The 57,671-nt window shown below is 39.1% G+C and carries 61 protein-coding genes (2 of these 61 running past the window's edge); 28 read left to right on the top strand and 33 right to left on the bottom strand.

The features are described 5' to 3' along the window. The 3 genes from B5X76_RS02950 to rdgB form a co-directional block, all read left to right on the top strand. A protein-coding gene (locus tag B5X76_RS02950; RefSeq protein ID WP_079641082.1) for a hypothetical protein crosses the window boundary here: on the top strand, nt 1-493 show its 3' portion. The gene continues 38 nt to the left of window position 1, outside the view; only the last 493 of its 531 coding nucleotides appear in the window; the start codon falls outside the window, past its left edge; the stop codon is at nt 491-493. A gap of 197 nt (nt 494-690) precedes the next feature. After that, nucleotides 691-825, top strand: coding sequence for a four helix bundle protein (locus B5X76_RS22425; RefSeq protein ID WP_394333394.1), 135 nt, complete (start codon nt 691-693; stop codon nt 823-825). Nucleotides 826-941: 116 nt separating this feature from the next. After that, the gene (gene rdgB, locus B5X76_RS02960; protein ID WP_079641085.1) at nt 942-1,517 is read left to right on the top strand and encodes an RdgB/HAM1 family non-canonical purine NTP pyrophosphatase; all 576 of its coding nucleotides are present in this window, start codon (nt 942-944) and stop codon (nt 1,515-1,517) included. Nucleotides 1,518-1,755: 238 nt separating this feature from the next. Here rdgB and B5X76_RS02965 read toward each other — a convergent pair whose 3' ends face one another. Beyond that, on the bottom strand, nt 1,756-4,122 hold the full coding sequence (locus B5X76_RS02965; RefSeq protein ID WP_139375187.1) for an OstA-like protein: 2,367 nt from the start codon (nt 4,120-4,122) through the stop codon (nt 1,756-1,758). Nucleotides 4,123-4,216: 94 nt separating this feature from the next. On the opposite strand from B5X76_RS02965, the gene tilS reads away from it, so the two are divergent. The 6 genes from tilS to B5X76_RS02995 all read left to right on the top strand — a co-directional run bounded on the left by tilS (nt 4,217) and on the right by B5X76_RS02995 (nt 8,950). Next, nucleotides 4,217-5,557, top strand: a complete 1,341-nt coding sequence (tilS, locus tag B5X76_RS02970) for a tRNA lysidine(34) synthetase TilS (protein ID WP_079641087.1) — start codon at nt 4,217-4,219, stop codon at nt 5,555-5,557. Next, nucleotides 5,544-6,029, top strand: coding sequence for a hypothetical protein (locus B5X76_RS02975; RefSeq protein ID WP_079641089.1), 486 nt, complete (start codon nt 5,544-5,546; stop codon nt 6,027-6,029). The genes tilS and B5X76_RS02975 overlap by 14 nt, the downstream gene beginning before the upstream one ends. Nucleotides 6,030-6,210: 181 nt before the next feature. Further along, complete coding sequence (locus B5X76_RS02980; RefSeq protein ID WP_079641091.1) at nt 6,211-6,543, top strand: DUF4834 family protein; 333 nt, start codon at nt 6,211-6,213, stop codon at nt 6,541-6,543. After that, the gene (gene recF / locus B5X76_RS02985; RefSeq protein WP_079641093.1) at nt 6,544-7,647 is read left to right on the top strand and encodes a DNA replication/repair protein RecF; all 1,104 of its coding nucleotides are present in this window, start codon (nt 6,544-6,546) and stop codon (nt 7,645-7,647) included. It abuts the gene before it with no gap. Beyond that, nucleotides 7,640-7,954: a DciA family protein gene (locus tag B5X76_RS02990; RefSeq protein WP_079641095.1), complete on the top strand. Its 315-nt coding sequence runs from the start codon at nt 7,640-7,642 to the stop codon at nt 7,952-7,954. Before recF ends, B5X76_RS02990 begins: the two co-directional genes overlap by 8 nt. Nucleotides 7,955-8,038: 84 nt before the next feature. Beyond that, nucleotides 8,039-8,950 carry an EamA family transporter gene (locus tag B5X76_RS02995; RefSeq protein ID WP_079641097.1) on the top strand — a complete coding sequence of 304 codons (912 nt, stop codon included), beginning with the start codon at nt 8,039-8,041 and terminating at the stop codon, nt 8,948-8,950. 4 nt (nt 8,951-8,954) lie between these two features. Here the strand turns inward: B5X76_RS02995 and B5X76_RS03000 are convergent, their stop codons facing one another. From B5X76_RS03000 to B5X76_RS03065, 14 genes are all read right to left on the bottom strand, one after another. Beyond that, a complete protein-coding gene (locus tag B5X76_RS03000; RefSeq protein WP_079641099.1) occupies nt 8,955-9,575 on the bottom strand; it encodes an L-threonylcarbamoyladenylate synthase in 621 nt (206 codons plus the stop codon). Between the two features lie 106 nt (nt 9,576-9,681). After that, entirely contained in the window at nt 9,682-11,127 is a 1,446-nt protein-coding gene (gene asnS, locus B5X76_RS03005; protein WP_079641101.1) for an asparagine--tRNA ligase, read from the bottom strand. Nucleotides 11,128-11,229: 102 nt separating this feature from the next. Then, nucleotides 11,230-11,982 carry a tryptophan synthase subunit alpha gene (trpA, locus tag B5X76_RS03010; protein ID WP_079641103.1) on the bottom strand — a complete coding sequence of 251 codons (753 nt, stop codon included), beginning with the start codon at nt 11,980-11,982 and terminating at the stop codon, nt 11,230-11,232. An 88-nt stretch (nt 11,983-12,070) separates the two neighbouring features. Beyond that, nucleotides 12,071-13,255 (bottom strand): tryptophan synthase subunit beta, encoded by a 1,185-nt coding sequence (gene trpB, locus B5X76_RS03015; RefSeq protein ID WP_079641105.1) that lies wholly within the window; start codon nt 13,253-13,255, stop codon nt 12,071-12,073. Further along, nucleotides 13,230-13,871 carry a phosphoribosylanthranilate isomerase gene (locus B5X76_RS03020; protein ID WP_079641107.1) on the bottom strand — a complete coding sequence of 214 codons (642 nt, stop codon included), beginning with the start codon at nt 13,869-13,871 and terminating at the stop codon, nt 13,230-13,232. The genes trpB and B5X76_RS03020 overlap by 26 nt, the downstream gene beginning before the upstream one ends. 92 nt (nt 13,872-13,963) lie before the next feature. Beyond that, the gene (gene trpD, locus B5X76_RS03025; RefSeq protein WP_079641109.1) at nt 13,964-14,953 is read right to left on the bottom strand and encodes an anthranilate phosphoribosyltransferase; all 990 of its coding nucleotides are present in this window, start codon (nt 14,951-14,953) and stop codon (nt 13,964-13,966) included. Between the two features lie 247 nt (nt 14,954-15,200). Beyond that, nucleotides 15,201-15,656, bottom strand: coding sequence for a hypothetical protein (locus B5X76_RS03030; protein WP_079641111.1), 456 nt, complete (start codon nt 15,654-15,656; stop codon nt 15,201-15,203). A 105-nt stretch (nt 15,657-15,761) separates the two neighbouring features. Continuing rightward, complete coding sequence (locus tag B5X76_RS03035) at nt 15,762-15,983, bottom strand: DUF2795 domain-containing protein (RefSeq protein ID WP_002996718.1); 222 nt, start codon at nt 15,981-15,983, stop codon at nt 15,762-15,764. 111 nt (nt 15,984-16,094) lie between these two features. After that, nucleotides 16,095-16,742 carry a lysophospholipid acyltransferase family protein gene (locus tag B5X76_RS03040; RefSeq protein WP_245800924.1) on the bottom strand — a complete coding sequence of 216 codons (648 nt, stop codon included), beginning with the start codon at nt 16,740-16,742 and terminating at the stop codon, nt 16,095-16,097. A gap of 201 nt (nt 16,743-16,943) precedes the next feature. Continuing rightward, nucleotides 16,944-17,855: a molybdate ABC transporter substrate-binding protein gene (locus B5X76_RS03045; RefSeq protein ID WP_079641116.1), complete on the bottom strand. Its 912-nt coding sequence runs from the start codon at nt 17,853-17,855 to the stop codon at nt 16,944-16,946. Nucleotides 17,856-17,867: 12 nt separating this feature from the next. Next, nucleotides 17,868-18,344 (bottom strand): DsrE family protein, encoded by a 477-nt coding sequence (locus B5X76_RS03050; RefSeq protein ID WP_079641118.1) that lies wholly within the window; start codon nt 18,342-18,344, stop codon nt 17,868-17,870. A gap of 6 nt (nt 18,345-18,350) precedes the next feature. Next, nucleotides 18,351-19,331 carry a c-type cytochrome gene (locus B5X76_RS03055; protein ID WP_079641121.1) on the bottom strand — a complete coding sequence of 327 codons (981 nt, stop codon included), beginning with the start codon at nt 19,329-19,331 and terminating at the stop codon, nt 18,351-18,353. Between the two features lie 105 nt (nt 19,332-19,436). After that, nucleotides 19,437-20,324 carry a LysR family transcriptional regulator gene (locus B5X76_RS03060; protein ID WP_079641124.1) on the bottom strand — a complete coding sequence of 296 codons (888 nt, stop codon included), beginning with the start codon at nt 20,322-20,324 and terminating at the stop codon, nt 19,437-19,439. Between the two features lie 52 nt (nt 20,325-20,376). Further along, nucleotides 20,377-21,747 (bottom strand): dipeptidase, encoded by a 1,371-nt coding sequence (locus B5X76_RS03065; RefSeq protein ID WP_079641126.1) that lies wholly within the window; start codon nt 21,745-21,747, stop codon nt 20,377-20,379. Nucleotides 21,748-21,932: 185 nt separating this feature from the next. Between B5X76_RS03065 and B5X76_RS03070 the strand changes: the two genes are divergently transcribed. Further along, on the top strand, nt 21,933-24,653 hold the full coding sequence (locus tag B5X76_RS03070; protein WP_079641595.1) for an outer membrane beta-barrel protein: 2,721 nt from the start codon (nt 21,933-21,935) through the stop codon (nt 24,651-24,653). A gap of 8 nt (nt 24,654-24,661) precedes the next feature. After that, complete coding sequence (locus B5X76_RS03075) at nt 24,662-25,450, top strand: GLPGLI family protein (RefSeq protein ID WP_176140974.1); 789 nt, start codon at nt 24,662-24,664, stop codon at nt 25,448-25,450. Between the two features lie 78 nt (nt 25,451-25,528). Here B5X76_RS03075 and B5X76_RS03080 read toward each other — a convergent pair whose 3' ends face one another. Both B5X76_RS03080 and B5X76_RS03085 read right to left on the bottom strand, forming a co-directional pair. Beyond that, entirely contained in the window at nt 25,529-25,711 is a 183-nt protein-coding gene (locus B5X76_RS03080; protein ID WP_079641128.1) for a histone H1, read from the bottom strand. A gap of 120 nt (nt 25,712-25,831) precedes the next feature. Continuing rightward, nucleotides 25,832-27,970, bottom strand: a complete 2,139-nt coding sequence (locus B5X76_RS03085; RefSeq protein ID WP_079641129.1) for a S46 family peptidase — start codon at nt 27,968-27,970, stop codon at nt 25,832-25,834. A gap of 127 nt (nt 27,971-28,097) precedes the next feature. On the opposite strand from B5X76_RS03085, the gene B5X76_RS03090 reads away from it, so the two are divergent. The 4 genes from B5X76_RS03090 (at nt 28,098) to B5X76_RS03105 (ending at nt 30,655) form a co-directional block, all read left to right on the top strand. Next, nucleotides 28,098-29,459 (top strand): DEAD/DEAH box helicase, encoded by a 1,362-nt coding sequence (locus B5X76_RS03090; RefSeq protein WP_079641130.1) that lies wholly within the window; start codon nt 28,098-28,100, stop codon nt 29,457-29,459. Between the two features lies 1 nt (nt 29,460). Continuing rightward, nucleotides 29,461-29,709 carry a hypothetical protein gene (locus tag B5X76_RS03095; RefSeq protein WP_245800925.1) on the top strand — a complete coding sequence of 83 codons (249 nt, stop codon included), beginning with the start codon at nt 29,461-29,463 and terminating at the stop codon, nt 29,707-29,709. A 186-nt stretch (nt 29,710-29,895) separates the two neighbouring features. Next, nucleotides 29,896-30,246 carry a gliding motility protein GldC gene (gene gldC / locus B5X76_RS03100; protein WP_079641131.1) on the top strand — a complete coding sequence of 117 codons (351 nt, stop codon included), beginning with the start codon at nt 29,896-29,898 and terminating at the stop codon, nt 30,244-30,246. A gap of 1 nt (nt 30,247) precedes the next feature. Beyond that, nucleotides 30,248-30,655 carry an EVE domain-containing protein gene (locus B5X76_RS03105; RefSeq protein ID WP_079641132.1) on the top strand — a complete coding sequence of 136 codons (408 nt, stop codon included), beginning with the start codon at nt 30,248-30,250 and terminating at the stop codon, nt 30,653-30,655. 48 nt (nt 30,656-30,703) lie between these two features. Here the strand turns inward: B5X76_RS03105 and B5X76_RS03110 are convergent, their stop codons facing one another. The 7 genes from B5X76_RS03110 to B5X76_RS03140 form a co-directional block, all read right to left on the bottom strand. Next, nucleotides 30,704-31,228: an acyl-CoA thioesterase gene (locus B5X76_RS03110; RefSeq protein WP_079641133.1), complete on the bottom strand. Its 525-nt coding sequence runs from the start codon at nt 31,226-31,228 to the stop codon at nt 30,704-30,706. Continuing rightward, entirely contained in the window at nt 31,229-32,140 is a 912-nt protein-coding gene (locus B5X76_RS03115) for an SDR family oxidoreductase (RefSeq protein ID WP_079641134.1), read from the bottom strand. Between the two features lies 1 nt (nt 32,141). Beyond that, nucleotides 32,142-33,083: a M20/M25/M40 family metallo-hydrolase gene (locus B5X76_RS03120; RefSeq protein WP_079641136.1), complete on the bottom strand. Its 942-nt coding sequence runs from the start codon at nt 33,081-33,083 to the stop codon at nt 32,142-32,144. 111 nt (nt 33,084-33,194) lie between these two features. Beyond that, nucleotides 33,195-33,845, bottom strand: coding sequence for a lipoprotein signal peptidase (locus tag B5X76_RS03125; RefSeq protein WP_079641139.1), 651 nt, complete (start codon nt 33,843-33,845; stop codon nt 33,195-33,197). A 91-nt stretch (nt 33,846-33,936) separates the two neighbouring features. Then, nucleotides 33,937-34,323, bottom strand: coding sequence for a TraR/DksA family transcriptional regulator (locus B5X76_RS03130; protein WP_079641141.1), 387 nt, complete (start codon nt 34,321-34,323; stop codon nt 33,937-33,939). Nucleotides 34,324-34,326: 3 nt separating this feature from the next. Next, on the bottom strand, nt 34,327-37,740 hold the full coding sequence (ileS, locus tag B5X76_RS03135) for an isoleucine--tRNA ligase (protein WP_079641143.1): 3,414 nt from the start codon (nt 37,738-37,740) through the stop codon (nt 34,327-34,329). A 339-nt stretch (nt 37,741-38,079) separates the two neighbouring features. Then, entirely contained in the window at nt 38,080-38,433 is a 354-nt protein-coding gene (locus tag B5X76_RS03140) for a HesB/IscA family protein (RefSeq protein WP_079641145.1), read from the bottom strand. 105 nt (nt 38,434-38,538) lie between these two features. On the opposite strand from B5X76_RS03140, the gene B5X76_RS03145 reads away from it, so the two are divergent. The 9 genes from B5X76_RS03145 (at nt 38,539) to purE (ending at nt 46,907) form a co-directional block, all read left to right on the top strand. Further along, complete coding sequence (locus B5X76_RS03145) at nt 38,539-39,066, top strand: DUF7935 family protein (protein ID WP_079641147.1); 528 nt, start codon at nt 38,539-38,541, stop codon at nt 39,064-39,066. 165 nt (nt 39,067-39,231) lie between these two features. Then, nucleotides 39,232-40,503, top strand: a complete 1,272-nt coding sequence (locus B5X76_RS03150; RefSeq protein WP_079641149.1) for a serine hydroxymethyltransferase — start codon at nt 39,232-39,234, stop codon at nt 40,501-40,503. 275 nt (nt 40,504-40,778) lie between these two features. After that, nucleotides 40,779-41,369 (top strand): RNA polymerase sigma factor, encoded by a 591-nt coding sequence (locus B5X76_RS03155; protein WP_079641151.1) that lies wholly within the window; start codon nt 40,779-40,781, stop codon nt 41,367-41,369. Between the two features lie 248 nt (nt 41,370-41,617). After that, nucleotides 41,618-42,304, top strand: a complete 687-nt coding sequence (locus B5X76_RS03160) for a zinc metallopeptidase (protein ID WP_079641153.1) — start codon at nt 41,618-41,620, stop codon at nt 42,302-42,304. A 365-nt stretch (nt 42,305-42,669) separates the two neighbouring features. Further along, nucleotides 42,670-44,013, top strand: coding sequence for a signal recognition particle protein (ffh, locus tag B5X76_RS03165; protein WP_079641155.1), 1,344 nt, complete (start codon nt 42,670-42,672; stop codon nt 44,011-44,013). Nucleotides 44,014-44,139: 126 nt separating this feature from the next. Beyond that, nucleotides 44,140-44,739: an NADH-quinone oxidoreductase subunit A gene (locus B5X76_RS03170; RefSeq protein WP_079641158.1), complete on the top strand. Its 600-nt coding sequence runs from the start codon at nt 44,140-44,142 to the stop codon at nt 44,737-44,739. Beyond that, nucleotides 44,736-45,239 (top strand): NADH-quinone oxidoreductase subunit B, encoded by a 504-nt coding sequence (locus B5X76_RS03175; RefSeq protein WP_079641160.1) that lies wholly within the window; start codon nt 44,736-44,738, stop codon nt 45,237-45,239. Before B5X76_RS03170 ends, B5X76_RS03175 begins: the two co-directional genes overlap by 4 nt. 15 nt (nt 45,240-45,254) lie before the next feature. Continuing rightward, nucleotides 45,255-46,397 carry a 5-(carboxyamino)imidazole ribonucleotide synthase gene (locus B5X76_RS03180; protein WP_079641163.1) on the top strand — a complete coding sequence of 381 codons (1,143 nt, stop codon included), beginning with the start codon at nt 45,255-45,257 and terminating at the stop codon, nt 46,395-46,397. A 3-nt stretch (nt 46,398-46,400) separates the two neighbouring features. Further along, nucleotides 46,401-46,907 (top strand): 5-(carboxyamino)imidazole ribonucleotide mutase, encoded by a 507-nt coding sequence (gene purE, locus B5X76_RS03185; RefSeq protein WP_079641165.1) that lies wholly within the window; start codon nt 46,401-46,403, stop codon nt 46,905-46,907. 104 nt (nt 46,908-47,011) lie between these two features. On the opposite strand, the gene B5X76_RS03190 is transcribed toward purE, so the two are convergent. From B5X76_RS03190 to bshA, 4 genes are all read right to left on the bottom strand, one after another. Next, nucleotides 47,012-47,989: a sugar phosphate isomerase/epimerase family protein gene (locus B5X76_RS03190; protein WP_079641167.1), complete on the bottom strand. Its 978-nt coding sequence runs from the start codon at nt 47,987-47,989 to the stop codon at nt 47,012-47,014. A gap of 108 nt (nt 47,990-48,097) precedes the next feature. Continuing rightward, nucleotides 48,098-48,661, bottom strand: a complete 564-nt coding sequence (gene frr / locus B5X76_RS03195; protein ID WP_079641170.1) for a ribosome recycling factor — start codon at nt 48,659-48,661, stop codon at nt 48,098-48,100. Nucleotides 48,662-48,681: 20 nt separating this feature from the next. Continuing rightward, the gene (pyrH, locus tag B5X76_RS03200; RefSeq protein ID WP_079641172.1) at nt 48,682-49,386 is read right to left on the bottom strand and encodes a UMP kinase; all 705 of its coding nucleotides are present in this window, start codon (nt 49,384-49,386) and stop codon (nt 48,682-48,684) included. 79 nt (nt 49,387-49,465) lie between these two features. Continuing rightward, nucleotides 49,466-50,599, bottom strand: a complete 1,134-nt coding sequence (bshA, locus tag B5X76_RS03205; protein WP_079641174.1) for an N-acetyl-alpha-D-glucosaminyl L-malate synthase BshA — start codon at nt 50,597-50,599, stop codon at nt 49,466-49,468. Nucleotides 50,600-50,682: 83 nt separating this feature from the next. Between bshA and arfB the strand changes: the two genes are divergently transcribed. The 4 genes from arfB (at nt 50,683) to B5X76_RS03225 (ending at nt 54,137) form a co-directional block, all read left to right on the top strand. Beyond that, on the top strand, nt 50,683-51,090 hold the full coding sequence (gene arfB / locus B5X76_RS03210; protein ID WP_079641176.1) for an alternative ribosome rescue aminoacyl-tRNA hydrolase ArfB: 408 nt from the start codon (nt 50,683-50,685) through the stop codon (nt 51,088-51,090). Nucleotides 51,091-51,217: 127 nt separating this feature from the next. Beyond that, the gene (locus B5X76_RS03215; protein WP_079641178.1) at nt 51,218-51,586 is read left to right on the top strand and encodes a BlaI/MecI/CopY family transcriptional regulator; all 369 of its coding nucleotides are present in this window, start codon (nt 51,218-51,220) and stop codon (nt 51,584-51,586) included. Between the two features lie 37 nt (nt 51,587-51,623). Further along, nucleotides 51,624-53,285: a M56 family metallopeptidase gene (locus B5X76_RS03220; RefSeq protein WP_079641180.1), complete on the top strand. Its 1,662-nt coding sequence runs from the start codon at nt 51,624-51,626 to the stop codon at nt 53,283-53,285. A 9-nt stretch (nt 53,286-53,294) separates the two neighbouring features. Beyond that, nucleotides 53,295-54,137 carry a hypothetical protein gene (locus B5X76_RS03225; RefSeq protein WP_139375189.1) on the top strand — a complete coding sequence of 281 codons (843 nt, stop codon included), beginning with the start codon at nt 53,295-53,297 and terminating at the stop codon, nt 54,135-54,137. A gap of 41 nt (nt 54,138-54,178) precedes the next feature. Here B5X76_RS03225 and B5X76_RS03230 read toward each other — a convergent pair whose 3' ends face one another. The 5 genes from B5X76_RS03230 to B5X76_RS03250 form a co-directional block, all read right to left on the bottom strand. Next, nucleotides 54,179-54,862: a phosphoribosylaminoimidazolesuccinocarboxamide synthase gene (locus B5X76_RS03230; RefSeq protein WP_079641184.1), complete on the bottom strand. Its 684-nt coding sequence runs from the start codon at nt 54,860-54,862 to the stop codon at nt 54,179-54,181. 32 nt (nt 54,863-54,894) lie between these two features. After that, a complete protein-coding gene (locus tag B5X76_RS03235) occupies nt 54,895-55,638 on the bottom strand; it encodes an SDR family NAD(P)-dependent oxidoreductase (protein WP_079641186.1) in 744 nt (247 codons plus the stop codon). 135 nt (nt 55,639-55,773) lie between these two features. Continuing rightward, entirely contained in the window at nt 55,774-56,049 is a 276-nt protein-coding gene (locus B5X76_RS03240; RefSeq protein WP_079641188.1) for a chaperone modulator CbpM, read from the bottom strand. 1 nt (nt 56,050) lies between these two features. Further along, nucleotides 56,051-56,962 (bottom strand): DnaJ C-terminal domain-containing protein, encoded by a 912-nt coding sequence (locus tag B5X76_RS03245; protein WP_079641190.1) that lies wholly within the window; start codon nt 56,960-56,962, stop codon nt 56,051-56,053. 162 nt (nt 56,963-57,124) lie between these two features. Then, a protein-coding gene (locus B5X76_RS03250) for a M28 family peptidase (RefSeq protein WP_079641192.1) crosses the window boundary here: on the bottom strand, nt 57,125-57,671 show its 3' end. It continues 1,025 nt past the right edge of the window; only the last 547 of its 1,572 coding nucleotides appear in the window; the start codon falls outside the window, past its right edge; its stop codon occupies nt 57,125-57,127.

The following is a 57,671-nucleotide window of genomic DNA, read 5'->3' on the forward strand; positions in this document are numbered from 1 at the left end:
GGCCTTGATGTCAGAAACGATATTCTCGACTGGCTTTTCAGTGGCTAATGTTCGGACGGCAGCTGTGCAATCTGAGACGGTTGCTTTTGATAATTCTACAGAGGAATTCGTTTTCCAAGGAGATAAGACTACAGGTGTTCTTTTTATCCTTCGTTATCCCGAATTTCCCTATTTCTCGCCACAGGCTGAGGAAGCGTTTGTCAAGACGATTGGTGCTCTACAGCTTACACCATATAATGTGGCGGTAGTCAATCTGGCCAATCCTCAAAATCCAAATGAGTTCAAGAAGATTATGGAGTTCTTCAAGCCGACTAAGATTACCCTCTTGGGCGTAGAACCCGCTTCTTTGAAATTACCGGAAATAGCGCACAACTCTTATATGCGTGGTAAAATTGCTACCGTTTTCAATACTTTCTCTTTCGAAGAGATGTTTGCAGACATTCAGAAGAAAAAACTCTTTTGGGGGGAGTTTAAGACCTTTATTAATGGTTAATGATTGATGGTTAATTATTAATGATTTTTTATATTTATTATTAACTTAATCAGTCTGTTTATGAAGGAAAATGCAATAAAGCAATTTAGTTTTGAGTTTGCTGTAAGGGTTGTTAACTTATATAAATATTTGTGCGAGCATAAGAAAGAATTTATTTAAGTAAAGAATTGCTTCGCTCGGGTACCAGTGTGGGAGCAATGGTTCGTGAAGCAGAGCATGCTGAATCAAAAGTAGACTTTAAGCATAAGTTAGGGGTTGCACAAAAAGAAATCAACGAAACTATTTATTGGTTAGAGCTTTTGAGAGAAACGGATTATCTATCAAGGGAATAGTTCGAAAGTATTCACAGTGATGCTATTCAAATAATAAAACTGGTCACCGCGATTATAAAAACAACAAAAGTAAACATAACAGGTCATTAACCATTCACAATTAACCATTTAAAAAAGTGCTAGAACTAGTTTTCGCTACAAATAACGCGCATAAGCTTGAAGAAGTACAAGCTATTATCGGGAGTAAATTCAATTTGAGATCATTAGCAGAAATTGATTGTTATGATGATATTCCAGAAACAGGTGTGACATTTCAGGAGAATGCACAGCAGAAGACGGATTATCTGGTAGAACGATTTAAAGTGAATTGTTTTGGTGATGATTCTGGGTTAGAAATAGATGCTTTAGGGGGAGAACCAGGGGTATATTCGGCTCGTTATTCGGGATCTCGGGATATGGAGCAGAATATAGATTTAGTATTGGAACGTTTGGTTGGGGCTGAGTCTAGAACAGCACGCTTCAAAACTGTTATCTCACTATTCTTGGAAGGGAAACAATACTTTTTTGAAGGAACGATCGAAGGGCGTATCATCGACGAACGTCGGGGGGATGGCGGATTTGGTTACGATCCTATATTTATACCAGATGGTTACTCGCGTACATTTGCCGAAATGTCGGCTGCTGAAAAAAATCTGATCAGCCATCGCTCGATAGCCGTGTCCAAGATGGCCGCTTTTCTAAAAGGGTTTTAATGCAGGTGTAAGCTTAGGCTAGTTTTTTCGTTTTTGCGAGGGACGACCGCCGAAGGCAGATGCGTAGCAAACCGATCTATAAGCCATATATCGTAAAGCCGTTTTTAAGATCGTTTCGTCGCGAAGACGGATTAAAGTTACGCACTGTCATCGAATCTCCTTTGTGTTTGTTGAAAAACTTACCTCTCGGAGTGACGAGGTTAAGGCTTTTCGGACAGCCTTAAGAGGACTTGAACGTCTATTTTTCTTCTCTAAGCTCTGTTTTAGACTCTTCTTCCTGATTTTTATTTACCTCTTTTTTCAGTTCTTCCTTTTTAGGTGCTTCTTCTATGCTCTCTTTGCTTTCTGTCGCTTTTTGTTTTTCGTCTGTATTTTCACCAGCTTTAGCATCTACAGCTTTTGGTAGTTCGCGCTTCCGATTGAGTAGGTCTTCTTTCGATGTAGGTCTATCCTGTGGACGCCAGATAAAGCCAGGCAGTATTTCATTCTCTTGGGTTACTAGTTTGAATGGATATACTTTTTGATCTACTTTGTGAATCGTTTTGTAGTCGATGAGTTTTTTGTTCTCCATCTTGACTTTTATTCTTCCCCCGCGATCGTGAAACATATCGCTGATAATTTTCGTTTCATCATTTACAGAAAACACGAGATTCTCCGCATTTCCATCTACGAACAGTTGGTCTATGCTGTTATTTTTAAAGAAGGCTGTGATCTTACGGCCTTTCAATTGGTTGAATTTGACCGAATCCAATACAGCGTTAACCATAAAAGCATTGTCTTTTAGCAGTGCGTTATCCATCTGTTGGTTGACAATCTGCATAAATATAGTGTCAGCAGAGATTTGAGATCCTTGAGACCAAATCATTGGTCTTCCCATAAAACGGAACATCGAGTCTTGCATCCCGTAGTAAACCGAATCGGCTACAGCTTGCAAGTCGGATTTAAATAATCTAACATTATAATATGCACGTACTATCCGGGTTTTTGCGGTGTCGCTTTGAGCTTTAGGTATGCTGTCTGTTTTACTGATAACCGAATCAGGTCTTTGAGCTATTCGTAAGGCATTATTGATCAGGGTGTCGGCCTGGTTGGCAATTGGTACTACAGCCTTCTGTCTAAGTACGGAGTCCGCTTTTAGCGTATTTCCTATATGTTGTCGGTCGCCGATTCGATTGGGGGCTCCCGGAACAGCTTTGCTTTTTGCTGGAACAGTTGTTTTGACGGTGTCCTTTTTGATTGGGGGCTTACTCGACGCAATCTCTTTTTCTACGATGGACTTTACGGTGTTTTTAATGTCAGTTTGTAACGTGTCTTTTGCAATGGCTAGCGTAGAATCTGATAGCTCGTTATTCTCGTCACCATAGTCTATATCTTCATCAACCTCCATTTTACCACCATCACGACTTAGGTTTAGCGCTAAAGGTTTGTAGTCTTTGACAAGAATCATCCTGGAGAAAAGAGTGTCAGCTGTCATGTAAACCGAATCCACCTTAGCCTCTCGCGCACTGCTGTCTCGAACGGTGCGTACTTTTGGTAGTTCATTGTCTTTATCTTCTTTGGTGTCAACGTTTACCTCTTTGACCTTTTTTTCGCTCGCTTTTTTTGTTTTTTCTTTTTCAGGTACCTTCGGTTCTGCTACTGCTGCGGTACTATCCGATTCAGAGGTAGAACTGTCGTCTTTCACCACCGTAATGATATAAGGCTTGTCGGTCATCCGGATGGATTCTTCAGATTGGGTATAGAGACCTTGTCCGCCGAAAGCATAGAATTTATCTGTGGTATCTACAAATACAACATTTCTAAAGGCTTCGCCGACTCCTTTTGCACGTTCGTAGTGTAAACTGTCGCCTTTAAGAAATTTTGATCCCTCTGTATAAAGATTATTCTTATTAAAGTTAGCGATACCTGTGCCTGTATTGTACGTGCCTCGTTCGGTATACAGGTTCTCGTTATTACCTTTTTGGCTGCTAACTGGTTTTATGTTGGTAGGGCCGAAAAAGTAGGTCATTTTACTTTGCGAGTTGTAGCGCATTGTATCGGTATATACTTTGACATTCTGGCTACGTACGACTACCTTGTGACGGAAATATGCGTCTGATGTGAGTTCAAAGTAGTAGGCATTTTTTGAGGTTATCGTATCTCCTTGAGAGATGATCCGTCCGCCTCCAGTATAGGTGCCTACTTTCGAACGCATGTTGTAGGTAAGATGGTTGGTCGTCAACGTGGAGCCTTTATCCACCATCTTAACATTCCCGGTTAATAGGGCATGTTGTGCGGCAGCATCGTAGTGTAGGTAATCGGAATAGATCACGGTACCAGAGGGTTGTGTGATGACAACATTGCCAAAAGCTTCGAAGAACTGTCTTTTTATCTCATCCTCGTAGATATAACCACTGTCCGCAGATAGTGTATTCCCTTTGTGCTCATAGACAGGGGTATAGAATACCATGTGCCCGGTTTTAGCATTGATTCGGCCACTATTGGACGATACCAGATTCAGACGGTCTTTTCCGCCCTGTTGACTAGTAGTGGTGCCAATAGGAGTTTGCCCAAATGCGGATGCAAGGGTTAGAATAAAAGTTATAGTTAAAAGCCAGTTTCTCACGAAGGCAAAAATATGGATTTTAATAGCAAAAAAATGTTAATTGATCGAAATTTAATGCTAAATAAAATTAAAGATTTTTGGTTAAGTTTGGGGTATGGATGTCGATGTTCGTTTTAGGAGATATGTAGAAGATTATAAGTTGTTTACGAAGACGGATAAAGTCCTCGTTGCGGTGAGTGGTGGACGGGATTCTATGTTGCTGTTAACATTGCTTTACAGGTGTGGCGTACGGGTGGAATTGGCACATTGTAATTTTCAATTACGTAATGAGGAATCGGATGGCGATGAACAGCTGGTGCTTAATTACGCTGCCCAGCTTGGCGTAAAAACTTATGTACACCGTTTTGATACAACATCTTATGCAGAGAGCCATAAGATTTCGATACAGATGGCTGCGCGGGAGCTTCGTTACGACTGGTTCGAAAAGGTAAGGAAAGAGAGCGGCTGCAAGTACATCGCCATCGCTCAGCATAAAAATGATCATGTAGAAACAGTATTGTTGAATCTGTCACGTGGTACAGGACTGTTGGGAATGCAGGGGATATTGCCTAAGCGAGGAAAAATACTGCGGCCTTTGTTATTTCTGACCAGTGCTGAGGTGTTGGAAGCTGTCAATACATTGGGTATTCCATATCGGGATGATTCTTCTAATTTTTCTAATAAATATGCACGAAATAAGATACGTCTCGATATCATTCCCCAATTCGAACAGTTAAGCTCTGATTTTGTCGATATTATGAACGATAATATTTTACGGTTTCAGGAGTCACAACGTGTCTTACAGTATTTTGTAGATCAGAAAAGAGAAGAACTTTTGGTGAAAATTGGACCAGATGACTGGGAGATTGCGAAAGAATCAATCCGAGGACAAGATTTAGCGCTGTTGTATTTTCTTTTTGAGCCATTTGGTTTTTCAAAAAATGTCCTGACCGACCTCATACAATCTTTAGATAAGGAGTCAGGACGTGTTTTTGAGTCGGATAGCCATCGGTTGCTTGTGGATAGGACGAGGCTAAAACTGCGACACAAGCATTACGAAGAAGAGGTTGCGCAACTGAATGCGGGTCAAGAGATATTGGTATGGCGTAATTATAGCTTTACAGTGTGTACTTCTCCAGATTTTTCCATTGATAGAAATGTTGCAATAGCCCAATTAGATTATGATAAATTGGTGTTCCCTTTGATAGTCAGGTCTTGGCAGGAAGGCGATTATTTTCAGCCATTGGGGATGGAAGGAAAGAAGAAGGTGTCAGATTTTTTAATCCAAAAAAAGATTAATTTATTTGATAAAAGAGAGGTTCCTATCTGGTTCAACGGTAATGGAGAATTGATATGGATTGCTAATTATCAGATCGACAATCGCTATAAGATTACCGAAAATACGCAAAAAGTCCTTAAATTAGTTTGCAATATTAGTAGATATGAGTACAAATAGTTTATTTGTTGAGCGTCAATACCTGGGAAGAGATAAGACATGGATTAGTGTTCGGATGGTATTAGCATTGTTTTGTTTTATCGTGTATTATCTGAATATGGATCACTTGGCTTCAAGACAATTGTTCTTTATCGTAGGGAGTTGTATTATTGTCGTCTCTATAATCATGATGTATCTGGTGCATTATAAAACTGCGGTGACAGCTAATAATATTACACTAAGTGGGTTGTGGACAACGAGTCTGGTTAAGATCGATCTCTCTTCGCTGGTAAAGGTTGAAAAGAAACCTTACAGCAATTTTGTTTTTAATAATCCAGTGTACAATTTGCATAAGAATGGGAAGATACGATTTTACGCAGGAGGGAAGGATGCCGTGTGGCTTACAGATAGGGATGGACTTGTTTATATAATTGGTACGCACAAGCAAGAGGAACTCTATAATGCAATCGTCAAAGCCAAAAAGGAATCTTAATAAATGTTAAGATTGTCAGTCTGACACTTCTTTGACCTTGTCTGGAACTGAATTTGTTATTTTTACGCTAATTAAAAATTATAATTGGTTAAGTAGAGCTACAGAATTATAGTTATGGGCGCAACGATATTGCGCGTGATGGCAAATTTATGTAGGTTTGAATAAATAGAATTAGAAAGAAATGGGTTTATTATATTTTATATTATTTGTTGTTGCTTTTTATTACATCTTTAAGTTTTCGATGCGTTTGTTATTGCCGTTTGCAATGCGCAAGTTGACTGAACGAATGATGAAGAAAGCTCAACAACAGGGACAAGGACAATATAATTACGGAAGTGCAGGTAATCCCTTTGGTTCAGGTAATCCTTTTGGCAATACTGATCAACAGCAATCCTATAAAAAGCAGGGTGCAAAGGATGGGAAGGTAACTGTCGATTATGTTCCTGCTCAAGATCCGAAACGTAAAGGCACGGCCACAGCAGGCGAGTTTATCGATTTTGAAGAAGTGAAGTAGATGTGGCTAAAGCAAATTTCGCTGTTAAATTTTAAGAATTATACGGAATCCACATTAAACTTTCTCCCTGAAGTAAATGCCTTTACTGGGAAAAATGGTGCAGGTAAGACTAATTTATTAGACGCGATACATTATCTTTCCTTATGTAAGTCCTATTTCAATCCTATAGATTCGCAGCACATAAAGAAGGGAGAAGACTGGTTTATTGTGCAAGGTGAGTTCGAGCGGGATGAAAGAACCGACGCTATTTCGTGTAGTCTAAAGCGTAACCAAAAAAAGCAATTCAAAAAGAATAAAAAGGACTATCCAAGACTTGCCGATCATATCGGCCAGTTCCCGTTAGTGATGATATCACCTAGCGATAGCGAGATCATTACCGAGGGTAGTGAAGAGCGAAGAAAATTCGTGGATAATGTCATTTCTCAAACTGACAATCGTTATTTGGATACGTTGATATTGTACAATAAAGTGCTTCTTCAACGGAATATGTTATTGAAGAGTATCAAAGAACGTGGTGTTTTTGATGTAGGACTTCTCGAAGTACTTAATATGCAACTGGTGGAGGTTGGAGAAAGAATATATGCGCGTAGAAAACGATTTATGAAAGAGTTTAGCCCAGCTTTTCAACGCCATTATACCTATCTCACGGATGAGGCCGAAGAGGTTGCATTGGTTTATGAGTCTCCACTGCATGAGAAAGACTTTCTGACACTGTTAAATTCTAGTTTGGAAAAAGATAGGGTATTAGAGCGTACTACACAAGGTGTGCATAAAGACGATTTACTCTTTACGATACATGGAGAAATGTCTCTTAAGAAATTCGGATCACAAGGGCAGCAAAAATCTTTCCTCATAGCCCTTAAACTGGCACAATATAGTTTTCTTCAGGAACAGAAGCAGTTTTGTCCTTTATTGCTCCTCGATGATATTTTCGATAAGTTGGACGAAAAGCGTACTAAGAAGCTTATGCAGATGGTTTCGAATGATGAATTTGGACAGATTTTTATCACGGATACCAATGCTGTCAGAATTCGAGAAATATTTGATGAAATCGCTCAGCCAATACGTATCTTTGATATAGAAGGAGGACAGGTTCATGTATAAGAAGAAATTTGACGAAATACCGACGCGTGACGATATTAGTATGAAGCAGGCGGTTGAAAAATGGTTAGAAGTATACCGTTTGCGTCGAAAATTTGATGAATCATCTGTAGCCTCATTTTGGGGAGAGATAATTGGCCCCTATATAGAAAAACGTACTCAAAAGATCTTCGTTAAGGATAAGAAGCTGTTTGTTAAAGTAGAATCTGCTGTCGTAAAGCACGAACTGACATTGATGCGGAGACAGGTTATTGGTCGTATCAATGAACACGCTGGTCAGGTTCTTATCGAGGAGCTAGTTATTTTGTAAGAATGGTTATCAAGTGAACGAGTTATCAATTCAACAAGATCACTCGATAGCTACATAACCCGATAACATGTTAACAACCTAAGAATGCAATTCAAGTATTACGCTGCGGCACTTTTTTCATTTATCGTTTGGGGAATGTTTAGTTTAGTGCTACGCCCATTAAGTGCCTATGCCTCGTTAGATATTCTATTGTATCGTATTCTTTTTGCCACCGGAGCAATTCTTCTGATTAGTTTTTTGTTTCGACCGAAGGTTACGAAAGAAAATATAAAGATTATTCGCGCATTATCACATCGCGAAAGAAGGTCGGTGTTTTTGCACGTCTTTTGTAGCGCAGTGATGCTGTCACTCAATTGGTTTTTGTTTATCTACGTGATGAATAATGTCAGTGTCAATGCTACTTCATTGGCCTATCTCATTTGCCCTATTATTACGACGGTGTTGGCTAGTGTGTTTTTAAAAGAACAATTGAATCGAGGACAATGGTTGGCTGTGGGGCTTAGTGTGTTAGCTTGTCTGATGTTGGCCTATGGACATTTTATGGATATGATTTATAGTGTCGTTATCGCATTCACCTATGCCACATATCTTGTTTTGCAAAAGCGGAATAATAGGTTGGACAAATTTTTCACATTGAACTTACACATCATTGTAACATCTATTTTGTTGACTCCGATGCTTTATATTTTGCCAGAAGGTGTTACACACGGAATGGATTTTTATGGATATGTATTGTTGATAGCCTTGTTATTTACGATTATCCCTTTGTTTCTGAATATGTATGCATTGAAAGGTTTAGATTCATCTGTAGTTGGGATACTGCTCTATATAAACCCTACAATAGCGTTTCTATTGGCTATTTTTTATTTTAAGGAGGAAATCAATCTCGTTCAGATTATGGCTTATGGTTTGATTTTTCTTGCGGTAATCATCTTTAATGTAGCTTATCTCCGGCAGTATCACCGGTCTAGAAAGCAAGAGATCCTAGCTGCTTAATACCCTATAGGTACAGCTCTAAGTCTCCTTTGCCCTCACGTATGACTTCAAACTCGCCTTCGGTCAAATCGACTACGGTAGAAGCTACATTGTCTCCATAGCCGCCGTCGATTACTAGATCAACGAGATCTTGGTATTTTTCATAGATCAATTCTGGATCTGTAGAATATTCGATGATATCGTCTTCATCGTGGATGGAAGCCGTTACTATTGGATTTCCCAGCTGTTTTACGATCTCGCGTACAATATTGTTGTCTGGAACACGGATACCCACTGTTTTTTTCTTTGAACTCAAAAGCTTAGGAACCTGTCCACTAGCATTGAATATGAACGTAAAGGGGCCAGGTAGTGCTTTTTTGAGCACACGGAAGACTGTCGTATCGAAGGGTTTAGTATACTGCGAGATATCCGTAAGGTCGTAACAGATAAAAGACAGGTTGGCCTTGTCGGTTTTTAGCCCCCGTATTTGACAAACGCGCTCGATTGCCTTTTGATTCGTAATATCACAACCTATACCATACACCGTATCTGTCGGGTAGATGATGACACCTCCTTTTTTCAAGATATCGACCGCCTGATCTATATATTTAGTATTGGGTTTATCTTCGTATATTTTTAATAGCATTTTTATAGTCGTTAGTATATTGCGTTTTTGGATAGTTTGACGCTTCGCCTCTCTTTTAAAATAACAACAGCCAAAATGATTTGTTTTGGCTGTTGTTATTGTTTTATTAAAACTCCGCGTTCTTCGGTGTGCGAGGAAACGGAATCACGTCTCTAATGTTTGTCATTCCTGTGGTAAATAAGACCAAGCGTTCGAAGCCAACACCAAAACCAGAGTGCGGCACTGACCCAAATCGACGCGTGTCCAAAAACCAATCCATCTCTTCAGCTTCGATGCCCACTTCAGACATACGTGTTAAGAGTTTCTCCAGGTTTTCTTCACGTTGTGATCCGCCGACCATCTCTCCAATCCCAGGGAAAAGGATATCCATAGCGCGTACAGTGTGACGACCTTCGGCATCCGGTTGGTTTTGTTTCATGTAGAAAGACTTGATCTCTCTTGGGTAGTCCGTGAGAATCACAGGTTTTTTAAAATGCTTTTCTACGAGGTAACGTTCGTGTTCCGATTGAAGATCAGCTCCCCAGCCTTCAATAAGATATTTAAACTGTTTCTTTTGGTTGGGTTTGCTGCGTTGCAATATTTCTACCGCCTCCGTGTAGGTTAGGCGTTCGAAGTCATTTTCCAATACGAAGTTTAACTTTTCAACTAAGTTTAATTCTGAACGTTCCGCCTGAGGTTTGGATTTCTCCTCCTCCAATAATCTGTTCTTTAAAAATTCGATCTCGTCAGGACATTGTTCTAACGCATGCTTGATTACATATTTCAATAGATCCTCAGCGAGGTCCATATTATCTTCCAGCTCGTAGAAAGCCATTTCAGGTTCAATCATCCAAAACTCCGCTAAGTGACGGGTTGTATTGGAGTTTTCGGCACGGAAAGTAGGTCCAAAAGTATAGATATTTCCAAAAGCTAAAGCCGCAAGCTCACCTTCTAATTGACCAGATACTGTTAGATTTGTAGCTTTACCAAAAAAGTCCTCTTTGAAATCCACTTTGCCATCTTCTGTCAATGAAGGGTTGATCGGATCTAATGTAGTCACTCTGAACATCTCGCCGGCTCCTTCGGCATCCGATCCTGTAATAATAGGGGAGTGGAAATACACAAAGTCGCGTTCTTGGAAGAACTTATGGACAGCGAAAGATAGTGCATTACGCACTTTGAATATAGCGTTGAATGTTCCTGTACGTACCCGTAAATGTGCAATTTCGCGAAGAAATTCTAAACTATGCTTTTTAGGCTGTAGCGGATACTTCTCTGGGTCCGATTCTCCGATTACCGAAACTTCTGTTGCTTTAACCTCTACGCGTTGTCCCTTTCCTTGTGATTCAATCAGATTACCTTTCACACGAACAGCAGCACCGGTAGTGATTTTCTTTAGAATCTCATCTGCTGTGTTTTCGAAATCAACTACGGCTTGGATATTATTTATAGAAGAACCGTCATTAATGGCTATAAATTGGTTGTTACGAAATGTTCTAACCCAACCTTTGACAATAACTTCTTTTCCAAAATCTTCCGATTGTAATAATTCTTTAATTCGTGTGTGTTCCATTTTTTTTAAGGAAATTTTTTCTTTTTATTCTTGTACAAAAATACGCTATATTATTGGCTAATTGCTAACAAAAGCATAAAATGTTAATGCTTCTGACTTTTATCAACGCAGACTCTTTATGAATTCAGGGATTTTTTTCAAATAGTCTTCCTCCGCCAATAATTTGACAAATGCGGTGCCTACTATTGCGCCATTGGCGTAGGTCGTTGCTTTTCTAAAAGTCTCTTGATTAGAAATCCCGAAGCCAATGATAAAGGGATTGTCTAGATCCATATCCTGGATGCGTTTGAAGTAACTTTCTGCTTGATCTTTCACCTCGAGGTTTTTACCTGTTGTTGAGTTGGAAGACAACAGATAGATGAAGCTACTGGACAACTTGTCTATTTTACGGATTCGCTGTTCGGAAGTCTGTGGAGTCACTAAAAAGATGTTACTGATGCCATTTTCTTCAAATGTACTTTTGTACAATTCCTCATATTCATACATTGGGAGGTCGGGTATGATCGTCCCATTGACGCCTACCTCTCTACATGCTTTGCAAAAATTCTCCACTCCGAATTGAATCACAGGATTGACGTAACCCATCAGAAAAACAGGAATGGATACGTGTTTGCGTAGATCCCTTAGTTGTTCGAAGAGTACCTGTAATGTCATTACATTTTTTAAGGCCTCTTCCGAACTATGTTGTATGGTAGGCCCATCAGCGACAGGATCGGAGTAAGGGAAGCCGATCTCTAGAAAATCGACTCCGGCTGCTTCAAGAGCTTTTGCTACCTGTAAGGTACTATCCAATGTCGGATAACCAGCCGTAAAATATATAGATAATAGTCCGTTTGCGTGTTTGTTGAGTTGCATGTTTTAATAGTTATGAAGGTTATGAAGGTTATGAAGGTTATAAAGTTTTTACTTCGTAACCAACGTGACCTCCTTCACCATTATCACTTTATAAATTAAAATACTTCATATAGTTGTCTAAATCTTTATCTCCTCGGCCTGATAGACAGATGACGACTGTTTCATCCCCCTTAAATGTCATCTTTTCAAGATAGGCTAGGGCATGCGAGCTTTCAATCGCAGGTATAATTCCTTCTAGTTGGGTTAAACGTAAACCTGCTTGCATAGCCTCATCATCGGTGATGGAGACATATTCGCCGCGACCTGACTTAAACAACCAAGCATGTTGAGGACCAATACCCGGATAGTCAAGCCCCGCCGAGATGGAATAAGGTTCCACCACCTGTCCGTCTGCAGTTTGCATCAGGATAGAGCGACTCCCGTGGAGTACACCTTCTTTACCTAGAGCTGTGGTGGCAGCTGTCTCGCCCGAATTGACACCATGACCGGCTGCTTCTACCGCGATAAGACGAACAGCCTCTTCGTCCACAAAATTATAAAACATACCAGCGGCATTAGATCCTCCACCAACGCATGCCATTACGATATCAGGAGTTTCTTGTCCTGTTTTTTCCAAGAGCTGTTTTCTTGTCTCGGCAGATATAATCGACTGAAAACGGGCCACCATATCAGGGTAGGGGTGTGGACCTACCACAGAACCGATAATATAATGTGTGTCTACCGGGTTATTGATCCAGTCTCGCAATGCTTCATTCGTCGCATCTTTAAGCGTTTGGCTGCCAGAGGTAGCAGCCACCACCGTAGCTCCCATCATTTTCATCCGTGCTACATTGGGGGCTTGGCGTTCAATATCTATTGCTCCCATATAAACCACACACTCTAGCCCTTTTAATGCACATACTGTCGCTGTTGCTACCCCATGTTGTCCAGCGCCTGTTTCTGCGATAATTCTTTTTTTGCCCAGTCGTTGTGCCAATAAGATCTGACCGATGGTGTTGTTTATTTTGTGCGCTCCCGTGTGATTTAGGTCTTCTCTTTTCAAGAAAATTGTTGCCCCATAACGATCCGACAATCGTTTTGCGTGATATAGTGGTGAGGGACGGCCTACATAATCTTTTAACAGCTCTTCAAATTCAGCTTTAAATGAAGGGTCGTTCATGATTTGTAAATATTGCTGCTCCAGTTCCTCTACATTTGGATACAGCATCTCCGGAATATATGCTCCGCCAAATGGTCCGTAATATCCCCTATTGTCTACCTGATATTTGCTCATGATGTATAATTGATAATGCTTGTGTTACTGTTTTTATGTCTTTTAAACCAGGCTCCAATTCAAATTTAGAGTTTAAATCTAACGCATAAAGCCTGTCGTCTTCTATTGTCATTGCTTGTTCTATATTGTCCAATCCCAGACCTCCACTCAAAAAGTAAGGCTTGGAATAAGGATAATTCCTTAACTGCTGCCAGCTAAAAGTCTGCCCCGTACCTCCATGCTGGGTACTCTTGGTATCGAATAGAAAGAAATCCACATGGTCAAGGTATTTTTCTAAAACAGACCAGTCGAATGCATCGTCGATCCCGAACGCCTTGATAATCTCTAGTCCGGCTTGTTTTAAAGACGCACAGAGTTCAGCTGTCTCGTTACCATGCAGCTGTATACAGGTAATGCCATAGGTGTCGACCTTATCTATTATCGCAGGGTATGTCTCATTGACAAATACTCCTACTTTTTTTATGTTTTCTGGAATAGCCTTCCGGATACCATCCTGAACAAATCGCGGTGATTTTGCGTAAAAGATAAAACCGATATAGTCTATAGGCAGACGGACCAGCTGCTGTATATTCTCCAGATCCCGCATTCCGCAAACTTTTATTTTAATGTTGTTCATGTTTGTTATCCTGTTATCTACTACCTGGTTTACTCGTTCACTTTCTATCCTGTTATCGAGTTATCTTGTTAACATCTTAACTCGTTCACTCCTTAACTTCCTACTAACTTCTTCAGACTATTCAATGCCTTTAATCCCAATAGGGAGCTTTCTGCTTCGTAATAGCAATCGGCAAAGCTCTTCTCTGGATGGAAGGTTTTTATGGCAAAAGCAGCATTGGTTAACACCACATTATTCTGTTCGTTGTTACCCTCTCCGTGGATGATTGTGTTGAAAATACCGGCAGCTTCTTGAATACTGTCCCCTCCTGTTATAGCTGTGGCTAATACGGGGGGGAATCCCAACTCCTCTACTGTATAGCGACTCTCTCCTTTATTATTTATTAGCTTAAAGTCACCGGTTAGAGATATCTCGTCGTAGCCATCCAAAGCATGGATAATACTATATTGTTTATCCGCACTTTGGTATAAATAGGTATACAAACGAGCTAACTCAAGACTAAATACGCCTACAGATTGATATTTTGGATTAGCAGGGTTCGTAAGGGGGCCAAGCATATTGAAAAATGTTTTGACACCAAGAGCTTTACGAATAGGCGCTACAGTTTTCATCGCTGGATGGAACAGCGGAGCATGGAGAAAGCAAATGTGTGCATTATCGAGTTGACGCTGGAGCGTATCCTTGTCATTGGTGAATTGATAACCCAAGTACTCCATTACGTTTGATGAACCGCACCCTGAAGAGACTCCGACATTACCATGTTTGGCAACGTGATATCCTGCTCCAGCAACAACAAATGAGGCTAAGGTCGATATGTTGAAGGTGTTTTTACCATCACCACCGGTACCACACATGTCGATGAGATCATAGCCCGTAAAGTCTACCTTTAGACAGAGGTCGTACATCGCATCGCGAAAACCAGCTAGTTCCTCCACACGAATGCTGCGCATACCATAGGTGGTCATGAATGCTGCAATCTGATGCGTATCATACTTGCCAGTAGTAATATGCGTTAAAATATCGTAAGCTTCTTTACGACTGAAGGTTTTATATTCGAATAGGTGTCTTAATATCTCTTTCATCTGTTAAAGTAAAAAGTTAATAATACAAAGGACTAATTGGCCAAAATTTTATAAATAAAAAAGGGGCTCGCCGATATGGCAAGCCCCACTATTTTTTGATTGTATCAATTTTAAGCGATAGACATCTGCCACAACATTATCTGTTGTGCCACCACCATGCATTATTGATTACAAAATTGTTCATTTCTTAATTGTTGCTAACAAATATCAAATAAGTTTTTAAAAATGTCAAGTTTTTTTTGATTTTTTAATAAAGAACAAAATGTGCTTTGTTATTTCCTTTTGAAACTAAAGTAAAAGAAGCGATCTTCCCATTCTCCATATACACGGCCAACATCTGTCGTTTTCTGTAGTGTAGGAAGTACATTTGAGCTGTATCTAGGTCTTCGGGATCAATATCCTTGATATCCTTTGTCGGCATTTGATTGTAAGGGATATAGTTAATTTCCTTTATGTCTTTGGATAATAAGTTAATACGAACTTCCTCTAGGGATACCTCAAGGTAGTCGTAAATTTCATCCGAAGGATTCTCTACGATGAGGTATTTACTTAATACGATATCTACTGCCTTATTCTCATTTGCTAGATCCTTGATAAAAGACTGGATAATGGCTATATTTTTTGTGTGATCTTTAGGCTGCGAGTCCTGCGCCCACAAATTCGATGTAAATGAAATTAGTAATAAAGTGATTAATACTCTCATGGATGACATTTTTGTTATTTGACAAAAGTAATGGAATAAGGATTAATCAAAAAAAATGTACATAAATAAAAATCGCACTTCGAAAAGTGCGATTTTTATGATGGATTAATATTCGTCTTCATTGAAAAAGAAATCATCTTTTGTTGGGTAATCTGGCCAGATCTCCTCAATGTTTTCGTAAGGTTCGCCGTCGTCTTCCAAAGCTTGAAGGTTCTCGATTACTTCTACTGGAGCACCAGAACGAATTGCGTAATCAATTAATTCATCTTTAGTCGCAGGCCATGGTGCATCTTCTAAGTGTGATGCTAATTCTAGGGTCCAATACATAGTATTACAATTTAAGTTCTACCTTTTTCCGCAAAAATAGTATTATATTTTAAATAAGCAAGTTAATTGTGTGTTAAATGACTTGGTGTTTGTTATCTGTCTTAAAATCAGCTATATGATTTTGTTTGTCGGTGTTTTTTTTACATTTCTCAAGCTATTGGATTTGTCCCAATGCGTACTCATTTTGTCGTAAACGAGGGACTGGATTTCATCGGCTTGTGTCGATGTCATATCTTTGGTATCTATTGGTGCGAGTACCTGAATATGTATAATTCCAGGTTTGGAACCAAACTTATCTCCACTATCCCATAGTGTCTGCCAAGCATCTTGGATAACTACCGGTAAGATCTGTATCTGATTGTCCACAGCTAGTTTGAACGAACCGGATTTGAACTCATGAAGGCGTGGTGGATATTCATCGTCAATTTTCCCTTCGGGAAATATAACGATTGATCTACCCGCTTTAACTAAATTGTCGGCTTTTTTGAAAGCTTTGAACGCTGATATTTTGCTTTTTCTATCTACAACGATATCTATACTTTTGAAAAAAATACGAGTGACCGGATTACGCAACAATTCAACTTTTCCCATAAAGGAAAACGGTTGGGGGCACATAAATGTTATTGCCGTAATATCTAGTATAGAGGTATGATTGGGGCAAATAACGTAAGGTTTGGACCAGTCTATACTGGACTCATATTCAATTTTGAAAAATATACCGGAAAATGTGGTGCCGAGTACGGATATTATACGCCTCATGTATGCAATAGATGAATAGTGCTTGTCAGGACGTCTGGTTAATACGTATAAAAGTGGAAAAAGTAGTATAAAAAAGAATAGAACACAGAGTAGATACCATATCCTATGAACCTTTTTTAGAAATAGCAGCATACGATTTACATTAATGAAAATCGAATTTAAAAAGAAAAAAGGATACCTAGGTATCCTTTTTTGAAAGTTTTATTTTATACTGAAGCCGTATTTCAAATAAATTTGTTTTGCAGTATCTGTCGCCATAAAATTCATGAAATCTTCGGCTGCCTTCGGATGAGGAGCCTTTTTTAATTTAGCGGCCATATAGGTTGCTGTAGAATTGAGTGATTCTGGAATTTCCACGACATCAATTGGATGGCCGATCAGTTTTTGATATACTACTTCAGACGTCCATACGGGGGCGACATCTGCATCGCCGTATAAAATACGCATTGGACTCTCTCGGTGATGTATACGGGTCAAATAGGTATTACCTGACGCTACTTTATCTTTCATGATTTTATTCACCAATGTATCTCCACCAGCTTTTTTGTAAGAGGCCTGTATTTGTTCTCCTATACCTTCCCATAATGGATTGGGCATAGATATACGCACATGGTCTAGAGCTAGGTCATTGAGGGAAGTTATTTTTGCTGGATTATTTTTAGGGACCATAAGACAGATATTGTTGTAGCAATAGATCTGCGTACGGCTGAAATAATCTTTCATTTCGTCAATGGTTCTTTTGCCTGCTGTATATACATCAGGTGTATGCGTAATCTGAAGATTGCCCAATGTCAAAGAACCCCCTTGGATTTGCTTAGCGAGTATCCCCGGAGGAAGTGTTTCGACAAATATTCGTTCGTATTGTGGATAATCCTTTTTGAATGCCGCTAAAAGGTCATCTACCACCATAAATTGATTTCCGGCAAAGAAGATCGTGAGTTGTGGATCGACGATGTCTCCATATAAATCGGGCACATTGTTTATTCCAGGGACTGTAAAATGAACTGCAGAAGAAGGTGGGGTATTCCACGGTGGGTCAAAATGGTGATCTTGGGCTTTTCCTACCACGAAGATCGCCAAAAATAGAAATAATAGTAAGTATTTATAATTCATCGGTATTTATATTTATGGTTTTACAATGACCCATCCTTCACTGGCACGTAGAATTAGTTCGCCATTGCCGCTCGGTACATATGCTAGAAAATCATAAAGTTCGCTTTTAGCAATCTTGCGCTCTTCTAATGTATTAAGACATTGGACCACATGTACTCCTTTTTCAATGAGGTCTTTCAAGGCAGCTTCGTACTGGCTATTTGATTTTTTGAAAGCTTCTGTCCCTCCAGAGAAAGCGATTAGTTCAATTTCCAGTTTGCCCTGAAGACGCGGATCTTTCAGTGCGTTATTGATGTTTCTAAATGCTTTAGCGATAATTTTAGGGTCATCGCTGTCTAGTTGGTAAATTGCTTTATAGCTTTTCATTTTAGCTATTGCGCCTAGAAAGGATTTATTTTTGGTCAAAAGCTGACTTTCTTGGGCGAAGGTTTGTGTCTGAAATGCAAGAGTAAATAGAAACAAACAAGCTGCAATGATGTTGTTTTTCATGTTAAATTAAAAATTAAAAGGTCCATATTTATGTTGTTGTGCACTAATTTCGTCCGGGTAAGGCGGATAGGCACAGTCTTTCGGCTTTTTAGCGAGGTTGGGATAGTCGTTCTCTTTATTCGCTTTTTGTGGTCGATCAAATGAATTGATATAAGCTGCTACGTCAAAAGCCTCTGCATCACTCAATAATGGCTCGTCATAGGTGGCTCCAAGTGGCATATTTGCTTTGATAAATCGAGCTGCTGTAAGGATACGTGCCATTCCGGCCCCGTCATTATAGCTATCAGGCCCCCACAAAGGAGGGTAGAGGTAGCCTCCTGCATTTTGATTTTTCTGCCCTTGTCCTTGTTCACCATGACAGCTTAGGCATTTGTTGCTATAGATAAGTTGTCCCTGTTTCAGATCTGCGGCACGGTTAGGAATCTCAATCTTCACAAAGCCTTGACCTTCCAGACGTTTGTCACTTATGATATGACTGCTTATTTGCTTGATGTAGGTAATGATCGCTCGCATCTCTTTGCTGTTCTCAGGTATAGCTCGACCATTCATACTGCGCTCAAAGCAGCCGTTGATACGTTCTTCGAGAGATTCTATTTTGTCTTCTCGACCGATATAGGTCGGAAAGACTTGGTGAAGACCTACGTACGGGGCTGCAAATGCTTTTGTGCCACCATTAAGATGGCAATTAGTACAGGCTAGGTTGTTCCCTATTTTTTTTCCATCTTCATAAAAATAATCATAAGTATTTTTAATTAGCTTTTCGCCATAACTGGCTAATTGACCTTCGTTGTCTTCCTTAAAAGTTATTGGGACATAATTTGCCACATGCGAAATGATGCTATCGCTGTTTGTTCCTCCGGTAGAAGGGAGGGGTACATTTGGTCGTTGCTGATAGGCAAATAAGAATACGCTAACACATAGTATTAAAAGTAATAATGCGATCCCTCCAAGAGCCTTTACATAATTGGTTAGTTTCTTATACTCCATGATTTCATCATAATAAAATGTTTCTACAAAGAAACCCCCTTTTTAAATATTCAAAAAGAAAGGAAATATTATGAGGTATAACCAAAAGTTATTTGCGAATGTTAATCATCTCATACAGAACTGTAAAAACTGGTTAGGTATACCTGTTAGGCCGCCATATACATGGGTAAAATGGAAATAACGTTCGATCTGTAGTTCGGGTATGTCTACGATAGTAAGTCGATCCTCCAATATTTCTTTTTGAATAGAGTGGATGGAAAGAAAGGCGAAACAGTTACGTTCTTGGATATAACGCTTTATACTCTCTGTAGAGGCTAAAACCATTTCGATGTTTAATTTTGAAAAATCTATGCCTAGACATCTGACTTTGTTTTCGATAATCGAACGTGTACCTGAACCAAGTTCGCGAACGACCAGGGAAATCTTATATAGATCCAGGACTTCAGGTTTTTTGAGCTGTTTCAACATAGGATTTCGACTATTGGTCACCAAGACCAATTCGTCTTTCATAAAAGGGATATATTTTAAAGCCCTGTTGTCTGTCGCTCCTTCGGTGATACCAAGGTCTATTTTCTGTTCGATCAAGAGTTCCTCGATAGCACGGCTGTTGTATTGAGATACTTCGATGTGACTGTTAGGATGTTCGTTCAAAAACTTGGCTAATAACGAAGGGATGATATATTGAGAGATAGTGGTACTTGCGCCTAGTATCAGGTGGCCCTTCATGTTGGACTGTAGATCAAAAATCTCTTGGTCAGCCTTATTATATAGCTGTATGATTTGACCTGCGTATCGGAAGAGAATTTCGCCTGATTTGGTGAGGATTAAGTTATTTCCTTTTCTTTCGAAAAGTGAGACACCAAGTTTTTTTTCCAATTCCAGGATATTCTTGCTGACCGCTGGCTGAGAAATATAGAGAACAGCAGCTGTTTTTGTGAAATTGAGCTGTTGAGCTGCAGTATGAAATACCTTAAGTCGAAAATCAAAATCCATAGAAAAAGGGTTATTTTTTTAAAAATAACCCTTTTATTCATTTTATGGTAAATTACTTGCTTAATTCAGCATAATATTTGTGAAACAAAGGAATCGTTTCAATACCTTTCAAGTAGTTCTCAATTCCATATTTCTCATTAGGCGAGTGCAAGTTATCACTGTCTAATCCGAATCCGAGCAATACCGTTTTGATTCCTAATTCTTTTTCGAACAAGGCAACAATTGGGATAGATCCACCACCTCTTGTAGGGATAGGCTTCTTGTTGAAGGTATCTTCCAAAGCCTTTTCTGCAGCTTTATAAGCGATGCTGTCAGTAGGGGTTACCACCGGTTCGCCACCGTGGTGTGGTTTTACTTCTACTTTGACCGATTTTGGTGCTATCTTTTCGAAGTGATCTTTGAATAATTTGGTGATTCGTTCCGAATTTTGGTTTGGCACCAAACGCATCGATATTTTTGCATAAGCTTTCGATGGTAAGACCGTTTTTGCTCCTTCACCGATATAACCACCCCATATACCATTTACTTCAAGAGTCGGACGAATTCCTGTGTGTTCGATCGCTGTAAAGCCTTTCTCGCCCCAAAGTTCGTCTACACCTAGATCTGTTTTATACTCCTCAATATCAAATGGCGCTTCATTTAAAGCTTTTCTTTCTTCAGCAGTCAGTTCTACAACATCGTCATAAAATCCTGGGATAGCGATATGATTGTTTTCGTCATGTAATGAAGCAATCATTTTAGATAAAATAGTAGCTGGATTGCCTACAGCTCCACCATATACACCAGAGTGTAAATCACGATTTGGTCCAGTAACTTCTACTTCTACATAAGAAAGACCACGAAGACCTGTCTCTATAGACGGGTTTTCTAAGCTGATCATCGATGTGTCAGATATAACAATGACATCTGCTTTCAAACGTTCTTTATTTGCAGCCACGAAGATACCAAGGTTTGCGGATCCAACTTCTTCTTCTCCTTCAATCATAAACTTGATGTTACAAGCTAATTGATCGTTTTTCATCATGTATTCAAATGCCTTTACGTGCATGTAGAATTGACCTTTGTCATCTGCAGCACCGCGAGCATAGATTTTGCCGTCACGTACAGTCGGTTCAAATGGAGGTGTATCCCATAGTTCTAAAGGATCTGCTGGCTGTACGTCATAGTGACCATAAACCAATACTGTAGGTAGTGAGGGGTCAAATATTTTTTCACCGTATACGATAGGGTATCCTGCTGTAGGACAAATTTCTACATTGTCAGCACCCGCATCTTGAAGTTTTTTAGCTACGAATTCAGCGGTATTCAATACCCCCTCTTTGTACTGAGGGTCAGCACTTACAGAAGGGAAGCGCAATAGTTCAAATAGTTCGTTTAAGAAGCGTTCTTTATTAGCTTCTACATAATCTTTGATGTTTTGCATGTCAAAAAATGATTTAAAACAAAGGTAAGTATTTTGAAACGGTATTTCTGATTTTTTGAACCAGTCTTTGAATTATGAGAATCAATATTCTTGAAGAACTTTTTTTTGAATTACTTGTAACGTTTTCGATAGTTGTGCAACTAATACTGGAGAAGATTAAGCACATATTATTATTCGATCCTTTTATGAGAGGTATATTTCTGTTTTTTATGTTAATGGTTGCGGGGTATGCTGACGGTTACTCCCAAAGTTTGATCACTGGTAGAGTAGTTGATGCCACAGACAAAGCAAAACTCGAAAATGCTACGGTAATGCTTTTACAGGCACGAGATTCAGCTTTGATCGCCTATGTTAGGGCAGACGCTACGGGTCAATTTCAATTAAAGAAGCCAGCATCCGGTGAATACCTTATTGTAATATCCTATCCAAAGTATGCAGATTTTTACGAGGAATTAAAAGGTGGGACGGGAGCCTCTAACTTAGGCGATTTAGGATTAACCAGTGTGGCACATCTTATTGAGGAGGTTGTTGTCAAGAGAAGAGCGGCGATAACGGTCAAAGGTGATACGACAGAATATGATGCCTCACAGTTCAAGATGGAAAAAAATGCGAAAGTTGAGGATCTGTTAAAGGCATTGCCAGGTATCACAGTTGATGCGTCTGGAAAGATCACAGCACAAGGTAAAACCGTTAAGAAAGTATTGGTCGACGGCGAAGAGTTCTTTGGGAATGATCCCACCTTAGTGACACGCAATTTGCGTTCGGACATGGTTGATAAAGTACAGGTCTACGAGAAGAAATCGGATCAGGCCGAACGAACAGGGGTAGATGATGGTGTACGCGAGCAGACTATTAATGTACAACTCAAAGATGATGCTAAAAATGGGATTTTTGGTAAGGCACTGGCAGGGGGAGGTACAGATAAATACTATATGGGACAGCTCATGCTCAATAAATTCAAGGGCTCACAAAAGATATCTGCATATGGACTATTTGGAAATAACGGGACTACCAGTATGAACTGGGATGATGCACAGAAATATGGCATAGAGGTAGATGCCTCTTTTGATGGCGGAACCATGGTTGTGAATGATCCTTTTTCAGGTCAGGGCGTAGTGGGGATACCGAGAGCGATCAATACAGGGGTTAATTTTACGGATAGATGGAAAAAGGATAAATATCAAATAAACTTAAATTATAAGTACGGAAAGATTTCTTCGGATGGAACGGAAGAAACAATTATGTCGGGTATCGTCAATAGTAATACCGAGAAGACTGTTGATACAGATAACGACCAGCATCGTATTAACCTAAGGTTGAACACAAATATAGATTCTTTAAATGAAGTATTAATCAAAGCTTCGGCAACAAAGAAGAAACTTTGGAGCAATACAATTACAGAGTCTAATAATTTTACGGACGGTGTTACTACTAATAACAGTAACGAGTATGTCGACAATGATGTTAATAGTTATGATTTTGATGTGTTGTATACCAAGAGATTCCTGAAGAAGGGACGTTCATTATCATTAAATGCAGTGGGGAGTAAAAGTGAGACAGAAGGAACGGGTACGTTACGTTCAACACTGAGTACAGGAAGTACAGGTGCTAAACTTGAAACAGATCAGTCTAAAGATACCCGTCAAGATGTGAATAAGCTACAAGGACAGGTGACTTATACAGAACCTCTTTCGAAGCTCCTGAATTTGTCATTAGGCTATCAAATTGTGAATGTGACCAATAGTTCTTTGCTCGAGTCGCGGAATAAAGATGCAACAGGGGATTATACTATTGTAGATGAAAAGTTTAGTAGTAATTATGATTTTAACCGGTTGAGTAATAATTACGATGTCGCATTGGGCTATAATAGCGAAAAGTTGAAAGCTAATCTGACGAATACATTCAATGATGATCGCCTAAACCAAATTAATAACTATAACGGTAAATCGTTGAAAAGAGACTTCTTTACCTACAACCCTAGATTGACAATGACCTATAATTTTTCAATGGCGAAGGCTTTGCGCTTGAGCTACTCTGGAAGGAATCAATTGCCGTCATTAAATCAGATTCAACCTATAATGAACAACTCTGATCCATTAAATCAATACGAGGGAAATGAGAATTTGAACCCATCGTTTATAAATACGGTGGAAGGCTTTTATCACAGTTTCAATTTGTTGTCCAATCAGTTTAAATACATAGGTGGTACGGTGAACCTTACGAAAGATCCGATTTCGCAAAATATTACGACAACAAAGGATGATGACGATAATGTGATTAACTACTACCGCTGGGATAATATGAATGGTAAGAAGGATTTTAATGCAGCAATGTATGGAGGTTATCATTTCAGGTTAAACAAGGCACTGGTATTAGATAATTCATTTGGCTTGGTTTTTAATGTGGGGGAGAACAATAACTTCTTTAACAGCGAGGCCAACCTTGTCAAATCTCAGAGTTATACGTTCAGCTACGAAATAAAGAGGGAGACGAAAACAGGTTTGAATTTTCAGACGAAGCTGAGTCCTCAATATCGACAAATGAAATCCAATTTAAGTCCTGATCAGGATAATAATGGTTTTGTGATGGGAGTGTCGGGTGGATTAGAGTATTTCTTTTCGAGTTTGTTTAAAATATATACGAACTATGATTATTCGTATGAGGCGCCAACAGCAGCATTTGATCAAAAATTAGAGCGGTTCCTTGTTCATCCAGGTATTAGCAAAAAATTCCTGAAGAATGAGTCTTTGATGTTGGATTTTACAGTCAATGATGTGTTTAATAAAAATATAGGGTACTCCAGGGCGCAGTCTAATTCGGTATTTACACAGCGAAGATATGATACCATTCGACGTTATTATATGTTGAAGGTATCATGGGATTTCACTAAAATGTTTGTAAAGTAATGGTTAGTATGAAGAATATAATAATAATGTTAGTTGGTCTATCGATATTGGGATCTAAAGCTAACGCACAGTTTGCGATGTTTGGAAAATCAGGGGTAGTAAGCTATGACAAGACTATGTATATCAAGAATATCATGCGTAAGCAATATATAGAGAAAGCGGATGAACGGTCTAAAACTCAATTTGAATCCATGTTGCCTACTATACCTGAAAATATGGTGTTGAAGAAAACGCTTAAATTTAAAGAGAATGAAGTTTTGTTTGAGCCGGTGAAGCAAGACATAGATGCAAAGACGAAACAGATTATTATGATGTTAGCTTTAGATTTCGATGCGGTTACATTGTCTGATTTAAAGACGAAAGAGTACAATCGATTTAACGACATCATTGGACAAAAAATAATTATTCAGGATACCGTTAAAAAAATTAATTGGCGTATTACGGATGAATATCGCGAAATTGCAGGCTACAATTGTCGAAGGGCAAATGGTGTAACGTCAGATTCAACTTACGTGATAGGTTATTATAGTAATGAAATACCTATCGATGGAGGACCGGAATCTATTAATGGCCTGCCTGGGCTAATCTTAGGATTGGTAGTGCCGAGTCAGCACGTTTCTTATTTTGCAACCAAGGTGGATATTATGGATAATGTGGTTTTGGATAAAAAGGTATTTGAAAATACCAAGACTAAACGTATGACAAGAACCGAAATCGCTGCAATGATGACAGAAACATTCAGTAACTTCTTAAATAAAGCGACTATCGAGTATGTGGTAAAGTTGGCATTGATGTAAAAAGATCATAGAATGTCACATAAAAAAACAGTCCCGAATATTTCGGGACGGTTTTTTTATCTTATAATCTATTATAGATTATTTTTTCTCAACGTTTTTCTTCGCTGTTACTTCGTTACGGATGTCTTGAGCTAACGTTTTGATGTCTTGTAATCCTTTACGTACGCGAGTACCTGCAGCAGAGTTACCATTGTTGAAGAATTTTTCAGCATCAGCTTCGATTGAAGCAACCAGTTCTTTTAATTTAGTGTAGTTTTCCATTTTAATTAATATAATTTAGTTTCTAAATATTTGCACTAAGATGTAATAAATATACAAAAACAACAAATACAAAAGTAATTAAATCCTATTTTTTTGTTGAAAAAAGCAATTTAATAGCGATTATTCTACAATTGTCAGTTCGTCTATGATGTTTTTGGCCCCCGCAAATTTATCAATGACAAATAGAACATATCTGATATCTACTGAAATTGTCCGTTGTAATTTAGGGTCAAAGATGACATCACCAGCCATAGCTTCTATATTTCCATCAAAAGCCAGGCCAATTAATTCGCCTTTAGCGTTTAATACCGGGGAACCAGAGTTTCCTCCTGTTATATCTTGATCACTTAAGAAGTTAACAGGCATGTGACCGTCTTTGTCTGCATAGCGACCATAGTCTTTTTGTTCGTACAATTCAATAAGTCGTTTTGGAAGATCGAATTCCTCATCGTTAGGTTTGTACTTAGCGATAGTGCCTTTCAAAGTGGTGTAATTATTTACTTTAGCATCGTTTCTAGGATCTGCAGGTAATGCTCTTACAGTTCCATAGGTAAGACGTAATGTGCTGTTTGCGTCAGGGTAGTACTTTCCTTTAGGGTTCATCTCTAAGAATCCTGCTATATATTTGCGGAATGCCGTTTGAAAATTATCCTCACGTTGCTCCTGTTCTGGTGTACGCTCACGGTACTTTGTCATCAAAGCCGCTGATATTTTATATAATGGATCTTGAGCTACTGTACCCGCTGTTGGATTTGCTAGATAGGCTTCTAATTTCGCTCTGGATCCAAATATGCTGTTTTCAAAAGCAGACTTTACCAAACTGTTGAAATTACCATTATTCTGTTTGGCAAGCTCAGCAATATAAGGCGCTATTTGACCTCCTTTGGCACTATACAAGTTTAATTCGTCTGCTAGTACATCAATTTCTAACGGGATATAAGCTTTTTCGTAGTTGTCTTGGATCGCCGCATCAAAGCGTACGCGCATTTGCGCACGAGCCGCTTCATTTGCCTCAGCATATTGATTCAACGCTCCGCCCAGACTGAAAGGAAGTGCTGCAAATGTAGAAGAACGGATCATCCCGATTAGGTAATTGTCATGACGGGACTTTTCATTGGTAGCAGCATAGTAATCATTAATTGTTTTGATTACGTCCCCATATTTTGTTTTATTTTCTTTTTTGTTAGCCCATTTTTGGAAATTGTTTTCCAGTTTGCCTTTAACTGCTGCTGTTTGGTGTTTGGATAACGCATCAATCATACCTTGACGGTTTTTCCAGTAATTTGCAACACCCGAGTATTGTGAAGCATAGTTAATGTTTACCGCTTGATCTTTGTCCATATGTTTTTTCATGGCATCCATACCTGTTTTAGAGGCTTCCACCCAAGCTGGATAAGCATACTTCACGTTTTGGTCGATACCGGCAGCAGGCATCCATCTGTTCGTACGTCCAGGGTAACCTAATATCATTGAGAAATCACCTTCTTTTATTCCTTTTAAGCTAACAGGTAAGTGATATTTAGGTTTCAATGGAATGTTTTCTTGAGCATATGGTGCTGGGTTTCCGTTCTTGTCTGCATAAACGCGGAAAAGAGAGAAATCCCCAGTATGGCGTGGCCATTCCCAGTTGTCTGTATCGCCACCAAATTTACCAATGCTGTTTGGAGGTGTGCCTACCAGACGTACATCCTCATAATCTTGGTACACGAAGTAATAGTACTCATTACCATTGTAGAAAGACTTAACAGAAACAACGTACTTTCCATTGTCACTATTTTCTTTTTCAATTTTTGCAATCTCTTGATTAATGATTTTTTGTCTTTCTTTCTCTGACATATTATCATCTACCAAACTCAAAATACGTTTTGAAACATCATCCATACGTACAAAGAAGCGTACTGAAAGAGATTTCGGTTTTAACTCTGCGCTATAGTTTTTTGCCCAAAAGCCATTTGTTAGGTAGTCATGTTCAGGCGAAGATAACTCCGCTATAGCACCATAGCCACAGTGATGGTTGGTCAGCACAAGTCCAGAACCAGAGACAATCTCCGCGGTACAGCCACCACCAAATTGGACTATCGCATCTTTAAGACTGGAGTTGTTAATGCTGTATATTTCTTCAGCGGTCAATTTAAGACCTTTTTTTTGCATATCAGCCTCGTTGAGACGCTTTAAATGCATGAGGAACCACATGCCCTCATCTGCCATTGTAGTCAAGCTGACCACACAGAGAATTAATAATGATACTATTTTCTTCATTCTATTCATTTTTTCTAAAACAAAATTGCTTTAAATCGCTGGCAAAACAAAATTTTTGTATGTGATATACGCAAATTCACAATACGCATTACTTAATACTCACTACTATTTTCCCTATCTTTGTAAGATGCAGGTATCGTTCGAAGATTTTAAACTCAATAAGCAAATACTAAATGCAATCACGGATGCGGGTTATGATAAACCTACCGAGATTCAGCAGAAAGCCATAACGCCTATTCTGGCTGGACAAGATGTGATGGGGATAGCGCAGACAGGAACAGGAAAAACAGCTGCTTTTGTATTGCCTATGTTGATGAATCTGAAGTATGCTCAGGGTACCGATCCCCGAGCACTAATACTTAGTCCGACGAGAGAACTTGCTATTCAGATCGAAGAGCATATTCGCCTTCTTTCCGTCAATTTAGATTTGCGTACCGTACTTCTTTATGGTGGACTTGGACCTAAGACACAAAAGGAACTGTTGGAGAAAGGCTGTGATATTATTGTAGCAACACCAGGACGTTTTCTTGATCTTTACCTTGAGGGACATATAAATACAAAGTCCTTAAAGTTATTGGTCATGGATGAGGCAGATAAGATGATGGACATGGGATTCATCGGTAAGATCCACCGTATATTGGAAGTTGTTCCCCGTAAACGCCAAAATTTACTTTTCTCTGCTACGATGAGCGAGCTAGTACGTAAGATCGCGGGTGATTTTCTGGCTTTCCCTACCGTCATTGAGGTTACTGAACAGGCCACGCCGGCTATAACCGTTTCCCAAGCGTTGTATGCCGTGCCGAATCTCAAGACAAAGATTAACTTGCTGCAACATTTGTTTAAAGATGATGAGGCCTTTCATCGTGTTATAGTCTTCTGTAAGACAAAGGAAGTGGCTGATAATGTTTTCGGTTACTTAGAGCGCAAATTTGGTGAGGATAATGTTCGGGTCATTCATGCCAATAAAGGACAGAATACACGTATAAATTCTATTAATGCGTTTAAGTCCGGTGAGGTACGATTCCTTGTGGCTACAGATGTAGCTGCTAGAGGGCTAGATGTGTCTAATGTAAGTCATGTAATCAATTTCGATGTCCCTATTGTAATCGAGGATTATGTCCATCGTATAGGTCGCACAGGCCGGGCTTTTAGCAAAGGAGATGCTATTACTTTCGCTAATCCAGCGGAAGAATATTATGTGTCAAAAATAGAAAAGTTGATTCGTCAATCTATCCCGGTGTTCGAGCTGCCAGAAGAGGTTTTTATCGAGAAGACCCCGTATGAGGAGAAACAAGCCATTGCACGGGAAATAGACAATCAGAAAAAGAAGGATAATCCTGATTTTAAAGGGGCTTTTCATGAAAAGAAATTTGTGATTAAACAGAAAGAAGCAGCTAAGTCTGGTTATAAACCTAAGAAAGCGGCAAGCAAGTCTTCGGCAAAATCTTCTGGGTTTAAGAAAAAAGGAAAGAAGTTTAAGAACAGTTAGGGTGAAACTGACGCCACTTAATATCGCTTTAGCCTGTATCTTGGTTTGGATGATATCCGAATGGGGAAGTGAACAGGAGCAGATCATGTCTTGGGGCTGGTTGTTGGCACTAGCTATCGTTATTTCTTTGGTTGATTTGGGCTTTAGACTGTTATTTAAAGATATAAAACGCGTTTGGTTTTTACAGATCGGTTTTATATTGGTGGTCGGTATATTAATGGTGATATTAAAATTGCAGTCGGGAATCTAACTACAAAAGAATAGATTCGTACTTATCATAGAATAGAGAATAAATAGATGAAATATCCATGTAGCAGAAGTGTACAAACACGGATGACCGCGAATTACAACAATTCGTGCATTATTTAATTTTTGGATATTCCATCCCGACCGGTCGGGACAAGTTAATGACAGATAAAAGACATATTATACACATATGAAAACAGCGGAGATAAAACTAAACGTCGAGCTTGACGAAAATAATGTTCCAGAAATAATTCAATGGTCTTCAACTGATGGCGAGACTTCAGATACACTTCCTGCAAAGGCTATGTTTTTAGCGTTATGGGATGCGCAGTATAAAAATTCGTTACGAATTGATTTGTGGACAAAAGATATGCCCTACGATGAAATGAAACGCTTTTTTTACGAAACTATACAAACTATGGGGGACTCATTTCTGAGAGCCTCAGGAGGTGATCCTATGGCGGAGAAGGTAATTGGAGATCTTCGTGATTATTGTGCACATTTTGCGGAGAAAATGGAAGTATTGGAACAACAAGGCTAGTATGAATTATTTTTTAGTAAAATCTGAACCATTTAAATATAGCTGGGAGCAGTTTAATAAGGATGGCGAGACCTTTTGGGACGGTGTTCGGAATTATCAGGCCCGAAACAATCTTAAGGCAATGAAAAAGGGGGATTTGGTACTCTTTTATCATAGTAATGAAGGGAAGGAAGTGGTCGGTGTGGCTAAGGTTGTTAATGAGTTTTATCAAGACCCAACTACCGAGGATACTAAATGGGTGGTGGTCGATCTATCACCGGTTGAAACCTTAAAAAGGCCAGTAACACTGGAAACAATAAAAGCCGATGAGTTTTTGCAGAATATTGCTTTGGTAAAGCAGGGGCGTCTTTCTGTTATGCCACTTAAACAAGAAGAGTTTGACCGTATCCTCGAATTGGGGAATGGGTAACATCGTATAAAGAAAAAAGGTTCAGTTTATCGCTGAACCTTTTTTGTATTAATGGCTTTTTGCAAAGTTGATTAACTTCTTTAAGCTTTTTGCATCTTTCATTTCCATTTTTCCAGCCAGTATAAGACGTAATTCTCTACGTTGTAAAGCTTCCTCATAGAGTTTGGTTTCTTCTTCTGTTTCAGGAATTAAGTCAACTACCTTTCGAGGTTTGGTGTTTTCGTCTACAGCGACAAAAGTGTAATAAGCTTCGTTACTTTTTACTTTCGTACCTTCGGGTAGATTGTGTGCGAATATTTCCATACGTACCTCCATCGATGAACTGAATGCACGTGAAACTTTCGCTTGTATGGTTACGACCTCTCCCAGTTTAATAGATCTTTTGAAGGAAACATTATCTACAGAAACTGTTACGACTGGGCTATTAGAATGTTTCTGTGCAGCCATTGCTGAACAAATGTCCATCCAGTATAATAGTTTTCCTCCCATTAAGTTGCCAAAAGTATTTGTATCGTTTGGCAATACCAATTCGTTCATTTCTGTATACGAATCTTTTGCTTTTTTCCCGTCCATCTATCTATTGTATTGTTTTAATTGTTCTTCAATTTTTTGCAAAGATACTATAAAAGGGGTAGGGGTAAAGCCTAAAATAGTCTTGGCTTTGTCAAGAATAAAGCCTGTTCGTTGGGGTCTGTTCTGATCTTGACCAATTTCTTTAGCAGATATAGACTGTATTAAAGACTGGTCTAACTGCCAATAGTCTGCAACCTGTCGTACCGCAGATTCGATACTGAATTGCTCTCCTCCGGATATATGGAAGATCCCGCTGGCAGCTTTCTCCATGCTGAGAAAACAGGCGCGCACTAGGTCGTCTACCCATGTGGGCATACGCCATTGATCATTAACCACTTTGATCGATTTATTGGTTTCCAGTTGCTGCTTTGCCCATAGCACGAGATTACTACGTGTAGTGTCCGCTATACATCCATAGACGAGGATGGTACGGAGTATTGCGATATTGCTGTTTAAATTAAGTAAATGTTGTTCGGCTTCGGTTTTAGTCTTTCCATAGGCATTGATAGGCGTAGTTTTATCGGTCTCGCGATAATGCTCCTGCTGGCGACCGTCAAAAACAAAATCGGTCGATAAGAACGTAAGATGCGTATGATGATTCGTAGCGTACTGACCGAGAAATTTAGTTAATTCGATGTTGACAGCTTTAGCTAGTTCTGGATTTTGTACACAGGCTTCAACACTACTGATGGCTGCTGCATGTAGAATATGAGTAGGACGGAATTCAGATAATATGTCGCCTAATTTTTCCAAATCGCTGAGATCACATTGAATGAAAGATTCAGAAGAAAGAGATTTATTTCTATTAGGGGCTTTTGAGATTCCTAAAAATAGATTCTCTGTCGCGCCGTATAGCTCGCAAAATTTTTGAGCGACAAATCCGTTAGATCCAGTGATAAGTATACGCATCATTTTAGTTGGTCCAGCTAAAGTCCATTTTCGGATGTTTCATTGAATTATCAATGGCATCGATTTCAATTTTCAATATTTTCTTTAATGCAATATAGTCTATCTTTTCTGCATCATCACCAGTCTTGTGATAGTCGGGATGACCACCGGTATGGAAGAATAGTACAGGAATATTTTTTTTATAAAATGACGTTTGATCGGATCCGCCGTTGCCATCCTTACTAAGGTTGAATTTGATATCGCTACTTATGTCTTTAAATATAGGGATAAATTGCGGGCTAGTGCCATAACCTATAATTGCAAGCCCATTATCCGGGTTGTATCTTCCAATCATATCCATGTTCAACATCCAGTGGATTTGAGCTAGGGGAACTGTAGGATTTTCTGTCCAGTGTTTAGAGCCTAGCAGTCCCAATTCTTCTGCGCTGAAAGCTATAAACAGAATGTTGAAGTTTTCTTTGACAGAATTGCTGGAATAGTGACGGGCTAACTCAAGTAAGCCTGCAACCCCAGAAGCATTGTCGTCTGCGCCGTTATGTATTTTACCTATGTTAAGCGTGTCTTTTGATCCTCCGAAATTTCCAAGACCTAAATGGTCATAATGAGCCCCTATGACAATCGTTTTGGATGCGCCATTATCTAAAAAACCGATGATATTTTCTGCCCGACGTATACTGTCTGGAACAACAACCCGACGTACTTTGGCATCAAATTGTTGTCTATAACCTTTAGTGCCTTTTGGTGATAGTTTGTATTTCTTGAATTCCTTTTCAATGTAGTTCGCTGCTTTTTGTAATTGCTTACTCCCCGTTGCCCGTCCTTGCATATTGTCGGAGGAAAGATAGTATACATGTTTTTGTAACTTGTTTATATCTATTTCTTGAGCTAAGGATGCTCCAGTGGATAGACAAAAGACGAATACAAGAAGGAGGTTAAATTGTTTCATGTTTATACGGATAATGCTAGTTACAAACCTACACAAATTCGTTTTTACACACAATATAATTGCGGTGCAATATAAAAACGAAGAGCGGAAATATTCCGCTCTTCTTAAGTTTTAGTCTTCTAGTACCTCACTGTGTACACTGTCTTTTTCTTGATGTTCTTCTTTAAAATACCGTTTTTGGAAAATTAATATGAGGAAGACACCTACAGAAATTGCTGAGTCTGCAATGTTGAAGACAGGTCTAAAAAATAGGAAATGCTCACCTCCCCATATCGGTAACCAGTCTGGGAAATTTCCTTCAATTAACGGAAAGTAGAGCATATCTACCACTTTACCGTGTAGAAAAGAAGCATATCCGCCTCCCTCAGGAAAGAGAACAGCCTTTTCGTAGAAAGTACTTTCACTAAAAATAAGGCCATAAAATGCCGAATCGATAATATTACCCAGTGCACCAGCAAAAATCAAAGCCACATTAAGGATAAAACCTCTGTTATACTTGTTTTTTACCATATAGTAAAGACCATAGCCGATCCCTGATACTGCAATTATCCTAAAGACGCTCAAAAATAGCTTGCCATATTCGCCTCCAAACTCCATTCCATAAGCCATTCCAGGATTTTCGATGAAATGAATAAGAAATTTATCGCCAAGGATTTTAAAGTCTTGGCCAATGGTCATATTCAGTTTAATCCAAAATTTTGAGATTTGGTCTATTAATAAAACGATGATAATTAATGTAATAGGTCTCGTATAGCCTTTCATAGTTGATTCATAAAATGGGGCTGACTAAAAAGAGAACGTCAAAATGACGATATTTTATCTTTTTAGACAGCCCCATCTGTCATTTTTTTATTTAGTATTGTTTATTTTTCGCTTCGATGCTCAAAGTCGTATGTGGGACTGCTTTAAGGCGTTCCTTTTGGATCAATTTACCTGTCTCCCGACAGATTCCATAAGTTTTGTTCTCAATGCGTACTAAAGCGGCCTCAAGATTGTCGATAAACTTTTTCTGACGTGCTGCAAGCTGATTGGTTTGCTCTTTTTCAAGAGTAGCAGATCCGTCTTCTAGTGTTTTGTAAGTACCGGCTGTATCGTCCGTTCCGTTTGCGTTACCTCCACTTAATGTTTTTGTTAAGGCTAGGAGCTCCTCCTTTGCAATTCTTAACTTGTCCAATATAATGGCTTTGAATTCTGATAATTCAGCATCACTATAGCGGGTTTTTTCTGTGTTTTCTCCCATACTTTAATTTTTTTCGATTAATACCTCAAGTTTACTTTCATTGATTTCTATACTATCACCTCCCGTAATATTATCTTCAAAATCAAATGAATCAGCTAATATTTCCGTGCAAATATACGATAAATTATTCGTGGCAGCTTCCTTAATCTCATTATTTTGAGACAATCGAACTCGTATTCTGTCAGTTACCTCAAATCCCTTCTCCTTGCGAAGGTTTTGTACACGATTTATAAGCTCTCTCGCAATACCTTCCTGTTTCAAGTCTTCGCTGATTTGTATATCTAATGCTACCGTTAGATTTCCAAGGTTGGCAACTTGCCAGCCCGCTACATCTTCTGCAATGATTTCTACATCTTCAAGACCAATACTGTAAGGGGTACCCTCTAATTGTAACGAACCGGTCTTTTCCAATTCACTGATCTGATCCAAAGTGAATGCCTGAATCGCAGCGCTAACTGTTTTCATGTCCTTGCCTACTTTTGCCCCTAATGCTTTAAAGTTAGGCTTTATTTTTTTCTTGATAATACCTGCAGTATCTGTGATAAACTCGATGTCTTTGATATTAGTTTCCGATAAGATTAAATCTTTTACTTTCTCCACTTTCGTTTGGAAAGAGGAATCGAGGACAGGGATCAAGATTTTACTTAACGGTTGGCGTACATTGATGCTCGTTTTCTTACGTAGAGACAAGGTAAGCGAGGAAATGTCTTGTGCCAAAGCCATACGTTCTTCCAGTTCCTTATCTACTAAATCTGCATGATAAACAGGGAAGTCTGCTAAATGTACAGATTCGAATGTCTGTTTGTTTGTCGCGGCATTTAAATCAAGGTAAAGCTGATCGGCAAAGAACGGCGATATTGGGGACATTAGTTTGGCTATGGTATCTAAACAAGTGTACAATGTTTGATAGGCCGAAATTTTATCCTCTGTATAATCACCTTTCCAAAAACGACGACGGCATAGACGCACATACCAGTTACTCAAGTGTTCGTCTACGAAGTTTTGGATAGCACGGGCAGCTTTGGTTGGCTCGTAATCGCTATAGTATCCGTCCACTTCTTGCGTAAGACTATTTAACAAAGACAAGATCCATCTGTCGATCTCAGGTCTGTTGGCTAAACCTATTTCATGTTCTGCATAATTGAAATTGTCAATGTTGGCATACAATGCAAAAAAGGCGTAAGTGTTATAGAGGGTTCCAAAAAATTTGCGGCGCACCTCGTCTAATCCTTCCTCGTTGAATTTTAAGTTGTCCCAAGGAGCAGCATTACTAATCATATACCAACGGGTAGCATCTGCGCTATATTTCTCAATAGTAGCAAAAGGATCAACGCCATTTCCTAGACGTTTTGACATCTTATTGCCATTTTTGTCCAATACAAGACCATTGGATACCACGTTTTTGAAGGCGATGGAACCTGTAACCATGGTAGAAATAGCATGTAATGTAAAGAACCATCCACGAGTCTGGTCAACTCCCTCTGCTATAAAATCGGCAGGGAAGGCATTATTGTACTCTGATTTAAAAGGAAGAGCATCCCCTTTGGCCAGTTTGTCATAATCCAGTCCCCATTGCGCATAAGGCATCGCTCCCGAATCAAACCATACATCGATTAGATCGAGTTCACGGTAAAGCTTTTGACCCGCATCCGAAACTAGCACGACATGATCCACATAAGGACGGTGTAGGTCAAGTTTGTCAGTTCCGAATTTTTCTAAATATTCTTTATTAATAGCTTTTTCGGCATCGGTCAAAACAGGAGACGCTAAAGAAGCTTCTAAATAAGATTTCAATTCAGACATAGAACCAATACAGATTTCCTCGTTTTCATCCTCAGATCGCCATATTGGTAACGGCGTACCCCAATACCTCGACCTGGAAAGATTCCAGTCTACTAGGTTCTCCAGCCAGTTTCCAAAACGACCTGTTCCGGTAGCTTCCGGTTTCCAATTGATTGTTTTGTTTAAAGCTACTAACTTATCTTTGACAGCTGTAGTTTTGATAAACCAGCTATCCAGAGGATAATATAAAACAGGCTTATCCGTACGCCAGCAATGTGGGTAGGTGTGCTCATATTTTTTAACATCAAATGCCTTGTTGTCTTCCTTTAATTTGATGGCGATTAATACATCCGTTGGACGGAAATCTTTATCTGCGCGTTCTTCAGCTGAATAATATTCTTCTTTGACAAATCTGCCTGCAAAATCAGTAACTTCTTTGACAAAACGTCCTGTACGATCTACTGTTGGTACATCCTTGCCATTTTCATCTTTTACTAGAATAGCAGGAACGTCATTCTCTTTAGCTACTCTAAAGTCATCTGCACCATAAGTAGGAGCAGCATGGACGATACCTGTACCATCTTCGGTAGTTACAAAATCTCCTGGGATAACACGAAATGCCTTCTCAACCAGTTCTTCAGAGGTGATATAAGGTAACAGCTGATGGTATCTGATGCCTACTAACTCTTCGCCTTTAAATTCTGCAGCTTTTTCCCAAGGGACAATCTTGTCGCCTGTTTTATAATCTTGGAATGAAGCATTTTCTCCCTCCGCTTTGAAATGCTTAAGAATTAAGTTTTTTGCTAAAATAACGGATACGGGTTCCCCAGTGTACTGGTTAAAGGTCTTGATTTTAACATAGTCAATATTTTTGCCTACTACAAGTGCTGTATTACTCGGTAAAGTCCAAGGGGTGGTGGTCCATGCGATAAAAGCCACATCTTCGTCTGTGCTTTCTACCAAAGTAGATACCATCGGATGCAGTTGTGTTTTGTCTAGACGGAACTCAGCAACAATGGTCGTGTCTTTTACATCCTTATAGGTGCCGGGTTGGTTCAGTTCATGCGAACTCAATCCTGTTCCCGCGGCTGGAGAATAAGGTTGTATCGTATAGCCTTTATATAAAAGCCCTTTTTTATAAAGGTCTTTTAATAAGAACCATAATGTTTCGATATATTCGTTTTGATAAGTGATATAAGGATTTTCCAAATCTACCCAATACCCCATTTTTTCGGTAAGATCATTCCATAGGTCAGTGTATTTCATGACTTCTTTGCGGCAAGCATCATTATATGCTTCTACCGAGATCTTGATGCCTATATCTTCTTTGGTGATGCCCAAAGACTTTTCCACGGCCAATTCTATCGGTAAACCGTGAGTATCCCAACCACCTTTACGCTTTACCTGGAATCCTTTTAGGGTTTTGTAGCGGCAAAAAATATCTTTGATAGCGCGCGCCATCACGTGGTGAATTCCTGGCGTGCCATTTGCTGAAGGAGGACCTTCATAAAAAGTGTAAGGTTTGCTAGAAGGACGATTGGAAATGCTCTTTTCAAATATATTTTCTGTTTCCCAACGCTTTAATACTTCTTTGCCGATTTCCGGTAAATTTAACTGCTTATATTCCTTGTACATCACGTATTTATAAATCAATTTTTAAAGGTTGCTAATTTAACGATAATTAAGGAAAGGTAAAAGTGAGTAGGGGATAATATTGGGTAGAGCGATTCCGAAAAGAAAAAACTTTCATAATTCCTCTGGATCACCAAGAGGGATGAACCGATCCTGATGTTATCGGGAGAGCTCTTGAATGCCTACAATAAAGAACAATGTCATGAAAAAAGTTCTTGATGGCCATTGAGTACAAACACTTTCAGAAAAAATAAGGTTGTATTATTCGATTCGAGGGGGAGGTTGAGATAAAGCTGCTCTTAACGAGTTTCTTTAAGCCCGAAGAGCAGCTTCAAATAAGTGTTAAGCGGAAAAGCTGGATCCGCAACCACAAGTACTGGTTGCATTGGGATTATTGAAGGTAAATCCGCGTGCGTCTAGACCATTTCTAAAATCAACTTCCATACCTGCAAGGTACATTCCATGCGCCTTGTTCATAAAGACACGAATGCCTTCTATTTCGTATTCTGCATCACCCTCTTTCTTTTGGTCAAATCCGAGAATGTAATTCATGCCAGAACAACCGCCACCTTCAACTCCTAGACGAAGCCCAAAGTCAGCACTGATCTCTTGTTGGCTTATTAATTTTTTTAGTTCTTGGACAGCGCCGACAGTTAATTTAACCGGTGCTGCATCTGTTGTATGTTCGATACTCATTTTGTCTTGCCTTTCCCTATTGTTGATAGTTAAACAAAAATACATATTTTTAGCCGAAATAAATATGTGCTGATTTTTTTGACACTATATAAACAAGACTGTATAATGGAATATGTTGATTTTTTTAAAGAGCTTTTTGTTTTGGCTTTTGGCGTTTTTGTCGCGTTGGTACTCGCTTTCTATATCGTTTGGCCGAAAATTGAAAATCTTTTGTTAAAAATGAGTAACATCAATCAAAACAAAGCGTTACTCAAAGATAAAATGCAATTGCGATTTGCGGCTTATGAACGCTTAGTTTTATTCGTACATCGGATGTCTCCGGATCAATTGATGATAAGGCATCATAACATAGGGATCTCTGTTAACCAGTTTAAGCAAGCGGTAATTGCTGATATTGAATCGGAGTTTCAGCATAATTTTACGCAACAGCTGTATGTTTCGGATGCTGCATGGACTATTGTGAAAGATTTGAAAGTAAATACAATAGACCTATTGCGCAATGCGAACAAAGGACTGTCTAATGATGTGTCTTTGGATGGGTATGTTGAGCTCGTCCTAAAGCATTTGAAAGGACTAGAACTTAATCCTTATAATGCTGCGCAAGTGTTGTTGAAAAAGGAGCTCTCGGTTTAATAGGGAGTGGACTAGAATAGATAGAAGAATGCCTTTGATTGTTAAATGTTTAAAATAAGGGTTGTTTTTCAAAAGATGTACTAAAGGATTCCTTTAAAAGGTAAGATAGTCGTATATTTGCGGCAAAATAAATTATTCTCAATACCCAATAATAATTACACAAGAATGGAAAGAGATCAAGCTATCTTTAATCTAATCGCAGATGAACTAAAGCGCCAGGAAGAAGGCATTGAATTAATCGCGTCAGAAAACTTTGTGAGCAAACAAGTAATGGAGGCCGCAGGTTCTGTATTGACCAATAAATACGCTGAAGGACTCCCAGGAAAGCGTTATTATGGAGGTTGTGAAGTGGTCGATGAAATCGAGACAATCGCTATTGAGCGTGCTAAAAAACTTTTTGGTGCAGAGTGGGTAAACGTTCAGCCGCATTCTGGAGCTCAGGCTAATGCTGCGGTGTTCTTGGCTACAATTAAACCGGGTGATAAGATTTTAGGTCTTGACCTGTCTCATGGAGGCCATTTAACACATGGCTCGCCTGCAAATCTATCGGGTAAAATTTATCAACCACTATTCTATGGGGTAAAAGAGGATACCGGCCTTATCGATTACGAGCAATTAGAAGAGACTGCGCTTCGTGAGAAGCCTAAGATGATCATTTGTGGTGCTTCGGCATATTCACGTGATTGGGACTATGCTCGTATACGTAAAGTGGCTGATGAAATCGGAGCCTTACTATTGGCGGATATTTCACACCCGGCGGGTTTAATTGCTAAAGGATTGTTGAATGATCCATTACCTCACTGTCATATCGTTACTACTACAACCCATAAAACATTACGTGGGCCTCGTGGCGGGATGATTATGGTGGGTAAAGATTTTGAAAATACTTGGGGAGCGAAAACACCAAAAGGAGAAACACGTACAATCACACAACTGTTGGATTTGGCGGTATTCCCTGGTACTCAAGGTGGGCCATTGGAGCATACTATAGCTGCAAAAGCTGTTGCTTATGGTGAAGCGTTAAGTGATGAGTATTTAACTTATATCAAGCAAGTCCAAAGTAATGCACAGGCGTTAGCACAGTTCTTTGTGGATCGCGACTATAAGATTATTTCTGGCGGTACGGACAACCACTTGATGTTAGTTGATTTGCGTAACAAAGATATTTCGGGTAAAGAAGCTGAAGCTGTATTGGGAATGGCCGGTATTACTACGAATAAAAATATGGTTCCATTTGATACCCGGTCACCTTTTGTTACTTCAGGTGTTCGTTTCGGTACAGCTGCGATCACTACCCGTGGGGTGAAAGAAGCAGAGATGGTTCAGATTGGTGAGTTGATCGATGAGGCATTAAAAAGCCGTGCCGATGCAGTACAACTAGCAAAAATAGAAGGTAAAGTAAAAGCTATGATGGCTAGATTTCCTTTATATAGCTAAGAAAATACTAGATATTGTAAATAGTGCCGTGGAGTTTACTCCACGGCATTTTTGTTTAGCACTGATGCGAAGAATGTGGTATAATTATTGCATTTGAGAATTGTGAATTTATGTTAAAAGTCTCTTTTTAAATTTGAAAGATCATTTTTTTTCAGCTACTTTGGATTAGATAACGATATTTAAAACAATTAAAAATAGAAGCCTATCGAAACACGCTTACTCTAAAAAATTGAATTGCTTACATGCTCTATACTTAAAATATTAGGGGAATTATTATGAAACTACTGAAAAGCAAAACCGATCAGGAGTTAATCCGAGCCTATATCGATGGCGATGAAAATGGATTAAGGGTGTTGATAGATCGTTACAAGAGTAAGATATATACTTCTATTTATGTCCGCATCAAGGATGAGTTCCTTGCTGAGGATATTTTTCAAGAAACCTTTATAAAGGTAATCAACACATTTAAAACTGGACGCTATAATGAAGAAGGCAAGTTCTTGCCTTGGGTGATCCGTATTGCACACAATATGGTTATTGATCATTTTAGGAAAGAAAAGAGAGGCCCTTCTGTGATTAACGGGGATGGTTACGATATTTTTGAAGTGCTTAATTTTGCAGACGAAGATGCTGAGAGTAAATTGGTGCGGCATCAGGTAGATGTCGATCTTAAGAAGTTAATTCAGCTACTTCCCGACGATCAGAAGGAGGTATTGATTATGCGACATTTTTGTGATATGAGTTTTAAGGATATCGCAGAGATTACCGAAGTTAGTATCAATACGGCGCTAGGGCGTATGCGTTACGCGCTAAGTAACCTCAGAAAGATGATCGAAGATCATAACATGACATTTCAGTTTAACTAACCTCTATAGTTGTTAGTTAAGGAATAGGGCTTTCGGATGTATACCGAAAGCCCTTTTTTATATCTCGGGTTCATCAAGTAAAAAGATTGGTTAGCGTGCGGATTTTTTGACTGTTTTCTGAGAATTATGAAGCTGTAATTTGTCAAAATGACAGAATTTTTATGTTTATTTGTTGTATTCCGAGTTTTGGAATCTGTTTTGATGATATAAAAGAGTAAAGAATTGATTTTAGTTTTAATAGAAAAAATATGGGAATTTGGATTTTATTAATTGTTATTGGGATCGTTAGTATGATCGTCCAGACAAGGTTTAAAAATAAGTTTAAAAAGTATTCGGAAATGCCGTTAACCTCGGGATTGTCTGGTGCGGAGATTGCGCAAAAAATGTTACATGACAGTAATATTTATGATGTGAATATTGTTTCTGTAGAAGGACAATTGACCGATCATTATAACCCAGCTACTAGAACCGTAAACTTGAGCCCTGAGGTTTATCACGGCCGCAGTGTTGCGGCGGCGGCAGTCGCAGCCCACGAATGTGGACATGCTGTGCAGCATGCTACGGCATACTCTTGGTTGCAGTTCCGGTCTTCGATGGTTCCTATTGTTAACTTCTCATCAAAGATCGTATCCTTCACCCTGATGATAGGTGTGATGTTGGCTATATTCTCCCATAATTATCTTTTGCTACAGATAGGAGTGGCAGCTTTAGCGGTAACTACTGTTTTTAGTTTTATAACTTTACCTGTAGAGTTTGATGCATCTAAGCGCGCTTTAGTATGGTTGGATGCGGCTCATGTAACACACAGTAGGGAAGAACATAATGGAGCAAAAGATGCGTTGAAATGGGCCGCTATGACTTATGTTATTGCTGCTTTATCTGCACTTGTCACTTTATTATATTACGCATCTATCCTTCTAGGAAGAAGGGATTAAGGAAAGAAAATATATAATATTAAAGCCGAAGTAGTAAAATCTACTTCGGCTTTTTTGTGTACTCCAGCTAATTACCAGCTAGAAGATTGGTTATTATATTATACTGATAATAGAAGTAGGATAAAAGTAGATAATTCGGATTTTATTCGAATTATTCCGAATGAAGTCCGAATAAAGTCCGAATGAAGTCCGTGTTAAGTACGAATAATATATTAACTTGTACATAACATGTCTTTAGGGTGTAAGGGGTGCGTGCGAAGGATGCATTTGCATAAAAGAAGATAAATCCGTATGTACGAGAAGTTGAGAAAAAGCAAAATATTATTAACTTTGCAACTTAGCATAAGAGTTTCAAAAAATTAACTATGTTTTCAAATCTTCAGGATAAGTTAGATAGAGCCTTTAAGGTATTAAAAGGTCAAGGAAATATTACCGAAATCAACGTCGCTGAGACGATGAAGGAAATTCGCAAGGCCTTGTTGGATGCCGATGTGAATTACAAAACTGCCAAGACTTTCACGGATGACGTTAAGCAAAAGGCTCTTGGTGAAAATGTGTTGAGTAGCATTTCTCCTGGACAGTTGTTGACGAAGATCATGAATGATGAACTGACCAGTTTAATGGGAGGTGAGGTCAATGAGTTAGATCTGTCTAAAAACCCTACAGTTATTTTGATAGCAGGTTTGAATGGAGCAGGAAAGACTACTTTTACAGGTAAGCTAGCAAGTTTTTTAAAGGATAAGAAAGGGAAGAAGCCTCTTTTGGTTGCAGGAGACGTATATCGTCCGGCAGCGATCGATCAATTAGAGGTATTGGGTAGCCAGGTGGGAGTACCCGTCTATACAGATAGAAATTCAACCGATCCTATTGCAATAGCAAAGGCTGGAGTAGAGGAAGGTAAGCGTAGTGGACATAATGTAATTATTGTGGATACCGCAGGTCGTTTGGCTATTGATGAAGCGTTGATGAATGAGATAACGGCGGTTAAAGATGCAACTCAACCACACGAAATTTTATTTGTAGTAGATGCTATGACTGGACAGGATGCCGTTAATACAGCGAAAGCTTTTAACGATAGACTGGATTTTACAGGGGTAGTCCTGACTAAGCTGGATGGTGATACGCGTGGTGGTGCTGCATTGTCGATCAAGTCTGTTGTAAATAAGCCAATCAAGTTTATCGGTACGGGTGAGAAGATGGAGGCATTGGATGTATTCTATCCAGATCGTATGGCTTCCCGTATTTTAGGGATGGGTGACGTTGTGTCCTTGGTAGAGCGGGCGCAGCAGCAATTTGATGAAAAGCAGGCTGCGGAACTTCAAAAGAAAATCCGCAAGAATAAATTTGACTTTAATGACTTCCGGTCTCAAATTCAGCAGATCAAGAAAATGGGTAATATGAAGGATTTGATCGGTATGATTCCTGGGGCAGGTAAGGCGCTTAAGGATGTGGAAATCGAGGACGATGCTTTCAAACCGATAGAAGCTATTATCGATTCCATGACTCCTTTTGAAAGAGAGAATCCAGATGCTATTGATCAGAGAAGAAGAGGTAGAATTGCGAAAGGATCAGGTACGAATCTCGATGAGGTGAACAAGCTCTTGAAGCAATTTATGGATATGCGGAAGGTGATGAAGCAAATGTCTAATCCTGCTATGGCAGCAAAGATGATGCGTAATATGCCAAAGATGCCAGGTAAGCCTTTTTAAGACGAACCATTACGAAGTAATAAGATAGAGGGCCAAGGTGAAATCATACTTGGCCCTTGTTTGTTTTAGACCTAAATTTGACGGTTATTTTTAGAAAGAATAGAATTTATTGTTAATTTTGTGATTATGGACGACCATCCCACGCAACTCTCAGCTTATGGATCTATTCTCCTTATGGGGATTATCGGTATTTTATTAGTATGCGTGACGATTTTTTTAGCCAAATTAATTGCCCCAAACAAACCTAATCCAATCAAAGAAAGTACATACGAATGCGGCGAGGAGACAGTAGGATCTGCTTGGGTTCAATTCAATCCCCGGTTTTATGTAATAGCATTAATTTTCCTGCTTTTTGACGTAGAGCTGATCTTTATATTTCCTTGGTCCGTAGTTTTTGGAAATGAATCTTTGATTGCAGCCGATAATCGATGGGGGTGGTTTACATTGGCGGAGATGGCGATTTTCTTGTCTATATTGATTATTGGATTAATCTACGTCTGGCGTAAAGGGGATCTTAACTGGATTAAGGCTACCTATAAGATACCGTCGGTCGATGTTAATATCCCCCCGAGTGCCTATGCACAGTTGAATAATAAGGTATATGAAGTCCGAGATTTTAGATCCACGGAAGGTATTGTTGAATCGATGAACGATTCCCCTAAAGTGGATAATTTGGCGAAGCCCTCAGTGGGATTTAAACCAAGATTTAAAAAGCCGGGGTTATGAATATAGATGAACAATTGAGATCAGATGGCGTGATCGTCGCTAAAATAGATGATTTGTTAAATTGGGCACGTTTGTCATCCATGTGGCCGGTAAGTTTCGGTATTGCATGCTGCGCCATAGAGATGATGGGTGCCATGGCATCGACATATGATTTAGATCGATTAGGGGTCTTTCCTAGGCCCTCACCAAGGCAGTCCGATGTGATGATTATAGCGGGAACAGTCACATTTAAGATGGCCGATCGAATCAAGCGTCTATACGAGCAGATGCCCGAACCTCGTTATGTGATTTCTATGGGGTCTTGTTCCAACTGTGGAGGACCATATTGGCAACATGGATATCATGTGGTAAAAGGAGTAGATAAAATTATTCCGGTGGATGTTTACGTTCAAGGCTGTCCACCGAGACCAGAAGCACTGATCGGTGCATTTTTGGAGTTACAGAAAAAGATTGAGAAAGAGCAGATTTTTCAAGATAAGTATTTTGAAGAACAAGCCTAAGTATATAAGTTAATTATGGGAAAAGATTTTTATGGTGAGTTGCAATTGGGGATTCTTGGCGGAGGTCAGTTGGGCCGGATGCTAATTCAAGAAGCAATAAATTATAATGTAAATGTACATGTGCTAGATCCTGACAAAAATGCACCTTGTCGTAAACTCTGCAATCACTTTGAATGTGGATCGCTTAGCGACTATGATACGGTCTATAACTTTGGTAAGGATCTGGATATGATCACTATCGAAATAGAAAAAGTAAATGTTGATGCACTCGAAGCATTGGAGGATAAAGGAGTATTGGTGTATCCACAATCTCGTGTCATTCGGTTGATTCAAGATAAGGGATTACAGAAGCAATTTTTCAAGCAGAATGATATACCTACTGCGGCCTTTCAATTGATCTCTAATAAAGAATCTCTTCGCAATGCAAATCTATCATTGCCATACGTACAGAAGATGAGAAAGGATGGATATGACGGTAAGGGAGTGAAGATGATTTATACCGAAGACGATCTGGCGAACGCATTTGAAGAGCCTAGTATCATCGAGGAAATTGTGCCGTTTCAAAAGGAAATAGCGGTCATTGTAGCTCGTAATGATCGTGGAGATATGAAGACATTTCCAATGGTAGAGATGGAATTCAATCCGCAAGCTAATCTAGTAGAGTTTTTGATTTCGCCGTCTACTTATAGTTTTGAAATACAGCAACAAGCCGAAGAATTGGCGAAAAAAGTGGCTAATGATCTGCAAATTGTAGGGATCTTGGCGGTAGAGATGTTTCTTACAGAAGATGGGGAGATCTTGGTTAATGAGTTGGCTCCGAGACCACATAATTCAGGTCATCAAACGATAGAAGGTAATTTTACGTCGCAGTTTGGACAACACCTTCGTGCTATTTTTAATTTACCTTTGGGTAATACCGAAGCTAGATCAAACGCGGTGATGATAAATCTATTGGGCGAACCTGGATATGAAGGGTTAGCAACGTATGAGGGGGTAGAAGAAGTTTTGGCTATGGATGGAGTGTATCTGCATTTGTACGGCAAAAAGTATACTAAGCCATTTCGTAAGATGGGGCACGTATGTATTGTAAATTCGGATAGAGAAGTCGCGATTAGCAATGCACGTAAAGTACAGGAAATATTGAAAGTAATAGCATAAAGAATGAGTGCACAATCAGTTCAAGTAGGAATTATTATGGGGAGTAAATCGGATCTCCCTGTCATGCAAGACGCGGTGGAAGTTTTAAAGGAATTAGGTGTAGGGTTTGAAGTCACTATCGTATCCGCACACCGTACACCACACCGTATGTTTACATATGCAGAAGAAGCTGCCTCGAGAGGTATTAAAGTGATTATTGCAGGGGCAGGAGGAGCGGCGCATTTACCCGGTATGGTGGCCTCTATAACGCATCTTCCTGTAATTGGAGTGCCTGTAAAATCATCTAATTCAATTGATGGATGGGATTCGGTGCTTTCGATTTTACAGATGCCTAATGGCATTCCTGTAGCAACTGTCGCTTTGAATGCCGCTAAGAATGCGGGTATTTTGGCTGCACAGATAATCGGAACAAATAATACTGAAGTGGCGGATAATCTATTGACCTTCAAAAAAGGGTTGAAAGAAAAAGTCGAAGAGACGGCTACGGAAGTTGAAAATATGAAGTTTTAAAAGTTAAAAAGAGGCTGTTTCGTATTTAAAACTATCACGTCATTTCGACTGTAGTGCAGCGCAGTCGAAATGACGTGATAGTTGACTTTTGATACCCCCCCTTTTTATTTGCTTAAGAAACGTTGAACATAGTCATAGCTACTTTTAATGCTTTCAAATTTGTTCGGAAGATAAATATCATCTTGTTCTACAAAAGCATATTCTAAGCCGGATTGTTTTGCGTTTTGAGCGATGTTAACATAATCAATCTGTCCTGTTCCTACCTCCGTAAATCGTACCTGTTTTTGGATAGAGTCGAACGGTAGTTTATCAAACTTTTCGCCAACAATAGGTTCTGCATAGTTCTTATCCATATCTTTTACATGCCACATCGTAAAACGACCAGGATATTTTTGAAAGTATGATTGGGCACTTAATCCAGCTTTTTCAATCCAATAAATGTCTAATTCGAAGCTTACAAGGTCGGGCTCTGTGAAAGCGACTAATATATCTAATCCCTTGGTTCCGTTGGCAAAATCCCGAAATTCCCAGAAATGATTGTGATAAGCCATCTTTACACCAGCTTTTTTTGCTACTTCACCTGCCTTATTGAGCTGTTCTGCTGCATATTGATAGTCTTCAGGTTTTAAATTATTGAGATCATCCATTGGTGTTACAGGAGCTACCACATATTTTTGCCCCAATTCGACAGCAGTCTCGATGTACTTTTCGATATTTTCCTTGTCTGTGTGGTGTCGACTTAGATATTTACTAAGATCATAATGGCCACTATGGGTGTTTAAATTAATGTCGGCCATTATCTTTTTTAATTCAGGTACTTTCAATCCCCAGAACGAGTTTTCGCTGGTTTGGAGGCCGAAAGTTTCAATATGGCTATAACCGATACGTGCGACAGTTTCTAAGGTAAGTTTAGGGTCTTGGACTAACAGATCTCGGAGGGAATAGATCTGTAAACCTATATTTGCAAAAGGGCCTTCCTTTTTTAGCGAATTTTGAGTACATGCGGTTAGCATAGAAGAACCAAAGTAAGTCCCCATTAATCCTAGGCCAGTCTTTTTGATAAAATTACGTCTTGTGGTCATTATTTGTCGTTTGAAGGAATACTAAAATTAATAAATGATAATCACAATTCCCAGCAATAAAAAAAGCTATCCCTAGAGATAGCTTTTTTTATTGCTGGTATAATGAATTTATACAGTCATGATATCTTTTTCTTTCAACTCAGCCAGTTGGTCTACTTTTGCGATATAACTGTCTGTTAGTTTTTGAACTTCAGCTTCACCAAGTTTTATTTCGTCCTCAGAAGCACCGTCATTTTTTAGTTTCTTGATGGATTCGTTAGTATCCTTGCGGATATTACGAACACCGACACGTCCTTTTTCAGCTTCTTCTTTCGCTTTTTTTACTAAATCGCGTCTTCTTTCTTCTGTCAAAGGAGGAACAACCAAACGTATTACAGAACCATCATTTTGTGGATTTAATCCAATGTTGGAGTCCATAATTGCTTTTTCAATGGCACCAAGAAGATTTTTTTCCCAAGGTTGGATGACGATAGTACGTGCATCAGTAGTATTGACGTTACTTACTTGAGATAGTGCAGTAGCAGATCCATAATAATCTACATGTATACCGTCTAACATAGATGGGGTAGCCTTTCCTGCCCGAATTTTAGTAAGTTCTGATTCGGTATGCTGCACTGCTTTTGTCATTTTCTCTTTGCAGTCATCCAATTCTATTGATATCAGTTCGTTCATATGTTTGTAGTTTTATTTTTTTAGCTAACAATAGTCCCGATATGTTCTCCGTCAGCTAGCTTCCTTAAGTTGCCCGGCTTGTTCATATCAAAAACTATAATTGGCAGGTTATTTTCCTGACACAGTGTAAAAGCAGTCATATCCATAACATTTAACCCTTTTTGGTATACCTCGGTAAAGGAAATGTTGTCAAAACGGGTCGCGGTAGGATCTTTCTCTGGATCTGCAGAGTAGATTCCATCCACACGTGTACCTTTTAATACAGCATCTGCATTGATTTCAATCGCTCTCAATGATGCAGCTGTATCTGTAGTGAAGTAGGGATTTCCAGTGCCTGCTCCAAAAATTACGATTCTGCCTTTTTCTAAGTGTCTTACAGCTCTTCTACGGATAAATGGTTCACAGATTTGTTCCATTTTGATTGCTGTAAGTAATCTTGTTTTTAAACCTACTTTTTCCAAGGCATCTTGTAAGGCCATACTGTTGATTACTGTTGCCAACATTCCCATGTAATCTGCCTGTACTCTGTCCATCCCTGCTTTTTCAGCGCTCAGACCTCTGTAGATATTTCCTCCTCCGATGACGATTGCAATTTCTAAGCCTTGTTCGTGAATTTCTTTAATGTCTCTGGCATATTGAGCAACTCTGTTGATATCAATGCCATAATTCTGCTCTCCCATTAGAGCTTCACCGCTGAGTTTTAGTAGGATACGTTTATATTTCATGCTTGATTTTTTTGGAATATTTCCAAAAGTCAAAGATATAATTTTTTTTTCGCCTAAAGTGTGCTGAATGTGATTTGTTTTACTTTTTTACGCTTTCAATGGCTTTGTTATAATACCCTTCATATAAGGGAAGAATTTGTTTGATATCAAAGTCCTTGGCCCTAGCATAAGCTGCTTTTTTAAAGTTCTCTAGCCGCTCACAGTCTTCCAAAATATAAACGGCATTTTTAGCCATGTCGTCTACATCGCCTATGTTGCTCAAAAAGCCGGTAACCCCGTTTACGTTTAGCTCAGGCAATCCCCCAGCATTGGACGACACAACAGGTACACTACAGGCCATAGCCTCTAATGCCGCCAGTCCAAAACTTTCGGAGGAAGAGGGCATAAGAAAAAGATCCGAAACGGATAATATTTCCTCTATGGCATCTTGTTTTCCGAGAAAACGTACGCAATTAGATATGCCTAATTGTCTGGATAATTCTTCTGCATTTGTTCGTTCCGGGCCATCTCCAACCATCAGCAATTTACTCGGGATCTTTTGGTTTACCTGGTGAAATATGCGTACGACATCACTTGTGTTTTTTACCTTTCTGAAGTTGGAAGTATGTACCATGATGCGCTCGTTGTCCGGTGCTATCGCTCTTTTGAAATGTTCTCTCTTTTTATTTACAAATCGGTTGAGATCGATAAAATTTGGGATGACTTCAATATCTCGGGTAATATCAAAAAATTCTAAGGTCTGCTTTTTTAAGCTTTCAGATACGGTGGTAACGCCATCCGATTCGTTGATCGAAAACGTAACTACCGGTTTAAAACTTTTGTCCTTTCCTACCAGCGTGATATCTGTACCGTGCAATGTGGTTACTACCGGGATGTCAATGCCGTAGGTCCGTAGTATTTGCTTGGCGAGGTAGGCCGCAGACGCGTGAGGAATGGCATAGTGTACGTGTAGTACGTCGAGTTTTTCAAAGCGTACAACATCAACTAGTTTACTGGCTAAAGCGGATTCATACGGAGGGAAATCGAACAGCGGGTACTGTGATACAGCTACCTCATGATAGAATAAGTTTTCAGAGAAAAAGTCCAATCGTGCAGGTTGACTATAGGTTATGAAATGTACTTGATGTCCTTCTGAAGCCAATCCTTTACCTAGTTCCGTCGCTACTACTCCTGAACCACCAAATGTGGGGTAACAAACTATTCCTATTTTCATGAAGTTTTGTTTATATATTTATAACATTCAAATTTAAATAACGTTTTACAATCATTTTGCAATAAAATCGTAAAGTTTATCGGATGGAGATTAATTTAGAAGAATTAAAAAAAGAAGTCGCATTTAAGACCTCTCGTTCGGGTGGATCCGGTGGACAAAATGTAAATAAAGTAGAAACTAAAGTGACATTATTGTGGGATGTAATAAACTCTAAAATATTCTCCTCCTTACAAAAAGATTTGATTCAATCCAAGTTAGCACACCGTATATATGCAGAAGGATGGTTACAGTTGGAGGCGTCTGAGAGTAGGAGTCAACTCGCAAATAAAGAAATAGCAGTTGAAAGATTATTTGATTTGCTGGTAAAGGCGCTGACCCCCACAAAAAAACGTATACCTACGAAGATACCACGGGCTAAAGTGCTAGCTCGTCTGGATCGAAAGACGAAGCAATCGGAGAAAAAATCCAATCGGAGATGGCGTATCGACTGATTATCAGGAGAGCGAATCAGCTTTTTGTATTAAAACTAAAAAAATAGTTGTGAAACTAAGTTTTTAGTTTTAACTTAGATTCATAATCGGTTATAGGCAGACGTGCCATTTTTTATAAAATAGTATTATGGACGAGATTAAAGAATTAACAAAAGCAGAGGAACAAATCATGCAGGAGCTTTGGGATATGGGCGGAGGATTTGTAAAGGAAATTATTGATCGATTGCCTGAACCTAAACCTGCGTACAATACAGTTTCTACTATTATCAGGATCTTAGAGACCAAGGGTTTTGTGGATCATCAAGCGTTTGGTAAAAGCCATCGCTATATTCCAGTTGTTCAGAAAGAAGACTATAAGAAAATTGTAGCTGGTAAGTTGTTGAATGGATATTTTGAGAACTCTCCGAAGCGCATGCTTTCTTATTTTTTGGAAGAGAACAAGTTGGATGTAAAAGAATTAGATGAAATATTGACATTGATCAATAAAAACAAGTAGTAATCCTACTACTACTTGACCATAAACTTAAAAACTTATGATTTACTTACTCTTAGTGAACATCGCGATGGGTATCGGATTTGGATTATACCATCTTTGCTTTCGTAAATTGACATTTTTTCAATGGAATCGAGTTTATCTATTGGGAATTGTAATGGTCTCCTTATTGATTCCGGTAGGACTCTTTGTTGATCTTTCTGACGTCTTCGTAAAGGAACAAATGCTCCCGGTCGTGAATCTAGCGGAGGTTATGGATGTTGTCTATATCCCTGATACTTCTGATGAACAGTCGTATCGCTTGGTGGATATCTTATCGAAGTTGTATTGGGGAGGTGTTCTTGTTTGCGTATTACTCTTAATTTGGCGATTGCGAAAAGTCAGTAAGGCTTTTACTTTTCGACACGAGTACGCAAGCTTTTCTTTCTTTAGGAAGGTGTTTCTAGGAAGTAAGGTGCAGGATGAAAGGATGATAGGCGATCATGAACAGGTTCACGTAGATCAAGGACATTCATACGATATTGTTTTACTAGAAATTGTGGGTGTTTTAAATTGGTTCAATCCAATAGTTTATCTAATTCGTAAAGAGTTAAAGTTTCAGCACGAGTGCATCGCTGATGAACTTTGTTCGCAAGACAAAGTCGCTTATGCAGAATTGTTGGTTGCGCATGCAATGCGTACTAATCCAAGTCATCTGGTTCATTATTTTTCGAACCAGTCATTTTTAAAAAAGAGAATTATGATGTTGTTTAAGAATAAATCATCGAATAGAAATAAACTGTTTTATTTAGCAGGTCTACCTATTTTGCTGATTGTAGTTTGTTCGACCCTGATATTCAATACCAGTAGAGCTCGTGCAGTAGTGTCGGATGTGGAATCCAAAATTGTTGATGTTGATTTTCTGAAAGTTGAACACAACTCAGGATCGGTTTCCGATGGAAAAGAAGAAATATTTATTGCACAGGATACCTCAAAGAAAGGCGGTGAAATCCGAAAGCAAAAAAATGATGAAGGTAAAGTCGTTACCACAGGTGATGGAACTGAGCTCTTCGAATCTGTTGAGATTCAACCTGAACCTTCAGGAGGGATGGTGGCTTTTCGTCGATGGATCGGTGAGAATTATCAATACCCAAAATCAGCCTTAGATGCTGCAGTAAAAGGGACCGTTGTGGTTTCTTTTATTGTCGAGAAGGACGGAACGCTAAGTAATCTTAAAATAACAAAGGATATCGGTCATGGTACAGGTGAGGCTGCTGTTAATTTATTAAGTAATTCTACCAAATGGTCTCCCGGCGTGCAGAATGGGAGAGCCGTGAGGGTAGCATATGCCCTACCTATTCGATTGGATTTAACTTCTATTTCAGAGAAGGAAGGAAAAAATGAAGTGTTTACCGAAGTTGAGAATGCACCGAAACCACCCGAGGGGATGGCTGTTTTCCGTAAATGGATTGGAGACAATTACCAATATCCGTCAGGAGCTATTGATGCTGGAGTCAAGGGAACAATTCGCGTACAGTTTATCGTAGAAAAAGATGGTTCACTTTCTAATGTTAAGAGTACAGAAGACTTAGGTTACGGGACCGGCGAGGCTGCCGTACACTTATTGAGCAATGCGCCCAAATGGATTCCTGGTGTACAAAACGGGCGGACTGTTCGGGTGGAGTATGAATTGCCGATACGCTTGGATTTGACGAATATGTAGTCGATTTTGATGATGTTAAGAAATTCAGGGTTGTTGTTTTTAGTAATGGTCATTTTATCGGGTTGCAGATCCCCTCATTTTGCGAAAGGCGGAGTGTTTGTTGAAGATGTAGACCGATACTTTAATACTCATTTGCAGAATTCGAATGTCTGGTTGTACATGGATTTGAAACCATTTAATGGCGGTAAATCTGGATTGAAAACAGTTGGAACCTACGAAGAAGACAAGAGGATTTTGAAATCTGTCGGTGTACAAATGAAGGGAGCGAAGCTGTTATTTTCTGCAGTACCCGAGTCTAGTCCGAGATACCATCTTATTGCCTTGTACCACAAGAATGCTGTGGAAAAGCTCGATGGTTATGAAAGAAAGAATTATCAAAATTCATATTACTATCAGAAAGATTTGGAAAGTGGACGATTGGATATCCGTCATGTTTATATCCCTTATAAAGACCAAGCTGGCCTGAGTTTGATCTATTACATTAGCACCGAGGAACATCTGAGTTGCCGCTTTTGTAAAATAGACTATCTGGCCCGTATTAATGCACAACGGCTACAGGAAGGGAATGCCGATAGCTTGAAGTGGCAGATATCTAACTGTGAGAGCGAAGTGAAAAGGAAAAATGTACGTGTAGAGCCGCAAACTGATTTAAGAAGGGTCAATCAGATTAAATATGCTAAAGTGTATATCGATTTCTTAAACGGAAATACTGGGATTCAGTATTTCCAAATCTTTAAACCAGGTGAGGATAAGAAACTGCAACTAGAATTATGTCCTGCTAAGTATTATGTGGAATATTATGATGCGAAATTTAATGTATTGCATCGAGATACACTGAATCTTGATGATTGAAAATAATAAGAGCTGGTTTTATTAAAACCAGCTCTTATTATTTATGATAAAAACTCTTTTTCTAAATCTAAGGGGGCGATATAAGTGCCGTTTTTATAAACGCGCATGTTGCCTCCAGATATTTCATCGATTAGGATTATTTGCTTGCTTGTCTTATCATACCCAAATTCTAACTTAATGTCGTATAAGTCCAAACCTTTTTTTGAAAGTTCTGCTTTTACGATAGCACAGATTTTGACCGTCAATGCTTTCAACTCTTGGTAAAGTTCTTTAGTTAAGATTCCAAGGTTTTCTAAAGCATCTTCCGAGATTACCGGATCTCCGCGCTCATCATCTTTAATCGTAACCTCTACAAATCCATTTAGGTCCTGACCTTCGTTACAATAAGCTGCATAGCGTCTGTAGAAGCTGCCTACTGCTCTATAGCGACAAATCACTTCTAATCCTTTGCCTAGGACTTCAGCTTCTTTAACGATCATGCTTACCTCATTCAGATCAACAGATATTAAATGAGTCGGAATCTGAAGAGCATTTAATAATTCATAAAAGTACTTGGTCATTTTTAGACCTGATTTTCCAGCACCATCAATAGTTAATCCTACCGTGTTAGCTCCTGGATCGAAGACACCGTTTTCACCGGTGACATCATCTTTGAATTTCAATAGATATTGGCTATTACCTAAATCGTAGACGTCTTTCGTCTTACCTTTATAAATTAATTGCATGACAGGTTAAGTTTTAAGCGCGCAATTTAATACTATTTTGCCAAATATCCGCCATCAACCGGATAATAGGAAGCCGTTACGAAAGATGATTTATCTGTTGCAAGCCATAGTGCAAGTTCAGCGACTTCTTCTGGTTTCCCTAAGCGTTGAAAAGCATGTTGGCTAGCCAAGTATGTTTTTGTGGCATCGTCTAGCGCATTTTCGATTAATGGTGTTTCAATAAACCCAGGGCCTATCGCATTGACGCGTACACCTTTAGTAGCGTATTCCCAACCCGCTGTTTTTGTCAAACCAACCACGCCATGTTTTGCTGCAACATAAGCAGCTGAGTTCATGAATCCAACAGAACCCAGAATCGAAGCAACGTTAATGATACTGCCGCCCACCTTAGCAATCTCCGGCAATTGATAATGCATACCATAGAATACACCATTTAAGTTGATATTGATAACCTTGTCCCAGCCATCAATAGAAAGGTCACCTACGGGATTGGATTCACCGCCAATACCGGCGTTGTTAACGGCGATATGTAAGGCCCCAAAATTAGCGATAGCTGCTTCCACAATTTTCTCATTATCTTTTGGTGAAGAAGAATCAGCTTTGACAAAAATAGCATGGTTACCGCCACAGCTATTTATAAATTCATTACCTGCCTTTTCATTTAAATCAGAGACTACAACTTTAGCACCCTCTCTGATGAAGATCTCGACAATAGCTTTACCTATTCCTGACGCACCACCGGTGACGATGGCTACCTTGTTTTCTAATTGTTTCATAGTTCTTCTTTGTTTATGTCTATATAACAATTTAAGAAATATGTATTTAACAAGCTAACAGGCGAGCGGGACAATGTCTGATTATGACATTAATAGGAAAAAGCCAGTATTGAATTACAGTACTGTGAAGATATTTTAGTGTGATCGTTTTAGAAGTTTTATTTCGTGCTGTAGAAATTCGATCTTCTGCAAGAGATGTTGTACGACTTCTATTCCTTGAACGTTGAGTTCTAAATTGTAATACCAATTATGGTATCTCTCTATCTGAGCAATCTGCTCTTCTGGTACAAACTCCTGACTCTCAATTACGGTAATGTCTATCAAGCCGCTTTGCTGCAATTCTTTGATAAAGGTGATCTCGATATTATTAGATCGACATATATCAACAATCTTAAATAAGGTAGCTTCCATATTATTCTTTGTTTAAAGCGGCTGCTTGTTCAAATAGTTTCCGCTGTTCATCATTTAAATCAGTTGGTATTTTTACTTGTATTTCGGCGTAGAAGTCGCCAAATCTGCCCTCCTCCTTATAAACAGGGAACCCCTTGTCCTTTAGTCTTATTTTTGTTCCATTTTGTGTGCCGGCCTTTATTTTAACTTTAGCTTTTCCATTCCAAGTATTTATAATCGCATCTCCTCCAAGTAAAGCGGTAAAGAGATCGATTTCTAATTTGCTATATAGATCATTGCCTTTGCGGGTAAGTTGCGGATCTTGAGCAACGTGGAACGTGATGTAAAGATCTCCTTTCGGTCCCCCATTTAAACCAGCAGCACCTTGTCCTTTCAGACGAATTTTTTGACCATCTTGAACTCCAGCAGGAATAGTGAAGCGGATATTCTTTCCATTAACGGTGAATGTTTGCTGGTGTGTAGTACCCGCCTGTTGAAGTGTTAACTCGACCTCGGCATTGTAGTCTTCTCCTTTATAAGAACTTTTGCGTCCTCCTCCAAACCTAGACCCAAATAGTTGCTCGAAGAAGTCGGAGTATTCACCGGTATCATAATTTCCGTTATAGTCAAAGCCTTCGAATGGATTTTGTTGTCCAGATCCTCTTGATGAATATCCTCGTTGTTGCTGTGCGCGCTCATATTCATCTCCATGCTTCCAATTTTCGCCGTATTGATCATACTTTTTTCTTTTTTCCGGATCTGTCAGAACTTCATTGGCTTCGTTAATCTCTTGAAACTTCTTTTTTGCAGCCTCATCGTCGGGATTCAAGTCGGGATGATATTTTCGCGCGAGTTTTCGATAGGTTTTTTTAATGTCGTCTTGACTTGCTGTTTTGTCAAGACCTAAGGTGCTATAATAGTCTACAAATGCCATTTGATCGTGTTAATATCCTATAAACAGAAATATACCTATTTTGTTTACTTTTATAAGTATTCTATTACTATCGTAGATTTTGAAGGAAGACGACATGTCGTAAATATGAAAGCAGTGCTTTCTTAGGGCACTGCTTTCATATTTATTGTCTCTGTAGGTAACTTATTTTTTATTACTATCTACAACAAGTCTTTTGTCTCTGTTTGCTATTTCCCAAGCGGTATGGAAAATTAACTTTTCACGCTTTACCATCATCGGGAAATCGATTTTGTCTACGGTGTCCTCTGGTGTATGGTAATGTGGGTGAAGACCTGAAAAGAAGAAGGCTGAAGGTATTCCTTTTTCAGCAAAATTGTAATGGTCTGATCGATAATAAAGACGCATTGGTTCATTGGGGTCATTATAGGAATAATCCAATTCGATTCCCACAAAATCTTTGTTCGCTTTCTCGGTTACACTTTGGAGTTCTGAACTTAATTTATCTAGACCTATAGCATGTAGATAGTTGTGGTTGCCATTTAGGTGTTTGTCATCTATCCGTCCAATCATGTCAATATTGATACATGCTACAGTATTTTGCAGTGGTAATATGGGGTTTTCTACATAGAATTTAGATCCTAAAAGACCTTTCTCTTCGGCTGCTAATCCGATGAAAAGGATACTTCTACGAGGCCCCTTACCCTCTTTTTTAGCAGCCGCAAATGCCCGT

Source organism: Sphingobacterium nematocida (genome assembly GCF_900168125.1).
Lineage (GTDB): Bacteria > Bacteroidota > Bacteroidia > Sphingobacteriales > Sphingobacteriaceae > Sphingobacterium > Sphingobacterium nematocida.

Coding starts and splice junctions, on each gene's coding strand:
- B5X76_RS03070 (WP_079641595.1), top strand. CDS start 21,933: ATGAGAGGTATATTTCTGTTTTTTATGTTAATGGTTGCGGGGTATGCT.
- B5X76_RS03180 (WP_079641163.1), top strand. CDS start 45,255: ATGGGAAAAGATTTTTATGGTGAGTTGCAATTGGGGATTCTTGGCGGA.
- gldC (WP_079641131.1), top strand. CDS start 29,896: ATGAAAACAGCGGAGATAAAACTAAACGTCGAGCTTGACGAAAATAAT.
- B5X76_RS03085 (WP_079641129.1), bottom strand. CDS start 27,970: ATGAAGAAAATAGTATCATTATTAATTCTCTGTGTGGTCAGCTTGACT.
- B5X76_RS03075 (WP_176140974.1), top strand. CDS start 24,662: ATGAAGAATATAATAATAATGTTAGTTGGTCTATCGATATTGGGATCT.
- B5X76_RS03225 (WP_139375189.1), top strand. CDS start 53,295: ATGATGTTAAGAAATTCAGGGTTGTTGTTTTTAGTAATGGTCATTTTA.
- B5X76_RS03020 (WP_079641107.1), bottom strand. CDS start 13,871: ATGAACAACATTAAAATAAAAGTTTGCGGAATGCGGGATCTGGAGAAT.
- B5X76_RS03045 (WP_079641116.1), bottom strand. CDS start 17,855: ATGAATTATAAATACTTACTATTATTTCTATTTTTGGCGATCTTCGTG.
- B5X76_RS03130 (WP_079641141.1), bottom strand. CDS start 34,323: ATGGGAGAAAACACAGAAAAAACCCGCTATAGTGATGCTGAATTATCA.
- purE (WP_079641165.1), top strand. CDS start 46,401: ATGAGTGCACAATCAGTTCAAGTAGGAATTATTATGGGGAGTAAATCG.
- B5X76_RS03160 (WP_079641153.1), top strand. CDS start 41,618: ATGGGAATTTGGATTTTATTAATTGTTATTGGGATCGTTAGTATGATC.
- B5X76_RS03060 (WP_079641124.1), bottom strand. CDS start 20,324: ATGGATTTTGATTTTCGACTTAAGGTATTTCATACTGCAGCTCAACAG.
- B5X76_RS03235 (WP_079641186.1), bottom strand. CDS start 55,638: ATGAAACAATTAGAAAACAAGGTAGCCATCGTCACCGGTGGTGCGTCA.
- trpB (WP_079641105.1), bottom strand. CDS start 13,255: ATGAGCAAATATCAGGTAGACAATAGGGGATATTACGGACCATTTGGC.
- asnS (WP_079641101.1), bottom strand. CDS start 11,127: ATGGAACACACACGAATTAAAGAATTATTACAATCGGAAGATTTTGGA.
- B5X76_RS03220 (WP_079641180.1), top strand. CDS start 51,624: ATGATTTACTTACTCTTAGTGAACATCGCGATGGGTATCGGATTTGGA.
- B5X76_RS03090 (WP_079641130.1), top strand. CDS start 28,098: ATGCAGGTATCGTTCGAAGATTTTAAACTCAATAAGCAAATACTAAAT.
- B5X76_RS03120 (WP_079641136.1), bottom strand. CDS start 33,083: ATGAAACAATTTAACCTCCTTCTTGTATTCGTCTTTTGTCTATCCACT.
- B5X76_RS02975 (WP_079641089.1), top strand. CDS start 5,544: ATGAGTACAAATAGTTTATTTGTTGAGCGTCAATACCTGGGAAGAGAT.
- B5X76_RS02990 (WP_079641095.1), top strand. CDS start 7,640: ATGTATAAGAAGAAATTTGACGAAATACCGACGCGTGACGATATTAGT.
- B5X76_RS03215 (WP_079641178.1), top strand. CDS start 51,218: ATGGACGAGATTAAAGAATTAACAAAAGCAGAGGAACAAATCATGCAG.
- B5X76_RS03040 (WP_245800924.1), bottom strand. CDS start 16,742: ATGAGGCGTATAATATCCGTACTCGGCACCACATTTTCCGGTATATTT.
- arfB (WP_079641176.1), top strand. CDS start 50,683: ATGGAGATTAATTTAGAAGAATTAAAAAAAGAAGTCGCATTTAAGACC.
- bshA (WP_079641174.1), bottom strand. CDS start 50,599: ATGAAAATAGGAATAGTTTGTTACCCCACATTTGGTGGTTCAGGAGTA.
- B5X76_RS03150 (WP_079641149.1), top strand. CDS start 39,232: ATGGAAAGAGATCAAGCTATCTTTAATCTAATCGCAGATGAACTAAAG.
- frr (WP_079641170.1), bottom strand. CDS start 48,661: ATGAACGAACTGATATCAATAGAATTGGATGACTGCAAAGAGAAAATG.
- B5X76_RS03190 (WP_079641167.1), bottom strand. CDS start 47,989: ATGACCACAAGACGTAATTTTATCAAAAAGACTGGCCTAGGATTAATG.
- B5X76_RS03155 (WP_079641151.1), top strand. CDS start 40,779: ATGAAACTACTGAAAAGCAAAACCGATCAGGAGTTAATCCGAGCCTAT.
- recF (WP_079641093.1), top strand. CDS start 6,544: ATGTGGCTAAAGCAAATTTCGCTGTTAAATTTTAAGAATTATACGGAA.
- B5X76_RS03170 (WP_079641158.1), top strand. CDS start 44,140: ATGGACGACCATCCCACGCAACTCTCAGCTTATGGATCTATTCTCCTT.
- ileS (WP_079641143.1), bottom strand. CDS start 37,740: ATGTACAAGGAATATAAGCAGTTAAATTTACCGGAAATCGGCAAAGAA.
- B5X76_RS03055 (WP_079641121.1), bottom strand. CDS start 19,331: ATGGAGTATAAGAAACTAACCAATTATGTAAAGGCTCTTGGAGGGATC.
- B5X76_RS03125 (WP_079641139.1), bottom strand. CDS start 33,845: ATGAAAGGCTATACGAGACCTATTACATTAATTATCATCGTTTTATTA.
- B5X76_RS03110 (WP_079641133.1), bottom strand. CDS start 31,228: ATGGACGGGAAAAAAGCAAAAGATTCGTATACAGAAATGAACGAATTG.
- B5X76_RS03000 (WP_079641099.1), bottom strand. CDS start 9,575: ATGCTATTAAAAATATACGAAGATAAACCCAATACTAAATATATAGAT.
- B5X76_RS22425 (WP_394333394.1), top strand. CDS start 691: ATGGTTCGTGAAGCAGAGCATGCTGAATCAAAAGTAGACTTTAAGCAT.
- B5X76_RS02980 (WP_079641091.1), top strand. CDS start 6,211: ATGGGTTTATTATATTTTATATTATTTGTTGTTGCTTTTTATTACATC.
- B5X76_RS03140 (WP_079641145.1), bottom strand. CDS start 38,433: ATGAGTATCGAACATACAACAGATGCAGCACCGGTTAAATTAACTGTC.
- B5X76_RS03030 (WP_079641111.1), bottom strand. CDS start 15,656: ATGAGAGTATTAATCACTTTATTACTAATTTCATTTACATCGAATTTG.
- B5X76_RS03080 (WP_079641128.1), bottom strand. CDS start 25,711: ATGGAAAACTACACTAAATTAAAAGAACTGGTTGCTTCAATCGAAGCT.
- B5X76_RS03035 (WP_002996718.1), bottom strand. CDS start 15,983: ATGTATTGGACCCTAGAATTAGCATCACACTTAGAAGATGCACCATGG.
- B5X76_RS03230 (WP_079641184.1), bottom strand. CDS start 54,862: ATGCAATTAATTTATAAAGGTAAGACGAAAGACGTCTACGATTTAGGT.
- pyrH (WP_079641172.1), bottom strand. CDS start 49,386: ATGAAATATAAACGTATCCTACTAAAACTCAGCGGTGAAGCTCTAATG.
- B5X76_RS03065 (WP_079641126.1), bottom strand. CDS start 21,747: ATGCAAAACATCAAAGATTATGTAGAAGCTAATAAAGAACGCTTCTTA.
- B5X76_RS03175 (WP_079641160.1), top strand. CDS start 44,736: ATGAATATAGATGAACAATTGAGATCAGATGGCGTGATCGTCGCTAAA.
- B5X76_RS03145 (WP_079641147.1), top strand. CDS start 38,539: ATGGAATATGTTGATTTTTTTAAAGAGCTTTTTGTTTTGGCTTTTGGC.
- ffh (WP_079641155.1), top strand. CDS start 42,670: ATGTTTTCAAATCTTCAGGATAAGTTAGATAGAGCCTTTAAGGTATTA.
- B5X76_RS03115 (WP_079641134.1), bottom strand. CDS start 32,140: ATGATGCGTATACTTATCACTGGATCTAACGGATTTGTCGCTCAAAAA.
- tilS (WP_079641087.1), top strand. CDS start 4,217: ATGGATGTCGATGTTCGTTTTAGGAGATATGTAGAAGATTATAAGTTG.
- B5X76_RS03245 (WP_079641190.1), bottom strand. CDS start 56,962: ATGGCATTTGTAGACTATTATAGCACCTTAGGTCTTGACAAAACAGCA.
- trpD (WP_079641109.1), bottom strand. CDS start 14,953: ATGAAAGAGATATTAAGACACCTATTCGAATATAAAACCTTCAGTCGT.
- B5X76_RS03240 (WP_079641188.1), bottom strand. CDS start 56,049: ATGGAAGCTACCTTATTTAAGATTGTTGATATATGTCGATCTAATAAT.
- B5X76_RS03105 (WP_079641132.1), top strand. CDS start 30,248: ATGAATTATTTTTTAGTAAAATCTGAACCATTTAAATATAGCTGGGAG.
- trpA (WP_079641103.1), bottom strand. CDS start 11,982: ATGCAACTCAACAAACACGCAAACGGACTATTATCTATATATTTTACG.
- B5X76_RS02995 (WP_079641097.1), top strand. CDS start 8,039: ATGCAATTCAAGTATTACGCTGCGGCACTTTTTTCATTTATCGTTTGG.
- B5X76_RS03050 (WP_079641118.1), bottom strand. CDS start 18,344: ATGAAAAACAACATCATTGCAGCTTGTTTGTTTCTATTTACTCTTGCA.